Annotated in this window: 60 protein-coding genes, 3 tRNA genes and 2 pseudogenes (1 of these 65 running past the window's edge); 56 read left to right on the top strand and 9 right to left on the bottom strand. The window is 68.2% G+C overall.

Annotation, left to right across the window (positions count from 1 at the left end):
* Positions 1 to 1,032 carry the 5' portion of an ATP-binding protein gene (locus ACIRPX_RS34585; RefSeq protein WP_404202680.1) on the bottom strand. It extends 801 nt beyond the left edge of the window, so the window shows 1,032 of its 1,833 coding nt (coding positions 1-1,032); the start codon lies at positions 1,030 to 1,032; the stop codon falls past the left edge of the window.
* A gap of 454 nt (positions 1,033 to 1,486) precedes the next feature.
* Between ACIRPX_RS34585 and ACIRPX_RS34580 the strand changes: the two are divergent.
* Positions 1,487 to 1,818, top strand: a pseudogene (locus ACIRPX_RS34580) (alpha/beta hydrolase); the annotation flags it as partial.
* Positions 1,819 to 1,994: 176 nt separating this feature from the next.
* Here ACIRPX_RS34580 and ACIRPX_RS34575 read toward each other — a convergent pair.
* Positions 1,995 to 3,497 carry an MFS transporter gene (locus ACIRPX_RS34575; protein WP_404202678.1) on the bottom strand — a complete coding sequence of 501 codons (1,503 nt, stop codon included), beginning with the start codon at positions 3,495 to 3,497 and terminating at the stop codon, positions 1,995 to 1,997.
* Between the two features lie 303 nt (positions 3,498 to 3,800).
* Here ACIRPX_RS34575 and ACIRPX_RS34570 point away from each other — a divergent pair, with 303 nt between their 5' ends.
* Complete coding sequence (locus ACIRPX_RS34570) at positions 3,801 to 4,274, top strand: NUDIX hydrolase (protein WP_404202676.1); 474 nt, start codon at positions 3,801 to 3,803, stop codon at positions 4,272 to 4,274.
* A 211-nt stretch (positions 4,275 to 4,485) separates the two neighbouring features.
* Positions 4,486 to 4,698, top strand: a complete 213-nt coding sequence (locus ACIRPX_RS34565) for a hypothetical protein (RefSeq protein WP_404202674.1) — start codon at positions 4,486 to 4,488, stop codon at positions 4,696 to 4,698.
* A 198-nt stretch (positions 4,699 to 4,896) separates the two neighbouring features.
* Here the strand turns inward: ACIRPX_RS34565 and ACIRPX_RS34560 are convergent, their stop codons facing one another.
* Complete coding sequence (locus ACIRPX_RS34560) at positions 4,897 to 5,553, bottom strand: NAD(P)H-binding protein (RefSeq protein ID WP_404202673.1); 657 nt, start codon at positions 5,551 to 5,553, stop codon at positions 4,897 to 4,899.
* Positions 5,554 to 5,782: 229 nt separating this feature from the next.
* Positions 5,783 to 7,072, bottom strand: coding sequence for an amidohydrolase family protein (locus tag ACIRPX_RS34555; RefSeq protein WP_404202671.1), 1,290 nt, complete (start codon positions 7,070 to 7,072; stop codon positions 5,783 to 5,785).
* A 289-nt stretch (positions 7,073 to 7,361) separates the two neighbouring features.
* Here ACIRPX_RS34555 and ACIRPX_RS34550 point away from each other — a divergent pair.
* From ACIRPX_RS34550 to ACIRPX_RS34515, 8 genes are all read left to right on the top strand, one after another.
* Positions 7,362 to 7,434, top strand: a tRNA-Thr gene (locus tag ACIRPX_RS34550).
* Between the two features lie 46 nt (positions 7,435 to 7,480).
* Positions 7,481 to 7,553: transfer RNA gene (locus ACIRPX_RS34545), tRNA-Met, on the top strand.
* Positions 7,554 to 7,643: 90 nt separating this feature from the next.
* On the top strand, positions 7,644 to 7,808 hold the full coding sequence (rpmG, locus tag ACIRPX_RS34540; RefSeq protein ID WP_003948671.1) for a 50S ribosomal protein L33: 165 nt from the start codon (positions 7,644 to 7,646) through the stop codon (positions 7,806 to 7,808).
* Between the two features lie 311 nt (positions 7,809 to 8,119).
* Positions 8,120 to 8,572, top strand: a complete 453-nt coding sequence (locus tag ACIRPX_RS34535; RefSeq protein WP_404202669.1) for a MaoC family dehydratase N-terminal domain-containing protein — start codon at positions 8,120 to 8,122, stop codon at positions 8,570 to 8,572.
* 7 nt (positions 8,573 to 8,579) lie between these two features.
* Positions 8,580 to 9,008, top strand: a complete 429-nt coding sequence (locus ACIRPX_RS34530) for a MaoC family dehydratase (protein ID WP_404202667.1) — start codon at positions 8,580 to 8,582, stop codon at positions 9,006 to 9,008.
* Positions 9,009 to 9,158: 150 nt separating this feature from the next.
* Positions 9,159 to 9,728 (top strand): TetR/AcrR family transcriptional regulator, encoded by a 570-nt coding sequence (locus ACIRPX_RS34525; RefSeq protein WP_404202665.1) that lies wholly within the window; start codon positions 9,159 to 9,161, stop codon positions 9,726 to 9,728.
* 106 nt (positions 9,729 to 9,834) lie between these two features.
* On the top strand, positions 9,835 to 11,277 hold the full coding sequence (locus tag ACIRPX_RS34520) for a DHA2 family efflux MFS transporter permease subunit (protein ID WP_404202662.1): 1,443 nt from the start codon (positions 9,835 to 9,837) through the stop codon (positions 11,275 to 11,277).
* 383 nt (positions 11,278 to 11,660) lie between these two features.
* A complete protein-coding gene (locus ACIRPX_RS34515) occupies positions 11,661 to 12,716 on the top strand; it encodes a UDP-N-acetylmuramate dehydrogenase (protein WP_404202660.1) in 1,056 nt (351 codons plus the stop codon).
* A 21-nt stretch (positions 12,717 to 12,737) separates the two neighbouring features.
* Here ACIRPX_RS34515 and ACIRPX_RS34510 read toward each other — a convergent pair whose 3' ends face one another.
* The 3 genes from ACIRPX_RS34510 to ACIRPX_RS34500 form a co-directional block, all read right to left on the bottom strand.
* Positions 12,738 to 13,226, bottom strand: coding sequence for an NAD(P)-dependent oxidoreductase (locus ACIRPX_RS34510; RefSeq protein WP_404202659.1), 489 nt, complete (start codon positions 13,224 to 13,226; stop codon positions 12,738 to 12,740).
* A gap of 385 nt (positions 13,227 to 13,611) precedes the next feature.
* Complete coding sequence (locus ACIRPX_RS34505; protein WP_404202658.1) at positions 13,612 to 14,652, bottom strand: adenosine deaminase; 1,041 nt, start codon at positions 14,650 to 14,652, stop codon at positions 13,612 to 13,614.
* A gap of 125 nt (positions 14,653 to 14,777) precedes the next feature.
* The gene (locus tag ACIRPX_RS34500) at positions 14,778 to 16,004 is read right to left on the bottom strand and encodes a pyridoxal phosphate-dependent aminotransferase (RefSeq protein ID WP_404202656.1); all 1,227 of its coding nucleotides are present in this window, start codon (positions 16,002 to 16,004) and stop codon (positions 14,778 to 14,780) included.
* Between the two features lie 282 nt (positions 16,005 to 16,286).
* Here ACIRPX_RS34500 and ACIRPX_RS34495 point away from each other — a divergent pair.
* The 11 genes from ACIRPX_RS34495 to ACIRPX_RS34445 all read left to right on the top strand — a co-directional run bounded on the left by ACIRPX_RS34495 (position 16,287) and on the right by ACIRPX_RS34445 (position 30,504).
* A tRNA-Trp gene (locus tag ACIRPX_RS34495) sits at positions 16,287 to 16,359 on the top strand.
* A gap of 105 nt (positions 16,360 to 16,464) precedes the next feature.
* Positions 16,465 to 16,749: a preprotein translocase subunit SecE gene (gene secE / locus ACIRPX_RS34490; RefSeq protein ID WP_384252194.1), complete on the top strand. Its 285-nt coding sequence runs from the start codon at positions 16,465 to 16,467 to the stop codon at positions 16,747 to 16,749.
* 80 nt (positions 16,750 to 16,829) lie between these two features.
* Entirely contained in the window at positions 16,830 to 17,678 is an 849-nt protein-coding gene (gene nusG / locus ACIRPX_RS34485; RefSeq protein WP_404202652.1) for a transcription termination/antitermination protein NusG, read from the top strand.
* A 168-nt stretch (positions 17,679 to 17,846) separates the two neighbouring features.
* Positions 17,847 to 18,281, top strand: coding sequence for a 50S ribosomal protein L11 (gene rplK / locus ACIRPX_RS34480; protein WP_030317334.1), 435 nt, complete (start codon positions 17,847 to 17,849; stop codon positions 18,279 to 18,281).
* Between the two features lie 83 nt (positions 18,282 to 18,364).
* The gene (rplA, locus tag ACIRPX_RS34475; protein ID WP_384252199.1) at positions 18,365 to 19,090 is read left to right on the top strand and encodes a 50S ribosomal protein L1; all 726 of its coding nucleotides are present in this window, start codon (positions 18,365 to 18,367) and stop codon (positions 19,088 to 19,090) included.
* Between the two features lie 138 nt (positions 19,091 to 19,228).
* Positions 19,229 to 20,137: a hypothetical protein gene (locus ACIRPX_RS34470; protein WP_404202649.1), complete on the top strand. Its 909-nt coding sequence runs from the start codon at positions 19,229 to 19,231 to the stop codon at positions 20,135 to 20,137.
* 119 nt (positions 20,138 to 20,256) lie between these two features.
* Positions 20,257 to 21,120, top strand: a complete 864-nt coding sequence (locus ACIRPX_RS34465) for a DUF1396 domain-containing protein (RefSeq protein WP_404202646.1) — start codon at positions 20,257 to 20,259, stop codon at positions 21,118 to 21,120.
* 276 nt (positions 21,121 to 21,396) lie between these two features.
* Positions 21,397 to 21,927 (top strand): 50S ribosomal protein L10, encoded by a 531-nt coding sequence (gene rplJ, locus ACIRPX_RS34460; protein ID WP_404202644.1) that lies wholly within the window; start codon positions 21,397 to 21,399, stop codon positions 21,925 to 21,927.
* 146 nt (positions 21,928 to 22,073) lie between these two features.
* Complete coding sequence (gene rplL, locus ACIRPX_RS34455) at positions 22,074 to 22,463, top strand: 50S ribosomal protein L7/L12 (protein WP_404202770.1); 390 nt, start codon at positions 22,074 to 22,076, stop codon at positions 22,461 to 22,463.
* A 556-nt stretch (positions 22,464 to 23,019) separates the two neighbouring features.
* Entirely contained in the window at positions 23,020 to 26,505 is a 3,486-nt protein-coding gene (gene rpoB, locus ACIRPX_RS34450; RefSeq protein ID WP_404202642.1) for a DNA-directed RNA polymerase subunit beta, read from the top strand.
* Between the two features lie 99 nt (positions 26,506 to 26,604).
* Entirely contained in the window at positions 26,605 to 30,504 is a 3,900-nt protein-coding gene (locus ACIRPX_RS34445) for a DNA-directed RNA polymerase subunit beta' (RefSeq protein ID WP_404202640.1), read from the top strand.
* A 163-nt stretch (positions 30,505 to 30,667) separates the two neighbouring features.
* Here ACIRPX_RS34445 and ACIRPX_RS34440 read toward each other — a convergent pair whose 3' ends face one another.
* Positions 30,668 to 31,708: a hypothetical protein gene (locus ACIRPX_RS34440; protein ID WP_404202638.1), complete on the bottom strand. Its 1,041-nt coding sequence runs from the start codon at positions 31,706 to 31,708 to the stop codon at positions 30,668 to 30,670.
* A 227-nt stretch (positions 31,709 to 31,935) separates the two neighbouring features.
* Between ACIRPX_RS34440 and ACIRPX_RS34435 the strand changes: the two genes are divergently transcribed.
* The 5 genes from ACIRPX_RS34435 to tuf all read left to right on the top strand — a co-directional run bounded on the left by ACIRPX_RS34435 (position 31,936) and on the right by tuf (position 37,135).
* On the top strand, positions 31,936 to 32,451 hold the full coding sequence (locus ACIRPX_RS34435) for a DUF1707 and DUF4190 domain-containing protein (protein ID WP_404202636.1): 516 nt from the start codon (positions 31,936 to 31,938) through the stop codon (positions 32,449 to 32,451).
* 309 nt (positions 32,452 to 32,760) lie between these two features.
* Positions 32,761 to 33,132 (top strand): 30S ribosomal protein S12, encoded by a 372-nt coding sequence (rpsL, locus tag ACIRPX_RS34430; RefSeq protein ID WP_003948652.1) that lies wholly within the window; start codon positions 32,761 to 32,763, stop codon positions 33,130 to 33,132.
* A gap of 2 nt (positions 33,133 to 33,134) precedes the next feature.
* A complete protein-coding gene (gene rpsG / locus ACIRPX_RS34425; protein WP_003992340.1) occupies positions 33,135 to 33,605 on the top strand; it encodes a 30S ribosomal protein S7 in 471 nt (156 codons plus the stop codon).
* A gap of 39 nt (positions 33,606 to 33,644) precedes the next feature.
* Positions 33,645 to 35,771, top strand: coding sequence for an elongation factor G (fusA, locus tag ACIRPX_RS34420; protein WP_404202634.1), 2,127 nt, complete (start codon positions 33,645 to 33,647; stop codon positions 35,769 to 35,771).
* 170 nt (positions 35,772 to 35,941) lie between these two features.
* Positions 35,942 to 37,135, top strand: coding sequence for an elongation factor Tu (tuf, locus tag ACIRPX_RS34415; protein ID WP_404202632.1), 1,194 nt, complete (start codon positions 35,942 to 35,944; stop codon positions 37,133 to 37,135).
* A 94-nt stretch (positions 37,136 to 37,229) separates the two neighbouring features.
* Here tuf and ACIRPX_RS34410 read toward each other — a convergent pair whose 3' ends face one another.
* The gene (locus ACIRPX_RS34410; protein WP_404202630.1) at positions 37,230 to 38,402 is read right to left on the bottom strand and encodes a right-handed parallel beta-helix repeat-containing protein; all 1,173 of its coding nucleotides are present in this window, start codon (positions 38,400 to 38,402) and stop codon (positions 37,230 to 37,232) included.
* Between the two features lie 580 nt (positions 38,403 to 38,982).
* On the opposite strand from ACIRPX_RS34410, the gene rpsJ reads away from it, so the two are divergent.
* From rpsJ to ACIRPX_RS34265, 29 genes and pseudogenes are all read left to right on the top strand, one after another.
* The gene (rpsJ, locus tag ACIRPX_RS34405; protein WP_003948644.1) at positions 38,983 to 39,291 is read left to right on the top strand and encodes a 30S ribosomal protein S10; all 309 of its coding nucleotides are present in this window, start codon (positions 38,983 to 38,985) and stop codon (positions 39,289 to 39,291) included.
* Between the two features lie 16 nt (positions 39,292 to 39,307).
* Complete coding sequence (gene rplC / locus ACIRPX_RS34400) at positions 39,308 to 39,952, top strand: 50S ribosomal protein L3 (protein WP_062706771.1); 645 nt, start codon at positions 39,308 to 39,310, stop codon at positions 39,950 to 39,952.
* 8 nt (positions 39,953 to 39,960) lie between these two features.
* Positions 39,961 to 40,626 (top strand): 50S ribosomal protein L4, encoded by a 666-nt coding sequence (gene rplD, locus ACIRPX_RS34395; protein ID WP_404202628.1) that lies wholly within the window; start codon positions 39,961 to 39,963, stop codon positions 40,624 to 40,626.
* Entirely contained in the window at positions 40,626 to 41,045 is a 420-nt protein-coding gene (gene rplW, locus ACIRPX_RS34390) for a 50S ribosomal protein L23 (protein ID WP_150949546.1), read from the top strand. The genes rplD and rplW overlap by 1 nt, the downstream gene beginning before the upstream one ends.
* 38 nt (positions 41,046 to 41,083) lie before the next feature.
* Positions 41,084 to 41,920: a 50S ribosomal protein L2 gene (gene rplB / locus ACIRPX_RS34385; RefSeq protein ID WP_016434624.1), complete on the top strand. Its 837-nt coding sequence runs from the start codon at positions 41,084 to 41,086 to the stop codon at positions 41,918 to 41,920.
* A gap of 12 nt (positions 41,921 to 41,932) precedes the next feature.
* Positions 41,933 to 42,214, top strand: a complete 282-nt coding sequence (rpsS, locus tag ACIRPX_RS34380) for a 30S ribosomal protein S19 (RefSeq protein WP_019753092.1) — start codon at positions 41,933 to 41,935, stop codon at positions 42,212 to 42,214.
* 44 nt (positions 42,215 to 42,258) lie between these two features.
* Complete coding sequence (gene rplV / locus ACIRPX_RS34375; protein ID WP_003974262.1) at positions 42,259 to 42,606, top strand: 50S ribosomal protein L22; 348 nt, start codon at positions 42,259 to 42,261, stop codon at positions 42,604 to 42,606.
* On the top strand, positions 42,606 to 43,427 hold the full coding sequence (gene rpsC / locus ACIRPX_RS34370; RefSeq protein WP_003998826.1) for a 30S ribosomal protein S3: 822 nt from the start codon (positions 42,606 to 42,608) through the stop codon (positions 43,425 to 43,427). Before rplV ends, rpsC begins: the two co-directional genes overlap by 1 nt.
* 5 nt (positions 43,428 to 43,432) lie before the next feature.
* Positions 43,433 to 43,852, top strand: a complete 420-nt coding sequence (gene rplP / locus ACIRPX_RS34365) for a 50S ribosomal protein L16 (RefSeq protein WP_007494765.1) — start codon at positions 43,433 to 43,435, stop codon at positions 43,850 to 43,852.
* Positions 43,852 to 44,076: a 50S ribosomal protein L29 gene (rpmC, locus tag ACIRPX_RS34360; RefSeq protein ID WP_003974259.1), complete on the top strand. Its 225-nt coding sequence runs from the start codon at positions 43,852 to 43,854 to the stop codon at positions 44,074 to 44,076. Before rplP ends, rpmC begins: the two co-directional genes overlap by 1 nt.
* Complete coding sequence (rpsQ, locus tag ACIRPX_RS34355; protein WP_016434628.1) at positions 44,076 to 44,363, top strand: 30S ribosomal protein S17; 288 nt, start codon at positions 44,076 to 44,078, stop codon at positions 44,361 to 44,363. The genes rpmC and rpsQ overlap by 1 nt, the downstream gene beginning before the upstream one ends.
* Before the next feature lie 112 nt (positions 44,364 to 44,475).
* Positions 44,476 to 44,844 (top strand): 50S ribosomal protein L14, encoded by a 369-nt coding sequence (gene rplN, locus ACIRPX_RS34350; RefSeq protein WP_003998823.1) that lies wholly within the window; start codon positions 44,476 to 44,478, stop codon positions 44,842 to 44,844.
* A 2-nt stretch (positions 44,845 to 44,846) separates the two neighbouring features.
* Positions 44,847 to 45,170 (top strand): 50S ribosomal protein L24, encoded by a 324-nt coding sequence (rplX, locus tag ACIRPX_RS34345; protein ID WP_129307392.1) that lies wholly within the window; start codon positions 44,847 to 44,849, stop codon positions 45,168 to 45,170.
* A complete protein-coding gene (gene rplE / locus ACIRPX_RS34340; protein WP_007494758.1) occupies positions 45,170 to 45,727 on the top strand; it encodes a 50S ribosomal protein L5 in 558 nt (185 codons plus the stop codon). The genes rplX and rplE overlap by 1 nt, the downstream gene beginning before the upstream one ends.
* A 5-nt stretch (positions 45,728 to 45,732) precedes the next feature.
* Complete coding sequence (locus ACIRPX_RS34335) at positions 45,733 to 45,918, top strand: type Z 30S ribosomal protein S14 (RefSeq protein WP_003948630.1); 186 nt, start codon at positions 45,733 to 45,735, stop codon at positions 45,916 to 45,918.
* A gap of 213 nt (positions 45,919 to 46,131) precedes the next feature.
* Positions 46,132 to 46,530, top strand: a complete 399-nt coding sequence (rpsH, locus tag ACIRPX_RS34330; RefSeq protein ID WP_030046382.1) for a 30S ribosomal protein S8 — start codon at positions 46,132 to 46,134, stop codon at positions 46,528 to 46,530.
* A 24-nt stretch (positions 46,531 to 46,554) separates the two neighbouring features.
* Positions 46,555 to 47,094 (top strand): 50S ribosomal protein L6, encoded by a 540-nt coding sequence (rplF, locus tag ACIRPX_RS34325; protein ID WP_384252224.1) that lies wholly within the window; start codon positions 46,555 to 46,557, stop codon positions 47,092 to 47,094.
* 3 nt (positions 47,095 to 47,097) lie between these two features.
* Positions 47,098 to 47,481, top strand: a complete 384-nt coding sequence (gene rplR / locus ACIRPX_RS34320) for a 50S ribosomal protein L18 (protein WP_310764890.1) — start codon at positions 47,098 to 47,100, stop codon at positions 47,479 to 47,481.
* 36 nt (positions 47,482 to 47,517) lie between these two features.
* Positions 47,518 to 48,123 (top strand): 30S ribosomal protein S5, encoded by a 606-nt coding sequence (gene rpsE / locus ACIRPX_RS34315; RefSeq protein ID WP_016434633.1) that lies wholly within the window; start codon positions 47,518 to 47,520, stop codon positions 48,121 to 48,123.
* A gap of 2 nt (positions 48,124 to 48,125) precedes the next feature.
* Positions 48,126 to 48,308: a 50S ribosomal protein L30 gene (rpmD, locus tag ACIRPX_RS34310; RefSeq protein WP_009190145.1), complete on the top strand. Its 183-nt coding sequence runs from the start codon at positions 48,126 to 48,128 to the stop codon at positions 48,306 to 48,308.
* A 2-nt stretch (positions 48,309 to 48,310) separates the two neighbouring features.
* Positions 48,311 to 48,766, top strand: a complete 456-nt coding sequence (rplO, locus tag ACIRPX_RS34305) for a 50S ribosomal protein L15 (protein WP_404202623.1) — start codon at positions 48,311 to 48,313, stop codon at positions 48,764 to 48,766.
* A 190-nt stretch (positions 48,767 to 48,956) separates the two neighbouring features.
* The gene (gene secY / locus ACIRPX_RS34300; RefSeq protein WP_404202621.1) at positions 48,957 to 50,270 is read left to right on the top strand and encodes a preprotein translocase subunit SecY; all 1,314 of its coding nucleotides are present in this window, start codon (positions 48,957 to 48,959) and stop codon (positions 50,268 to 50,270) included.
* Positions 50,270 to 50,932 carry an adenylate kinase gene (locus ACIRPX_RS34295; protein WP_404202619.1) on the top strand — a complete coding sequence of 221 codons (663 nt, stop codon included), beginning with the start codon at positions 50,270 to 50,272 and terminating at the stop codon, positions 50,930 to 50,932. The genes secY and ACIRPX_RS34295 overlap by 1 nt, the downstream gene beginning before the upstream one ends.
* Positions 50,933 to 51,030: 98 nt before the next feature.
* Positions 51,031 to 51,867, top strand: a complete 837-nt coding sequence (gene map / locus ACIRPX_RS34290; protein ID WP_404202617.1) for a type I methionyl aminopeptidase — start codon at positions 51,031 to 51,033, stop codon at positions 51,865 to 51,867.
* Positions 51,868 to 52,073: 206 nt separating this feature from the next.
* On the top strand, positions 52,074 to 52,295 hold the full coding sequence (gene infA / locus ACIRPX_RS34285; RefSeq protein ID WP_003948620.1) for a translation initiation factor IF-1: 222 nt from the start codon (positions 52,074 to 52,076) through the stop codon (positions 52,293 to 52,295).
* A gap of 59 nt (positions 52,296 to 52,354) precedes the next feature.
* A complete protein-coding gene (gene rpmJ, locus ACIRPX_RS34280; protein ID WP_003974245.1) occupies positions 52,355 to 52,468 on the top strand; it encodes a 50S ribosomal protein L36 in 114 nt (37 codons plus the stop codon).
* A 194-nt stretch (positions 52,469 to 52,662) separates the two neighbouring features.
* A complete protein-coding gene (rpsM, locus tag ACIRPX_RS34275) occupies positions 52,663 to 53,043 on the top strand; it encodes a 30S ribosomal protein S13 (protein WP_404202615.1) in 381 nt (126 codons plus the stop codon).
* A 70-nt stretch (positions 53,044 to 53,113) separates the two neighbouring features.
* Positions 53,114 to 53,518 carry a 30S ribosomal protein S11 gene (rpsK, locus tag ACIRPX_RS34270; RefSeq protein ID WP_003956432.1) on the top strand — a complete coding sequence of 135 codons (405 nt, stop codon included), beginning with the start codon at positions 53,114 to 53,116 and terminating at the stop codon, positions 53,516 to 53,518.
* Positions 53,519 to 53,663: 145 nt separating this feature from the next.
* Positions 53,664 to 53,924 (top strand): annotated as a pseudogene (locus tag ACIRPX_RS34265) (DNA-directed RNA polymerase subunit alpha); the annotation flags it as partial.

Raw genomic sequence — 53,924 nt, 5'->3', positions numbered from 1 at the left:
CATATTGGGGTGCAGTGCGGTCTCTGGTTCTTCGATGGCGTAGATTGTGCTCTGGCGCTGCGACTCTTCTGAAGATGCTTCCACCTGGGCCCGGAAGAAGTTCATTAGGAGGAGACGACGAGATCCACTACCCCATTTATTTACAGGCACAGTATCCTCGTCAGTCAAACTTACCTTGAAGACTGATTCCCACTTGGGGTTCGTTGAACGAGGCGACAGTGCGGAGGCCATTTCCGGGTTAATGGATGCCATCCCTCGAACGGTTTCATCGAGGATCGGCTGAACGGCCTTATGGATCTCTGATGCGATGCGATCAAGCTCTTCGCGGTGATGTCGAACGGCTTGAGTGATCGCAGTCTTAATTGGGTCCTGAGCCTCGCTATCTTGATCTGTGCTCGACCTGTCTGCGCGAAAGAGCGCAAAGTGTGGCAGCTCTTTGCGCAGGGATTCCCAAATCTTCTTCCCGTCCTCTTGCTTCGCAAGCGTGACGTACTTTTCAACAATTTCGAGATCTGGGCAGCTGTCCCAGATTGCCCGCCGGAGTTCTACATTGCTGGACTTGTTGACGTTGGAAAGGTCGACGCCCAACTTTTCGGCACGCTTCTTGAGCTCTGCGTTCTTAAGCGAGGTCAGATCTTCATAGCCTTCCGCATTGGGATGCAGGCAGCGAGCCGAAACGGAATCAACTCGAGGCGTCTGAATGTCACACTTGTAAACCTTGCGAACTACAAGGTTTGCTTCACTTGAGAGCAGGAACTCCTTATCTAGAGTGGTGATGGCCTGAGCGTCAACCACGAGGTGCTCGGGAAGCCGATCGAACGTGCACTCAATTTCAACGGTTGTTTCCGTTGCGGATTTGCAGAGGTCTTCCTTGTCTGGCGCCTTTTCAGAAAAGAAGATATCCAAGGCTTCCAGCAGAGTAGATTTTCCCGAGTTGTTCATGCCCGCCAGGGCTGTGAAGTCGTTGACGGACACGGACGTCGTGCCATTGATGCCTCGGAAATTCTTGATCGAAACTGCTGTAAGCCTCATGGGGATCTCAAGCCTTCTGTTCGCTCTGCGCTCCAAAGTTGGTGGAGTGCTTGAAAATCCTCCATGAGGCTCTTGGGCACCTGCAACCTGTTTGATAAAAGTCGGATGACTGTTCGTTATTGCATAATATGTTCTATTTTTTCAGATTCGAGAACTTTGGGGCTCTGGTTCACTATGGGCATGCAGGTTCGGTAGGGGGCTGATGGTGACTAGGGCGAGGCAGCCGACACCCTTTCGACCTAGGCCGTCGGCAGGGCGTTTCCCCCATGTGTCCCCCGGTGAAGGTGGGCTTGTGAGAAGTCGCAGGTCAAACGTGGCGAACGGAGCCCGCTGTAAATCTGCCGGCTCAGCCTTCCCAGGTTCGAATCCTGGCGCCGCCACACGACCGAAAGAGTCTGTGAACAGCAGTAATGCTGGTCATGGACTCTTTCGTCGTTTGCGGGGTCGCGCCCTGCCCGTCCCGCTGGTGCTGATGGCCCACAACAACGGCCTGCCCGAGGCGGATCCCCGGCTGGTCGCCCGCGCCGACCTCCGCCGGGCGATGCAGGCGGGTGAGTCGGTCGGTGGGATCTTCGTGTCCTCATCGGCCCGCTGGTCGAGAACGGGTTTTGGACGGGCGGACCACCCTGGACGCAGTCCTTGAGCTGCCTGGGATCGGCGGCCCGGTCGGGCCCTCCGGAGGGTGGACCGCCCTCGCTCGGTAAGCGACCGGCGGTGGCCGAGCCCCGCGTCGCGGCCGCCGGCTTCTTCGCCGGGAGCCGGGAGCCGGGAGCCGGGAGCCGGGAGCCGGGAGCCGGGAGCCGGTGCCGGGAGCCGCGAGCCGGGAGCCGGGAGCCGGTGCCGGGAGCCGCGAGCCGGGGCCGGGAGCCGCGAGCCGCGTGCCCCGCGCTCAGCGCTCAGCGTGAGGAGGCCCGGCGATCACCATGCCGCTGCCGTGAGGCCGGTGGCGGGGTCCGGCGGAACTAGTCCTCGCTTCGGGCCAGTTCGATGTCGTGGTCGTCCGCGTCGGTGGCGGCCTCGGCCGCACCCCGGTCCGCGGCCGACCCCACCCCGTGCCTCGGAATGAACGAAGCCACCACGAAGGCCAGCAGTGCCGCGCCGCCGCCCACCGCCAGGACCGTCCTGAAGCCGTCCTCCGAGGGGAGCGCGACCCCGCCGAAGCCGATGGTCAGCTGGGAGAGGATGACGCCGGCGACGGCACTCGCGGTCGACGTGCCGATGGACCGCATCAGGGTGTTGAGGCTGTTGGCCGCGCCCGACTGCGACGGCGGCACCGCGCCCATGATGAGGGCGGGCATGGCGCCGTAGGTGAAGCCGATGCCGGAGCCGATGACGCAGGACACCAGGACCAACTGCCAGACCTCGGACATCAGCAGGATGTTGAGGCTGTAGCCGGCCGCCACGATGAGGGAGCCGAGCATCAGGCTGGCCTTCGGCCCCCTGGCCTTGGAGAGGGCCGCGGAGACGGGTGCGACGGCCATCATCACCAGGCCGGACGGGGCCATGACCAGGCCCGCGGTGAGCAGCGACTTGCCGAGACCATAGCCGGTCGCCTCGGGCAACTGCAGGAGCTGCGGAAGCACCAGGGACATCGCGAACATGCCGAAGCCGAGCGCGATCGAGGCGAGGTTGGTGACCAGGACCTGGCGGCGGGCGGTGGTGCGCAGGTCGACCAGCGGCTGGTCGGTGCGCAGCTCGTACCAGCCCCACAGCAGCAGGATGAGGACGCACGCGCCGAACAGGCCGAGCGTGGTGCCGCTGTCCCAGCCCCAGTCCCCGCCCTTGGAGATCGGCAGCAGCAGGCAGAGCAGGCCGGCCGCCATACCGAGGCCGCCGACGACGTCGAACCGTCCGCCCGAGCGCACCTTCGACTCGGGCACCACGGACAGGACGAGCAGGAGTGCCACGACGCCCATCCCCGCCGAACTCCAGAACAGCACGTGCCAGTCGAAGTTGTCGGCGATCAGCGCGGCCGCCGGCAGGCCGAGCGCGCCGCCGACGCCGAGCGAGGCGCTCATCAGGGCGGTGGCCGAGCCGAGCCGTTCGGCGGGCAGTTCGTCCCGCATGATGCTGATGCCGAGGGGGATCACGCCACTGGCCATGCCCTGCAGTGCCCGTCCGACGATCATCGGGGCCAGCGCGTCACTGAGCGCGGCCGTGACCGAACCGGCGATCAGCAGCACCAGGCTGGCCAGCAGCATGCGGCGCTTGCCGTACATGTCTCCGAGCCGCCCCGTCATCGGGACGGCCACGGCGGCCGCCAGCAGCGTCGCGGTGACGGCCCACGCGGTGTCGGACGCCGGGGCGTTCAGCAGCTTCGGCAGCTCCGGGACGATCGGGATCACCAGGGTCTGCATCAGCGAGACCACGATCCCGCCGAAGGCCAGGACGGCGACGACGGCGTTGGCCCGCGGCGCCGCGGTCACCACCCCGTCGTCGGCGGGGCGGGGGAGTGCAGGGGACATGGGCCGGGCCTCCGTGGGCTTCGGGCATCGGGCATCGGGCGTGCCGCACTGGGCGTTCGCCGTCGGGCGTCGGGCGTCGGGCAGGGGAGTGCTGGTAACGGTCACGGGCGCACCGGCAGGGGTCGTGGGCGCACGGACAGGGGTAGCGGTCACGGGCGCACCGGCATCGGGCGTGCGCGACAGCCCCAAGCTAAGTCAGTTGATTGACTTAAGCAAGGGCGGGCAGGTCACCGGAGCGCGGGGCGCTCCCGGGCCCCCGCTGGTTCCGTCATGGCATGGGTGAAATGGGGTACGTAGGCCGGTATGGGACGGATCGACTACCTGCACGACCCCACCGCCCCGCCGGCGAACTCGGTGGTGCCCTCCGTGGTGGCGTTCGTGCGGAACGGTGCGGGACACGTGCTCATGATCCGGCGCTCCGACAACGGCCGCTGGGCACTGCCGGGAGGCGGGCACGAGGTGGGGGAGTCCATCAGCGACACGGTGGTGCGCGAGGTCAGGGAGGAGACCGGGATCGAGGTCGAGGTCGTCGGCCTCTCCGGGCTCTACACCGATCCCGGCCACGTCATGCGCTACGACGACGGGGAGGTCCGCCAGCAGTTCAGCATCTGCTTCCGGGCGCGCCCCACCGGCGGGACACTCCGCACGAGCAGCGAGACACCCGCCGCCCGCTGGGTCGCCCCGGAGGATCTGCCCGGCCTGGACATCCACCCGACCATGCGGCTGCGCATCGACCACGCGATGGACTGGACGCGGACGTTCCCCTACATCGGCTGAACCACGAGCACAGCGAGCACCGCACGCACGGCAAGCAGCACATGTACGGCACGCGCCGCAGGCATCACGAGCGCCACAGGCACCGCAAGCATCACGAGTCCCGTACGCACCGCACGGCCCACGAGCGCCCGACGACGCCGAGCCCCGACACGACGCACGTCCCAGCCATGCGCCCGGCGCAACACATCCCCGCCCGGGGCACACTGACCCCATGTCCACCCGTCGCAGATGCTGCCCCGAGTGCCGTCGCGAGATCGCCGTCGTCGCCGGCCGGTTCGCGCGGCACGACCCGCCCGGCGCGCGCGAGAACGGCGTACTGCTCTCCTGCCCCGGCTCCCGCCGCCAGGCCCAACCGGATTCCGCCCAACCGGCGTTGGACGGTTACGTCGTCCCCCGAATCCCGGGCCAACTGCCCCTCTTCTGATTCCCGCGACGAGAATCCCCCGACACGAGCCCCGCGACACGAGCCCCGCGACACGAGCCCCGCGACACGAGCCCCGCGACACGAGCCCCGCGACACTAGTCGCCCCGACGCTAGTCTCGCCCGGACGCGAGCCCCCTGAAGCGCCCCCCACGAGCGCCCGACGACGCCGAGCCCCGAGAAGCGACTCCCCCGGCGCGGCTAGTTCCCCGCCACCGACTTCACCGCCACGGACACCGGCGCGGAACCGCTGACCAGTTCCAGCGTCAGGCCGGCCGTCGCGGCGTTGTCCACCAACTCCGCCAGTACGGCGGCCACATCGTCGCGCGGAATCGGGCCGCGGCCCGTATGCGCCTCCAGCCGTACCAGACCGGTGCCGGCGTCGTTCGTCAGCATCCCGGGGCGCAGGATCGTCACGTCCAGCGCGTCGAGCCGCCGTACGTACGCGTCGGCCTCGCCCTTCGCGCGCAGGTACACGTCGAAGATGTCGTCCCCCTGATGCGCGGGGTCCGCGCCCATCGACGAGACGATCACATGGCGCCGCACGCCGGCCCGAACCGCCGCGTCCGCGAACAGGATCGCCGCGCCCTTGTCCACCGTGTCCTTGCGCGACGCCCCGCTGCCCGGGCCCGCCCCCGCCGCGAAGACGGCCGCGTCGGCGCCGCGCAGATGCGCCGCCACCTCCTCGACCGAGGCCGACTCCAGATCCAGCAGGATCGGTTCGGCACCGGCTTCCCGCAGGTCGTCGCCCTGCTGGGCATGACGGACGATGCCCGCCACCGTGTCTCCGCGCGCGGCGAGCAGCCGCTCCAGCCGCAGCGCGATCTGACCATGACCACCAGCGATGACAATGCGCATGTCTCCGACCGTACGCCCGGACGACCGCATCCGCCGCACGACTTGAGCCACGGCTCAGGGTGCGCACGCGCAGCGCACATCGGGCGCGCACGCTCCCGCGCATGCACTCATCACGTGCGCCCGCGCACGCTCCCGCGCGACACCCCCACGACCGTCAAGCACCCCGTGCCCGTGACGGACGCGCATCCTGCGACATCCCCTTGGACACCCCCTGCGACTCCCTCACCCCTTACGACAACTTCCCCCGCCCCTGGCGAGGCAGCCCCAACTCCGTCGCGGCCGACTCCGAATTGCAGTACTCCCGCACCGCACTCGTGCGCGCCACCACCCGCCCCCGGTGCACCACGATCCGGCTGTAGGCCAGCGACAGCACCCCGGCCAGCCGGTCGCCGCGCAGCGCCAGCAGTTCGGCCGGGAAACCCGCCTCCACACGCACCTCGGGCAGCCCCATCAGGGCCCGCGCCGACGAGCTCACCGCGTCGTACGCGTCCTCGGGCCGCAGCCCGTACCGCGAGGCCAGCAGGTACGCCGCCTCCAACGGGTCCCCGCGCCCCACCGGGTTCGACAGGTCGCGCAGGGCGCCGCCGCCGGCCGCCACCCGCACACCGGCCGCCCGCAGCAGCCGTACCGGTGCGGTCTCGCGCAGGTCGGAGCCGTCGCAGCCGCCCTGCGGCAGGCACGCCACCGTCACCCCGGCCGCCGCGAGCTGGTCGGCGGTCCGCCGGACCAGGTCGGAGGGCAGGCCGGTGAGACCGCCGCACGGGCCGAGCGTCACCCCGGGGCGCAGTCCGGCGGCCATCGCGACGAGCCGGGCGAGCCGGGCCGGATCGGCGGCGTCGGTGTGCAGGTCGACGGGGCAGCCGTGTTCGGAGGCGACCTCGAGGACCGCTTCCACGTACCCGGTCGGATCCGGGTCCACGTCCGGGCAGCCACCCACGACGGAGGCGCCCATCTTCAGCGCGTCCCGCAGCATCGCCAGCCCGTCCGCCCCGGCCACGCCGGTCAGCACCCTCGGCATCGCCACCGTCGTCAGCTCCGTCAGCCCGCGCAGCGAACGCCGCGCCTGCAGCACGGCGGCGAGTGCCCCGAGTCCCTGGACGTCACCCACGCGCACGTGCGCGCGCACCGCGGTCGCCCCGTGCCCGAGCTGAAGCAGCGCCGCCTCCGTGGCCCGGCGCTGGACCTCCTTGGCGTCGTACGACAGCGGTCCGTCACCCTCGGCCGACAGCGCGGTGTCCAGGTGGGCGTGCGCCTCGGCCGGCGCCGGCAGGAGCAGGTAGCCGGTGAGGTCCACGCGCGTGCCGCTGCCCTGCGGCCCGCCCGCGGCCAGGCTGCCGGCCGTGCCGACCGCCTCGATGCGCCCGCCGCACAGCCGTACGTCCACGGTCCGGCCGTCGGTCAGCCGCGCCCCGCACAGCAGCAGCGCGGACGGCTCGCCCCCCTGGCCCGGGGAACCCGGACTGCCCGAGGCGCCCGAGGAGGAGGACCACGAGTGGGGCGGCGGCTGGCTCTCGGGCATCGCGCTCCAGGTGCTCGGGGACTGTGCGGCACAAACGCAAGATCACGCAGAGTGAGACGAGCCTAGGACGGCGGTCCGCCCGTGTCGGGGAGGAGCGCAATAGTCGTACCGGTGTGGTCCGCCGTGCGGCGGAGGCGGCAGGGGCCTGCGGGGGAGCGGAGAATCCGGCCGGGGCGGGGACCGTGACAGGCCGGGGTGGGGACCGTGACAGGTCCGGCAACTGGCCGGGACGGGGCCGCGAAACGGATTTGGGCGAACGGCGGCGGAGCGTGTAATGTCTTCATCGCTCGCCCCAATAGCTCAGTCGGCAGAGCGTCTCCATGGTAAGGAGAAGGTCAACGGTTCGATTCCGTTTTGGGGCTCTGGTGTGTGAGGTTCCCGTCGCGAGGCGGGAACGGATCGCATCACAGCGGTGTAGCTCAGTCGGTAGAGCAAGCGGCTCATAATCGCTGTGTCACCGGTTCAAGTCCGGTCACCGCTACTGACAGTAGCCGATTGCGGGGTCGGTCCTTCGATCGGCTACTCTTCTATGCGTTAATCCCTTTCCATCCGTTCGTCAAGGAGCACTCACGTGGCTGCCACCGACGTCCGCCCGAAGATCACGCTGGCCTGCGTGGAGTGCAAGGAGCGGAACTACATCACCAAGAAGAACCGGCGTAACAACCCGGACCGTCTTGAGATGAAGAAGCACTGCCCGCGTTGCAACGCGCACACCGCGCACCGCGAGACGCGATAAATCAGGCTCGTTCGCGAGGCCGCCCCCGCAGTCGGGGGGCGGCCTCGCGTCGTTTCGGCCCTGGTTACCGACCGGTTCCGATCCACCGCGGATCGACCATGCGTAACCATGGGTCGACCGACAGCCACCGCAGGCCGAGTGGTAGCAATGACGCGTCGACCGCAGGCAGTCGCTGATCGGCCGACGGCACGCGCCGCTCGCCCGGCGGCTCGTGCTCGATCGGCCGGCGCACCGTGCCGGCCGGCCGGCGGCCGACCGGACCCCCGGCACCGGCCGGACATCGACAGGCAGACACCAGGAGGTGCCGAGCCATGGCGCTCGACCAGTCCTTCGTGGGGCGGAGCTACCCGCCCACCGAGCCCTACGAGGTGGGCCGGGAGAAGATCCGCGAGTTCGCGGAGGCGGTGGGGGACCCCAACCCGGCGTACACGGACCCGGAGGCCGCCAAGGCCCTCGGTCACCCCGACGTGATCGCCCCGCCGACCTTCGTCTTCGCCATCACCTTCAAGGCCGCCGGACAGGTCGTCGAGGACCCGCGGCTGGGCCTGGACTACAGCCGCGTCGTGCACGGCGACCAGAAGTTCAGCTACGTCCGGCCGGTGCGCGCCGGAGACCGGCTGACCGTCACCTCGACCATCGAGGCCGTCAAGTCCATGGCCGGCAACGAGATCCTGGACATCCGCGGCGAGGTCCACGACGAGGCGGGCGAGCACGTCGTCACCGCCTGGACGAAGCTGGTCGCCCGTGCGGCAGAGGAGGCGTGAGGAACCGATGACGGCGAAGATCGCTTACGACGGCGTCGAGGTCGGCACCGAACTGCCCGCCCAGACCTTCACCGTGACCCGCGCCACGCTCGTCCGGTACGCGGGCGCCTCCGGGGACTTCAACCCGATCCACTGGAACGAGAAGTTCGCCAAGGAGGTCGGGCTGCCGGACGTCATCGCGCACGGCATGTTCACCATGGCCGAGGCGGTCCGGGTGGTCACCGACTGGACCGGCGACCCTGGCGCGGTCGTCGAGTACGGCGTCCGCTTCACCCGGCCCGTCGTCGTCCCGAACGACGACCAGGGCGCCACGATCGAGGTCAGCGGCAAGGTCGCCGCCAAGCTCGACGACAACACGGTCCGCGTGGACCTCACGGCGACCAGCGGCGGCCAGAAGGTGCTCGGGATGTCGCGGGCGGTCGTACGGCTGGCCTGAGCGGCACGTCTGGAGCAGGGGTAAGGGGCGTCCTCCACTGTGGGGCGCCCCTTACCGGCGTGAGGTCCCCTACCTGCGACAACGGGTGAAGGGTGAGGGGGGTTCCGGCAGGTCTTGACGTGGTTAGTGATTAAGTACTAACTTACCTGCATGGCCAGGATGAGCGCAGAGGAGAGGCGCGAGAGCGTCATCCGCGCGGCGACCACCGAGTTCGCCCGCGGCGGTTACTACGGCACCTCGACCGAGGCGATCGCCAAGCGGGTCGGGGTCTCGCAGCCGTATCTCTTCCGCCTCTTCCCGGGCAAGAAGGCGATCTTCCTCGCGGTGGCCCAGCGGTGCATGCAGGACACCATCCGCACCTTCGAGGAGGCCGCCGAGGGGCTGGAGGGCGAAGACGCCCTGCTGGCCATGGCGAACGCGTACACCAAGGTCATCGCGGAGCGGCCCGAGCGGCTGCTGATGCAGATGCAGATGTACGTCGCCGTGGCCGCCGCCGAGCAGGCCGGCGACCACGAACTCGGCGAGGAGGTGCGGGCGGGCTGGATGCGGCTGTGGGACACGGTCCATCTGCCGCTCGGTGCCGACGTCGAGGGGACGACGACGTTCATGGCGTACGGCATGCTCATCAACTGTCTGGTGGCGATGGGCTTTCCGCCCGAGCACCGGGTCTGGGAGGGGCTGTTCCCGGAGGCGCGGCTCAACGGCCGGCTGGGGAAGTAGCCCATCGGAAGGGCGTCACGGGCGCCTTTTCCTGTCCGCGGAAATTAGTCATCACTAACTAACCGAACTGACCGCAGCAGCGGCCGACTCACCCGCTGGGGGAGCGATGTCACAGCAGACCGCACATCGCGGGGGAACCGTCTGGGCCCTCGTCATCACCAGCGTCGCCGGTTTCATGGCGGCCCTCGACAACCTCGTCGTCACCACCGCCCTGCCCTCCATCCGCAAGGACCTCGGCGGGGCGCTGGGCGACCTGGAGTGGACGGTGAGCGCGTACACCCTCACCTTCGCCGTCCTGCTGATGTTCGGCGCGGCGCTCGGCGACCGCTTCGGCCGCCGCCGGATGTTCCTCGCCGGCCTCACCGTCTTCACCGGCGCCTCCGCCGCGGCGGCCATGGCCACCGGGATCGACTCCCTGATCGCCGCCCGCGCCGTCCAGGGCGTCGGCGCGGCCGTCATGATGCCCCTGACGCTCACCCTGCTGACCGCCGCCGTGCCGGTCGCCAAGCGCGGGATGGCGTACGGGATATGGGGCGCCGTCAACGGCCTCGCCGTGGCCTCCGGACCGCTGATCGGCGGCAGCCTCACCGAGCACGTCTCCTGGCACTGGATCTTCTGGCTGAACGTCCCGCTGGGCCTCGCCCTGCTGCCGCTCGCCCGGCTGCGCCTCGCCGAGTCCCACGGCACCGGCGCCCCGCTCGACGTCCCCGGCACCCTGCTGGCCAGCGGCGGCCTCTTCGGCATCGTCTACGGCCTGGTCCGCGGGCCCGCCGACGGCTGGACCAGCCCGCTGGTGATGACCGGCCTGTTCGCCGGATCGGCGCTGCTCCTCGGCTTCGTCCTCTACAGCCTGCGCGCCAAGAACCCGATGCTCCCGATGCGGCTGTTCCGCTCCCGCGCCTTCTCCGGGATCAACGCCGCGAGCCTGCTGATGTTCCTCGGGATGTTCGGCTCGATCTTCCTGCTCAGCCAGTTCATGCAGGGCGTCCTCGGCTACTCGCCCACCGAGGCGGGCCTCAGGATGCTGCCCTGGACCGGGATGCCGATGCTCGTCGCGCCGATCGCCGGCATCCTCTCCGACCGCATCGGGGGCCGCCCCGTCGTCGCCACCGGGCTCTTCCTGCAGGCCGCGGGGCTCGGCTGGATCGCCGCCGTGGCGACGACCGGCGTCTCCTACGCCGCCCAGCTGCCCGGCCTGATCCTGAGCGGTATCGGCATGGCCCTGTACTTCGCCCCGGCGGCCAACCTGGTCATGTCCAGCGTCCCGGCCAAGGAACAGGGCATCGCCTCCGGCGCCAACAACGCCCTGCGCGAGGTCGGCGGCGCACTCGGCATCGCGATCATGTCGTCGATCTTCGCGGCGCAGGGCGGCTACGAGTCCGGTCAGGCCTTCGTCGACGGGCTGAAGCCCGCGCTGGTGACCGGCTCCGCCGTCGTCGCGCTCGCCGGGGTGGCGGCGCTGCTGATCCCGACCCGGCGGCACGCCGCGCACCTCGCGACGGCCACCGGGCGGACGGCGGAGCCGGCGCTGGAGACGGCGTCCCACTGACCCCCCGACCCGCCCCCTCCCGGGGAGCGGCCCTGCCCACCCTGCCCTGGACCGTGCCGCCCCCCCCCGCCCCCGCGACACCGCCCGGGACGGTCCAGCCGGCGAACTCCTTGAGCGCCTGCGACGACTCCCGGGCGGACAGGGACCAGAAGGCCCGCCGCGGGGGCCGCGCTTCGGCAAGGCTCCGCAGGCGCCGGGCGCGGCTCACCTGCCGCCCCACAGGCCCGGTGTGCGGAGACGAACTCCCGCTGGAGCCGCCGGAGGCGTTCCGGCGGCTGAGCCGGGCGCGCGCGTACGGCCCCGCCCACCCCGGCGGGGCCGTACGCGCGCGTGGCCGCTCGGCCGGCCGCGCGCCGCCGGGGCCGTCTCGTAGGCTTGGGCCCGTGCAGGAACTCCACGACGCCCCCCTCGCCCCGCTGACCACCTTCCGGCTGGGCGGCCCCGCGACCCGGCTGCTCACCGCGGCCACCGACGCCGAGGTGATCGCCGCCGTCCGCGAGGCCGACGACACCGGCACACCGCTGCTGGTGATCGGCGGCGGCTCGAACCTGGTCATCGGCGACAAGGGCTTCGCGGGCACCGCACTCGTCGTCGCCACCGAGGGCTTCGAGCAGACCGGCACGCGCGTGGAGCTGGCCGCCGGCGAGGTGTGGACCGACGCAGTCGCACGCACCGTGGAGGCGGGCCTCGCCGGCATCGAGTGCCTGGCCGGCATCCCGGGCTCGGCCGGCGCGACCCCCATCCAGAACGTGGGGGCGTACGGCCAGGAGGTCTCGGCCACCATCACCGAGGTCGTCGCCTACGACCGCCGCACCCGCGAGACGGTGACCATCCCGAACGCCGAGTGCGCCTTCTCCTACCGCCACAGCCGCTTCAAGTCCGACCTCGAGCGGTTCGTCGTGCTGCGCGTCCGCTTCGCGCTGGAGGACGCCGACGGCCTCTCCGGTCCGATCAGGTACGCCGAGACGGCCCGCGCCCTCGGCGTCGAGCCCGGCGACCGCGTGCCGCTGGCCGCGGCCCGCGAGACCGTCCTCAAGCTGCGCTCCGGCAAGGGCATGGTCCTGGACCCCGAGGACCACGACACCTGGTCGGCCGGTTCCTTCTTCACCAACCCGATCCTCACGGACGCGCAGTTCGCCGCCTTCCACGCGCGCGTGCGCGAGCACCTCGGCGACGGCGTGGAGCCGCCCGCGTACCCGGCGGGGGAGGGCCGCACCAAGACCTCCGCCGCCTGGCTGATCGACAAGGCGGGCTTCACCAAGGGCTACGGCACCGGCCCCGCCCGCATCTCCACCAAGCACACCCTCGCCCTCACCAACCGGGGCGGGGCCACCACCGACGACCTGCTCGCGCTCGCCCGCGAGGTCGTCGCCGGCGTCCGCGACGTCTTCGGCGTCACCCTGGTCAACGAGCCGGTCACGGTCGGGGTCAGCCTGTAGCGGGCGACCGGGCGGGCCTTCTCAGTAGGCGACGCCCACGCCCTGTTTCACCGTCCCCGGGTCCTCGGCCATCGCCGGCATCGCGTGGGCCACGTCCGCGCGGGCGATGAAGCGGCCCCCGGCCGGGAAGCCGCCGACCACCGTCCGGTAGACGCCCGTGACCGGCTTGTCCCGCAGCCGCGGCGGGCGGACGACCGTCCAGGCCGTGGCGCCGCGCGCCAACTCGGCCTCCATCTCGCCCAGATCGGCGTAGACGTCCTTGAGCAGCGCGGAGACGATCCCGCGCGCGGTGCGGTCCAGCAGACTCTCCTTCTCCGGCGCCGGCCCGACCGGCGCGGCGCCGACCACGAGCAGCCGCCGCACCCCCTCGGCCTCCATGGCACCCAGGACCGTACGCGTGAGCCGGGCCGCGACTCCCGCGTCCTTGCGGCTGCGCGCCCCGAGCCCGGACAGGACCACGTCCCGGCCGGCGAGGGCCGGGGCGAGCCGGTCGACCTGGTCCTGGTCCACCCCGCGTCCGGCCTGCGCCACAGCAGGTGGCCCGAGCTGCGCCGGAAGCTGCGGCAGGGCACGCCCCTGACCGTCCGCACCGACGAGGCACGCACCGCCCGGGACGCCGCGTCATGGCGCGGCCGGCGGGAACGGGCGGATTTCCGGAAGGAGCTGCGGCACACCGCGCACGCCCGCACGCTCCTCCTGTCCGGCAGCCGGGGCGTCTTCGCCGAGGCGGCCACGAGACTGGCCCACGCGGCGGGCCGGGGTCCGCGCCGAAGACGCGTCCACACCGGGCGGTCGGCGCTGATGTCCGCCCTCCCGGGCCTGGTCCGGCCGCCCGGCGGCGGTCACCCCGTCGAGGTACTGATCTGCTTCGCGCCGTACCCGCCCTGCGCCCACTTCAGGCGGCCGGGGCGCTGAGCCAGTCGTCCACGCCCGAGAGCAGCTTCGTCTTCACGCCCTCCGGCGCCGCCGAGGCCCGTACCGACTGGCGGGCCACCTCCGCCAGCTCCTCGTCCGTGAAGCCGTGGTGGCGTCGCGCGATGTCGTACTGGGCGGCCAGCCGGGAGCCGAACAGCAGGGGGTCGTCGGCGCCCAGCGCCATCGGGACACCGGCGTCGAGGAAAGTCCGCAGCGGCACGTCCTCCGGCTTCTCGTACACGCCCAGGGCCACGTTCGAGGCGGGGCAGACCTCGCACGTCACGCCGTTGCGCGCCAGGCGCTCCAGCAGCCGCGGGTCCTCCGCCGCCCGCACGCCGTGCCCGATGCGGTGGGCGCGCAGGTCGTCCAGGCAGTCACGGACCGAGGCGGGGCCGGTCAGCTCGCCGCCGTGCGGGGCCGACAGCAGCCCGCCCTCCCGGGCGATCGCGAAGGCCCGGTCGAAGTCCCGCGCCATGCCGCGGCGTTCGTCGTTCGACAGACCGAAGCCGACCACACCGCGCTCCGCGTAGCGCACGGCCAGCCGGGCCAGCGTCCGGGCGTCCAGCGGATGCTTCATGCGGTTCGCGGCGACCAGCACCCGCATGCCCAGGCCCGTGTCCCGCATGGTCGTCTCGACCGCGTCCAGGATGATCTCCAGCGCCGGGATCAGACCGCCCAGCCGGGGCGCGTACGACGTCGGGTCCACCTGGATCTCCAGCCACCCCGAGCCGTCCCTCAGATCCTCCTCGGCGGCCTCCCGCACCAGGCGCCGGATGTCCTCCGGCTGCCGCAGGCACGAGCGCGCGGCGTCGTACAGCCGCTGGAAACGGAACCAGCCCCGCTCGTCCGTCGCCCGCAGCCGCGGCGGCTCCCCGCCGGTCAGTGCCTCGGTCAGGGTCTCGGGCAGCCGCACGCCGTACTTGTCGGCCAGCTCCAGGACGGTGGTGGGCCGCATCGACCCGGTGAAATGCAGATGCAGATGGGCCTTCGGCAGCTCAGAGACATCACGTACACGCTCCATTCCAGGATCCTGCCGTACGTCCCGGCCGTCCCGGTAGCGGATTCCCCGTACGTGGTCTTGCTCGCACAAAGAAACAGGGGCCGGCGCACCGAAACCGGTGCGCCGGCCCCCGCGGGACGCGGACCTCAGGCCTTCGCCTCCGCCAGCAGCTTCTGGATCCGGCTGACGCCCTCGACGAGATCCTCGTCACCCAGGGCGTACGACAGCCGCAGATAGCCGGGCGTGCCGAACGCCTCACCCGGGACGACCGCGACCTCGGCCTCCTCCAGGATCAGCGCGGCGAGCTCGACCGTGTCCTGCGGGCGCTTGCCGCGGATCTCCCTGCCGAGCAGGCCCTTGACCGACGGGTACGCGTAGAAGGCGCCCTCGGGCTCCGGGCAGACCACGCCGTCGATCTCGTTGAGCATCCGCACGATGGTCCGGCGGCGGCGGTCGAAGGCCTCGCGCATCGTCGCCACCGCCTCCAGGTCGCCCGAGACGGCGGCCAGGGCGGCGACCTGCGCGACGTTCGACACGTTCGAGGTGGCGTGCGACTGCAGGTTGGTCGCGGCCTTGACCACGTCCTTCGGGCCGATGACCCAGCCCACGCGCCAGCCCGTCATCGCGTACGTCTTCGCGACGCCGTTGACCACGATCGTCCGGTCGGCGAGCTCGGGCACGACCACCGGCAGGGAGTGGAACTCCGCGTCCCCGTACACCAGGTGCTCGTAGATCTCGTCCGTCAGGACCCACAGGCCCTTGTCGGCGGCCCAGCGGCCGATCTCCTCGATCTGCTCACGGGTGTAGACGGCGCCCGTCGGGTTGGAGGGGGAGACGAAGAGCAGGACCTTCGTGTTCTCCGTCCTGGCCGCCTCCAGCTGCTCGACGGAGACCCGGTAGCCGGTCGTCTCGTCCGCGACGACCTCCACCGGGACACCGCCCGCCAGGCGGATCGACTCCGGGTACGTCGTCCAGTACGGCGCCGGCACGATGACCTCGTCGCCCGGGTCGAGGATCGCGGCGAAGGCCTCGTAGATGGCCTGCTTGCCGCCGTTGGTCACCAGGATCTGGGACACCTCGACCTCGTAGCCGGAGTCGCGCAGCGTCTTCGCGGCGATCGCGGCCTTCAGCTCGGGCAGACCGCCGGCCGGCGTGTACCGGTGGTACTTCGGCGTCCGGCAGGCCTCGACCGCGGCCTCGACGATGTAGTCGGGAGTCGGGAAGTCGGGCTCACCGGCGCCGAAGCCGATCACCGGACGCCCGGCTGCCTTGAGGGCCTTCGCCTTGGCGTCCACGGCGAGGGTGGCGGACTCGGAGATCGCGCCGACTCGGGCGGAGACCCGGCGCTCGGTGGGAGGGGTTGCAGCGCTCATGGGGTCCATCGTTTCAGACCGGAAACCGGGGCGGCACGCGGGTTTCACAGACTGAACATCCAGGGGTCGGTCGTTGAACACCCGTCCGGAATCCACCGATGGCCTGGGTGATCTTCCGCCCCGATCCCGGCCGTCCCGCTCCCCAAGGCCCCCACGGGCGCTTTCTGTTCGACGGGGCGCTTCGGACCACGTACACTCTCACCTCGTTGGCCATCAGCTGCCGCGCCGCGGGCGGTGCACACCGAGCACCCGTCCGGATGCGGTACGTTGGGGGACACGCAAAGGGTCGTAGCTCAATTGGTAGAGCACCGGTCTCCAAAACCGGCGGTTGGGGGTTCAAGTCCCTCCGGCCCTGCTACACACACCTTCGCCAGGTGTGCGCATGTACGTACAGCAATGCAACGCCGTGCGGCTCAGACCGGGCGCGGCACGGCCACGACCCGGGAACAGGTGAGGACGAATGGCGGACGCCGTGGGCTCCATCGACACGCCTGACGCCCAGGACGAGGCGCAGGAGCCGAAGAAGGCCCGTAAGGGCGGCAAGCGGGCCAAGAAGGGTCCGCTCAAGCGGCTTGCCCTCTTCTACCGCCAGGTCGTCGCGGAACTCCGCAAGGTCGTCTGGCCCACGCGTAACCAGCTGACGACGTACACCACCGTGGTGATCGTCTTCGTCGTCATCATGATCGGCCTGGTCACCGTGATTGACTATGGACTCAACCACGCGGCCAAGTACGTCTTCGGCTGAGCCGAGAGCGAAGGGCGCCGAGGTACCCGGCGCCCCTTTCGCATGTTCCACCCCTATGTATCCAGGAAGAAGCAGCCACCGTGTCTGACACGAACCTGAACGACGACGCCATCGAGCCGGACCAGTCCGTGGACGACGAGCTGGACATCGTCGAGGGCGCGGACGAGCAGGACGAGTTCGAGGCTGCCGAGGCCGAGGCGGGCGAGCCCGCCGAGGAGGCCGCCCTCCAGGTCGTGGACGAGCAGGAGGCCGCCGAGGAAGAGGGCGCCGAAGAGGCCGCGGAGCAGGCCGTCGAGGAGGAGGCCGAGCCGGTCGACCCCGTCGTGGCCCTCCGCGAGGAGCTTCGCACCCTGCCCGGCGAGTGGTACGTCATCCACACCTACGCCGGCTACGAGAACCGCGTGAAGACCAACCTGGAGCAGCGCGCCGTCTCGCTGAACGTCGAGGACTACATCTTCCAGGCCGAGGTGCCGCAGGAAGAGGTCGTCCAGATCAAGAACGGCGACCGCAAGACGATCAAGCAGAACAAGCTCCCTGGCTACGTCCTGGTCCGCATGGACCTGACGAACGAGTCCTGGGGCGTCGTCCGCAACACCCCCGGCGTCACCGGCTTCGTGGGCAACGCCTACGACCCCTACCCGCTGACCCTGGACGAGATCGTCAAGATGCTCGCCCCGGAGGCCGAGGAGAAGGCCGCCCGCGAGGCCGCCGAGGCCGAGGGCAAGCCCGCCCCGCAGCGCAAGGTCGAGGTCCAGGTGCTGGACTTCGAGGTCGGCGACTCGGTCACCGTCACCGACGGCCCCTTCGCCACGCTCCAGGCGACCATCAACGAGATCAACCCCGACTCGAAGAAGGTCAAGGGTCTGGTGGAGATCTTCGGCCGCGAGACGCCGGTCGAGCTCTCCTTCGACCAGATCCAGAAGAACTAGCTTCTGTCGGACAAGAGCTTCCGACCAGGTCAGGCGGGCTGTTCGCAGCGTGCCTGACCTGCTCGGTTTTTGGCCGCGCAACCATACCCGTTATCGTTGTGCGGTATGCCTGCGTTCGGGTGGTCCCCGGAGGCAGGCAGGACCCGAACCGAAAGGACCCGGAGAGCAATGCCTCCCAAGAAGAAGAAGGTCACGGGGCTCATCAAGCTCCAGATCCAGGCCGGTGCCGCCAACCCGGCCCCGCCGGTCGGCCCCGCGCTGGGTCAGCACGGCGTCAACATCATGGAGTTCTGCAAGGCGTACAACGCCGCGACCGAGTCGCAGCGTGGCTGGGTGATCCCGGTGGAGATCACGGTCTACGAGGACCGCTCCTTCACCTTCATCACCAAGACGCCGCCGGCCGCCAAGATGATCCTCAAGGCCGCGGGCATCGAGAAGGGCTCCGGCGAGCCGCACAAGACCAAGGTCGCCAAGATCACCGAGGCGCAGGTCCGCGAGATCGCCACCACCAAGCTCCCCGACCTCAACGCCAACGACCTGGACGCCGCCGCGAAGATCATCGCCGGTACCGCGCGTTCCATGGGCGTCACGGTCGAGGGCTGAGCCCCAACTCCCCCGTAAACCAGCAGAAGTGGCGGGGCCTGCTCGGCCCGGACCACGACTCCTAAGAATCACCAGGAGAAGCAGTGAGCAAGCGCAGCAAGTCTCTCCGCGCTGCGGACGAGAAGATCGACCGGGACAAGCTCTACGCCCCGCTCGAGGCCGTCCGTCTCGCCAAGGAGACCTCCACGACCAAGTTCGACGGCACCGTCGAGGTCGCCTTCCGCCTGGGTGTCGACCCGCGCAAGGCCGACCAGATGGTCCGTGGCACCGTGAACCTTCCGCACGGCACCGGTAAGACCGCCCGGGTCCTGGTCTTCGCGACCGGTGACCGTGCCGAGGCCGCGCGTGCCGCGGGCGCCGACATCGTCGGCGCCGACGAGCTGATCGACGAGGTCTCCAAGGGCCGCCTGGACTTCGACGCCGTCGTCGCCACCCCGGACCTCATGGGCAAGGTCGGCCGCCTCGGCCGCGTGCTCGGTCCCCGTGGTCTCATGCCGAACCCCAAGACCGGCACCGTGACCCCGGACGTGACGAAGGCCGTCAACGACATCAAGGGCGGCAAGATCGAGTTCCGCGTCGACAAGCACTCGAACCTGCACTTCATCATCGGCAAGACGTCGTTCGAGGACGACAAGCTGGTCGAGAACTACGGCGCCGCGCTGGAGGAGATCCTCCGTCTGAAGCCGTCCGCCGCCAAGGGCCGCTACATCAAGAAGGCCGCGGTCAGCACCACCATGGGTCCCGGCATCCCGGTCGACCCGAACCGCACCCGCAACCTCCTCGTCGAGGAGGACCCGGCCGCCGTCTGAGCCGACGGCAGTCGCGCGTACGCGAGTTTTCCGCGGGCCCCGCAACCTTTCGAGGTGCGGGGCCCGTCCCTTTTCCTGATACGTGTCGGTGCGCTGCGTTAGCGTGCAGACACAGCGACCGCATAGGGGTGGGGACGGATGAAGAGCACGACAGCGCGTCAAGTGGGCCTTGCCGTCGTGGTGTTGACCGCGCTGTCGGGGGTGGCGGCCTGCAGCTCCTCGGACTCCTCCACGGGCGGCAAGGACGGCAAGGCGTCCGGCAAGGGCGCGACGCACGTCAGTCCCGTCGCGGCGCTGCGCAGTGCCGAGAAGTCCACCGACGGCGCCGACTCCGCCAGGGTCGAGTCGACGACCACCATGGGCTCGCTGATGTCCATGACCGCCGACGGCGCCCTCGGCTGGGCCCACGGACTCACCGGCAACCTGACCATCACGTACACCGGCGGCTCCATGGCCGACACCATGCGCCGGCTCGGCACGACGTCGATGCGGGCCCGCTATCTGCCCGACGCCTACTACGCGCAGATGGGCGACCGGTTCGCGCAGCAGGCGGGCGGCAAGCACTGGATCCGGTACGGCTACGACGACCTCGCCGCCCTCGGCGGCGGCTCCGGCGCCTACCTCAAGGACCAGATGCAGAACACGACCCCCAACCAGTCGGTGAAGCTGCTGCTCGCCTCCGGGGACGTCAGGAAGGTCGGCAGCGAGACGGTGCGCGGCGTGGACACCACGCACTACTCGGGCACGGTGGACGTCGCCGACCTCGCCGGCGAGAACTCCAGTCTCTCCGCGAGCCAGCTCGCCGGGCTGAAGAAGCAGCTCACCCAGGCCGGTGTCACCACCGAGACCGTGGACATCTGGGTCGACGGCAAGGACCTGCTGGTCAAGAAGGTCGAGAAGGGCCGGATGTCGGCCGGTGAGTACAGCCAGACCGCGTACTACAGCGACTACGGGGTCACGGCGTCCGCCGAGCGTCCGCCGGCGGGCGACACCGAGGACTTCCGGGAGCTGCTGAAGAAGCAGGGCGTGAACGGCAGTGGCTCCTGAGCCGGCTGATGCGCGTGGTCCGCACGATACGCACGGGAATTGAGATGACCTTTGCCACCTCTTGGGGTTAGGCTCTCGTCCTTACTGTGTATCAGCCATGCATTCCTTGGGGGGAATCGATGGAGTCTGCCGTTCGTGGTCCCGTGCGCCGCAGAGCGATGGGGGCCGGCCTCGCGGCCGTGCTGCTCGCCGGAGGAGCGGTCGCCTGCCAGAAGGACGACAAGGCCGGGCAGTCGCCCGCGATGACGCCCGCCGCGGCCGTCGCCAAGGCCGCCAAGAACACCGAGGACATCACGTCCCTGCGCTACCGGATGACCGGCAAGGTCCCCGGTGAGGGGCAGATCTCCGGCGAGGCGGCGATGAGCATGAAGCCGCTGGCCATGAGCATGAAGATGACGGTGCAGGACCAGGCCGCCGACGGCCCGGTCGAGATCCGTCTCGTCGACAAGGCCATGTACATCGGCGGCAGCGCCGACATGGCCAAGGAGATGGACGGCAAGACCTGGATCAAGTTCGACATGTCCGCGCTCGGCGCCGACAAGGAGCTGAACGCGGACCAGCTGGGCGCCGGCCAGGCCGACAAGAACCCGGCCAGCGAGTCCACCTTCCTCACCGGCTCCAAGGACGTGAAGAAGGTCGGCACCGAGACCGTCGGGGGCGTCAGGACCACCCACTACAAGGGCACGGTCACCGTCGCCGACCTCAAGGCGTCCCTCAAGGACGAGAACAAGACCGTCCGCGAGCAGCGCGAGAAGAGCCTGCAGCAGTACGAGAAGATGGGCATCGACTCGATGACCATGGACATGTGGATCGACGGCGACGACCACACCAAGCAGTTCCGGATGCGGGGCGACGCCGACAAGGGCCCGATGGACATGACCATCCTCTTCCTCGACTACAACAAGCCGGTGACCGTCACGGCCCCGCCCGCCAAGGACACCGCCGACCTGGCCGAGATGATGAAGCAGGCCCAGAGCGGCTGAGCGCCGTAGGACCGGATTTGCCTGACGGTGAGCCGGTCACGTACTCTCCTACAGAAGCCAAAGACCGCTGGTCGTTGCCGTGCGCTCGCAAGAGGGTGCGGTGGCCGAAGGATCCGCTGAACCGCGGACGACCCGCGCAGGTGACTGTGGAAGTGCTCCCGGACCCCGCTCCATGGGGAATTCGGTCGAGCTACGCCCCGTGCGCCTGCGCCGGGGCGTTTCGTTTTCCCCAGCCCCTTCCGAGCGGTCCCATCACCCGGAAGGAGGCCGACGCTTATGGCAAGGCCCGACAAGGCTGCCACGGTGGCCGAGCTGACGGAGCAGTTCCGCAGCTCGAGCGCCGCCGTGCTGACCGAGTACCGGGGTCTCACCGTGGCGCAGCTGAAGACGCTGCGTCGTTCGCTCGGTGAGAACGCCCAGTACGCCGTGGTGAAGAACACGCTGACCAAGATTGCGGCCAACGAGGCCGGGATCACGACGCTCGACGACCTGTTCAACGGTCCGACGGCGGTCGCCTTCGTCACCGGTGACCCGGTGGAGTCGGCGAAGGGTCTTCGTGACTTCGCCAAGGACAACCCGAATCTCGTCATCAAGGGCGGTGTCCTTGACGGCAAGGTGCTGTCCGCCGACGAGATCAAGAAGCTTGCGGACCTCGAGTCCCGCGAGGTTCTGCTCGCCAAGCTGGCGGGCGCCCTGAAGGGCAAGCAGACGCAGGCTGCTCAGGTCTTCCAGGCGCTCCCGTCGAAGCTCGTCCGCACCGTGGACGCGCTTCGCGCCAAGCAGGACGAGCAGGGCGGTGCCGAGTAACTCGGCTCGCGAAATGACCACGGCCTGAGGCCCAGCGCCTGAGGAAGCGGTCGTAGCGGGCCGAACGTCTACGCAGTAACGCCGCAAGGCGCACGCCCGCCAGACATGTACATCCGGCACCAGCCGACATTAGTGGAAGGAAAGCCATCGTGGCTCTCACCCAGGACGAACTGCTCGCCGAGTTCGAGGGCATGACCCTCATCCAGCTCTCCGAGTTCGTGAAGGCGTTCGAGGAGAAGTTCGACGTCACCGCTGCCGCCGCCGCGGTCGCCGTTGCCGCCCCCGCGGGTGGCGCCGGTGCCGGCGCCGAGCAGGCCGAGGAGAAGGACGAGTTCGACGTCATCCTCACCGGCGCCGGCGACAAGAAGATCCAGGTCATCAAGGTCGTGCGTGAGCTGACCTCGCTGGGTCTGAAGGAGGCCAAGGACCTCGTGGACGGCGCCCCGAAGCCCGTTCTCGAGAAGGTCGCCAAGGACGCCGCCGAGAAGGCCGCCGAGTCCCTCAAGGGCGCCGGCGCCTCCGTCGAGGTCAAGTAAGACCTTTTGGGCTCACCGAGCCTGTAACGCCTGAGCGCGAAAGAGCGATCATCCATCCGGGTGGTCGCTCTTCGGCGTTCCCGGGCGTCGGGCGGCGGCTGCCTTGCACCGGCGGGTGTGCGGAGTATGGTGATCTTCGTCGTGCCTCCAAGCACCCCAGGTGGCATGTGGTTTGGGCCGTGGGGGCCTTGACGAACCGCACGCAGCGCGCAATTCTCAGGACGCGTCGTCACAAGGATCCGAATCCGAGGCATGGATCGGCGACGAAGAGGGCAGTATCAACGTGCATCGAGGGCAGGCATGCCGAGGGCGTTGAGGACAACGAGGGTCACAGAAAATCGGGGCTGGACATCAGTGTGCCAAGTGGCTACACTGACCCTTTGCGCTGCCTGTTAGCTGTCCCCTGCCCGTCACCAGGGGTCTGCCCTCGCCTCAGCACCGACGATCAGACCGTCCCTGACCTGGCCAAAAAGCCGCTTCAGGGAAATCTGTCTCTGTGCGTCGGAGAGGGACCGGTACGCGCGTAGTGAGTCCGAGCCCTCGGAAGGACCCCCTCTTGGCCGCCTCGCGCAATGCCTCGACCGCGAATACGAACAACGGCGCCAGCACCGCCCCGCTGCGCATCTCCTTTGCAAAGATCAAGGAGCCTCTCGAGGTTCCCAACCTGCTCGCGCTGCAGACCGAGAGCTTCGACTGGCTGCTCGGCAACACCGCCTGGCAGAGTCGGGTCGAGGAGGCTCTGGAGTCCGGTCAGGACGTCCCCACCAAGTCCGGTCTGGAGGAGATCTTCGAGGAGATCTCCCCGATCGAGGACTTCTCCGGGTCGATGTCGCTGACGTTCCGCGACCACCGTTTCGAACCGCCGAAGAACAGCATCGACGAGTGCAAGGAGCGCGACTTCACGTACGCGGCCCCGCTCTTCGTCACGGCCGAGTTCACCAACAACGAGACCGGCGAGATCAAGTCCCAGACGGTCTTCATGGGCGACTTCCCGCTCATGACCAACAAGGGCACCTTCGTCATCAACGGCACCGAGCGTGTCGTGGTGTCGCAGCTGGTCCGTTCGCCGGGTGTCTACTTCGACTCCTCCATCGACAAGACGTCCGACAAGGACATCTTCTCGGCCAAGATCATCCCGTCCCGGGGTGCCTGGCTGGAGATGGAGATCGACAAGCGCGACATGGTCGGTGTCCGCATCGACCGCAAGCGCAAGCAGTCCGTCACCGTGCTCCTGAAGGCTCTCGGCTGGACCACCGAGCAGATCCTCGAGGAGTTCGGCGAGTACGAGTCGATGCGCGCCACCCTGGAGAAGGACCACACCCAGGGCCAGGACGACGCGCTGCTCGACATCTACCGCAAGCTGCGCCCGGGCGAGCCCCCCACGCGTGAGGCCGCGCAGACGCTGCTGGAGAACCTGTACTTCAACCCCAAGCGCTACGACCTCGCCAAGGTCGGCCGCTACAAGGTCAACAAGAAGCTGGGTGCGGACGCTCCGCTGGACGCGGGCATCCTGACCGTCGAGGACATCATCTCGACGATCAAGTACCTGGTGAAGCTGCACGCCGGCGAGACCGAGACCACCGGGGACAGCGGCACGGCCATCGTCGTCGAGACCGACGACATCGACCACTTCGGCAACCGTCGTCTGCGCAGCGTCGGCGAGCTCATCCAGAACCAGGTCCGCACGGGTCTGGCTCGTATGGAGCGCGTCGTCCGCGAGCGCATGACCACGCAGGACGTCGAGGCGATCACGCCGCAGACCCTGATCAACATCCGGCCGGTCGTCGCCTCCATCAAGGAGTTCTTCGGCACCAGCCAGCTGTCGCAGTTCATGGACCAGAACAACCCGCTGTCGGGTCTCACCCACAAGCGCCGCCTGTCGGCGCTCGGCCCGGGTGGTCTCTCCCGTGAGCGGGCCGGCTTCGAGGTCCGTGACGTGCACCCCTCGCACTACGGCCGCATGTGCCCGATCGAGACGCCCGAAGGCCCGAACATCGGTCTGATCGGCTCGCTCGCCTCCTACGGCCGCGTCAACGCGTTCGGTTTCGTCGAGACGCCGTACCGCAAGGTCGTCGACGGCCAGGTCACCGACGAGGTGGACTACCTGACCGCCGACGAGGAGGACCGGTTCGTCATCGCGCAGGCCAACGCCACGCTCTCGGACGACCTGCGCTTCGCCGAGAACCGCGTCCTGGTCCGCCGCCGTGGCGGCGAGGTCGACTACGTCGCCGGTGACGACGTGGACTACATGGACGTCTCGCCGCGCCAGATGGTGTCGGTCGCCACCGCCATGATCCCGTTCCTCGAGCACGACGACGCCAACCGTGCCCTCATGGGCGCGAACATGATGCGCCAGGCCGTGCCGCTCATCAAGAGCGAGGCCCCGCTCGTCGGCACCGGCATGGAGTACCGCTCCGCCGTCGACGCCGGCGACGTGGTCAAGGCCGAGAAGGCGGGTGTCGTCCAGGAGGTCTCCGCGGACTACATCACCACCGCCAACGACGACGGCACCTACATCACCTACCGCCTGGCCAAGTTCGCCCGCTCCAACCAGGGCACCTCGGTCAACCAGAAGGTCATCGTCAACGAGGGCGACCGGATCATCGAGGGCCAGGTCCTGGCCGACGGTCCGGCCACCGAGAACGGCGAGATGGCGCTGGGCAAGAACCTGCTCGTGGCGTTCATGCCGTGGGAGGGCCACAACTACGAGGACGCGATCATCCTGTCGCAGCGCCTCGTGCAGGACGACGTCCTCTCCTCGATCCACATCGAGGAGCACGAGGTCGACGCCCGTGACACCAAGCTCGGCCCCGAGGAGATCACCCGGGACATCCCGAACGTCTCCGAGGAGGTCCTCGCCGACCTCGACGAGCGCGGCATCATCCGCATCGGCGCCGAGGTCATCGCCGGCGACATCCTCGTCGGCAAGGTGACCCCGAAGGGCGAGACCGAGCTGACGCCGGAGGAGCGCCTGCTGCGCGCGATCTTCGGTGAGAAGGCCCGTGAGGTGCGCGACACCTCGCTGAAGGTGCCGCACGGCGAGACCGGCAAGGTCATCGGCGTCCGCGTCTTCGACCGCGAGGAGGGCGACGAGCTTCCCCCCGGTGTGAACCAGCTGGTGCGCGTGTACGTGGCGCAGAAGCGCAAGATCACCGACGGTGACAAGCTCGCCGGCCGGCACGGCAACAAGGGTGTCATCTCCAAGATCCTGCCGATCGAGGACATGCCGTTCCTGGAGGACGGCACCCCGGTCGACATCATCCTCAACCCGCTGGGTGTCCCGTCCCGAATGAACCCGGGACAGGTCCTGGAGATCCACCTCGGCTGGCTCGCCAGCCGCGGCTGGGACGTCTCCGGCCTCGCGGAGGAGTGGGCGCAGCGCCTCCAGGTGATCGGCGCCGACCAGGTCGACCCGGGCACGAACGTCGCGACCCCCGTCTTCGACGGTGCGCGCGAGGACGAGCTCGCGGGTCTGCTGCAGCACACCATCCCGAACCGCGACGGCGAGCGCATGGTGCTCCCGACCGGCAAGGCGCGGCTGTTCGACGGCCGCAGCGGTGAGCCGTTCCCGGACCCGATCTCGGTCGGCTTCATGTACATCCTGAAGCTGCACCACCTGGTCGACGACAAGCTGCACGCCCGCTCGACCGGTCCGTACTCGATGATCACCCAGCAGCCGCTGGGTGGTAAGGCGCAGTTCGGTGGCCAGCGCTTCGGCGAGATGGAGGTGTGGGCCCTCGAGGCCTACGGCGCCGCGTACGCGCTCCAGGAGCTGCTGACGATCAAGTCCGACGACGTCACCGGCCGCGTGAAGGTCTACGAGGCCATCGTCAAGGGCGAGAACATCCCCGAGCCCGGCATCCCCGAGTCCTTCAAGGTGCTCATCAAGGAGATGCAGTCTCTCTGCCTGAACGTGGAGGTGCTGTCCAGCGACGGTATGTCCATCGAGATGCGCGACACCGACGAGGATGTCTTCCGCGCCGCGGAGGAGCTCGGCATCGACCTGTCCCGGCGCGAGCCGAGCAGCGTCGAAGAGGTCTGACGGGAGTCCGGCCGGAGGACCTGGTGAGGACCCTCCGGCCGGCCCCTGGACCCCCGTATCAGACCAAAGACTTACAACCCTGAGAGGGATTGACGCATAGTGCTCGACGTCAACTTCTTCGACGAGCTCCGGATCGGCCTGGCCACCGCTGACGACATCCGTCAGTGGAGCCACGGCGAGGTCAAGAAGCCCGAGACCATCAACTACCGCACCCTCAAGCCGGAAAAGGACGGGCTCTTCTGCGAGAAGATCTTCGGCCCCACCCGGGACTGGGAGTGCTACTGCGGCAAGTACAAGCGTGTCCGGTTCAAGGGCATCATCTGTGAGCGCTGCGGCGTCGAGGTGACCCGCGCCAAGGTGCGCCGTGAGCGGATGGGCCACATCGAACTGGCCGCGCCCGTCACGCACATCTGGTACTTCAAGGGTGTCCCCTCGCGCCTCGGCTACCTGCTGGACCTGGCGCCCAAGGACCTCGAGAAGGTCATCTACTTCGCGGCGTACATGATCACGTACGTCGACGAGGAGCGCCGCACCCGCGACCTGCCCTCCCTGGAGGCGCACGTCTCCGTCGAGCGGCAGCAGGTGGAGAACCGCCGGGACTCCGACCTGGAGGCCCGCGCCAAGAAGCTCGAGTCCGACCTGGCCGAGCTGGAGGCCGAGGGCGCCAAGGCGGACGTGCGCCGCAAGGTGCGCGAGGGTGCCGAGCGCGAGATGAAGCAGCTGCGCGACCGCGCGCAGCGCGAGATCGACCGCCTCGACGAGGTGTGGACCCGCTTCAAGAACCTCAAGGTCCAGGACCTGGAGGGCGACGAGCTGCTCTACCGCGAGCTGCGCGACCGCTTCGGCACGTACTTCGACGGCTCGATGGGTGCCGCGGCGCTGCAGAAGCGCCTGGAGTCCTTCGACCTCGACGAGGAGGCCGAGAAGCTCCGCGAGATCATCCGCACCGGCAAGGGCCAGAAGAAGACCCGTGCGCTCAAGCGCCTCAAGGTCGTCTCCGCGTTCCTGCAGACCAGCAACAGCCCCAAGGGCATGGTGCTCGACTGCGTGCCGGTCATCCCGCCGGACCTGCGTCCGATGGTGCAGCTGGACGGTGGCCGCTTCGCGACCTCCGACCTCAACGACCTGTACCGCCGTGTGATCAACCGCAACAACCGCCTGAAGCGCCTTCTCGACCTCGGTGCGCCCGAGATCATCGTGAACAACGAGAAGCGCATGCTCCAGGAGGCCGTCGACGCGCTCTTCGACAACGGCCGTCGCGGCCGCCCGGTCACGGGCCCCGGCAACCGTCCGCTGAAGTCGCTGTCCGACATGCTCAAGGGCAAGCAGGGCCGCTTCCGCCAGAACCTGCTCGGCAAGCGAGTCGACTACTCGGCGCGTTCCGTGATCGTCGTCGGCCCGCAGCTGAAGCTGCACCAGTGCGGTCTGCCCAAGGCCATGGCGCTGGAGCTCTTCAAGCCGTTCGTGATGAAGCGGCTCGTGGACCTCAACCACGCGCAGAACATCAAGAGCGCCAAGCGCATGGTGGAGCGCGGCCGCACCGTCGTGTACGACGTCCTCGAAGAGGTCATCGCCGAGCACCCGGTGCTGCTCAACCGTGCTCCCACCCTGCACCGCCTCGGCATCCAGGCCTTCGAGCCGCAGCTGGTCGAGGGCAAGGCCATCCAGATCCACCCGCTCGTGTGCACCGCGTTCAACGCGGACTTCGACGGTGACCAGATGGCCGTGCACCTGCCGCTGTCCGCGGAGGCGCAGGCCGAGGCCCGCATCCTGATGCTGTCCTCGAACAACATCCTCAAGCCGGCCGACGGCCGTCCGGTGACGATGCCGACCCAGGACATGGTCCTCGGTCTGTTCTTCCTCACCACCGACGGCGAGATGCGGAACGTGAAGGGCCAGGACCGGTCCTTCGCCTCTGTGGCCGAGGCGATCATGGCGTTCGACGCCGGCGAGCTCTCGCTGCAGTCGAAGGTGGACATCCGCTTCCCGGTGGGCACCATCCCGCCGCGCGGCTGGACGCCTCCGGCGCAGGAGGAGGGCGAGCCCGAGTGGCAGCAGGGTGACAGCTTCCGGCTGCGGACCACGCTGGGCCGCGCGCTCTTCAACGAGCTGCTGCCCGAGGACTACCCGTTCGTCGACTACGAGGTCGGCAAGAAGCAGCTCTCCGAGATCGTCAACGACCTCGCCGAGCGCTACCCGAAGGTCATCGTGGCGGCGACGCTCGACAACCTGAAGGCGGCCGGCTTCTTCTGGGCGACCCGCTCCGGTGTCACCGTGGCCATCTCCGACGTCGTCGTTCCCGAGGCGAAGAAGGAGATCGTCAAGGGCTACGAGGCGCAGGACGAGAAGGTCCAGAAGCAGTACGAGCGCGGTCTGATCACCAAGGACGAGCGCACGCAGGAGCTCATCGCGATCTGGACCAAGGCGACCAACGAGGTCGCCGAGGCGATGAACGACAACTTCCCGAAGACCAACCCGATCTTCATGATGGTGAACTCGGGTGCGCGAGGCAACATGATGCAGATGCGTCAGATCGCCGGTATGCGTGGTCTGGTGTCGAACGCGAAGAACGAGACGATCCCGCGTCCGATCAAGGCGTCGTTCCGCGAGGGCCTGTCCGTGCTGGAGTACTTCATCTCCACGCACGGTGCCCGTAAGGGTCTGGCGGACACCGCCCTGCGTACCGCCGACTCCGGTTACCTCACCCGTCGTCTGGTCGACGTCTCCCAGGACGTCATCATTCGCGAGGAGGACTGCGGCACCGACCGCGGTCTGCGCCTCAAGATCGCCGACCGGGGCGCCGACGGCGTCCTGCGCAAGGCGGAGGACGTCGAGACCAGCGTGTACGCGCGCTGCCTCGCCGAGGACATCGTGGTCGACGGCAAGGTGCTCGCGCCGGCCGGTGTGGACCTCGGTGACGTCCTCATCGACCGGCTGGTCGCCAACGGCATCGAGGAGGTCAAGACCCGCTCGATCCTGACCTGCGAGTCCCAGGTCGGCACCTGCGCCATGTGCTACGGCCGCTCGCTGGCCACCGGCAAGCTGGTCGACATCGGTGAGGCGGTCGGCATCATCGCCGCCCAGTCCATCGGTGAGCCCGGTACCCAGCTGACGATGCGTACCTTCCACACCGGTGGTGTGGCCGGTGACGACATCACCCAGGGTCTGCCGCGTGTCGTCGAGCTCTTCGAGGCCCGTACCCCGAAGGGTGTCGCCCCGATCTCCGAGGCCAACGGCCGCGTGCGGATCGAGGAGACCGAGAAGACCAAGAAGATCGTCGTCACCCCGGACGACGGCAGCGACGAGACGGCGTTCCCGATCTCGAAGCGCGCCCGTCTCCTGGTCAGCGAGGGCGAGCACGTCGAGGTGGGCCAGAAGCTCACCGTGGGTGCCACCAACCCGCACGACGTGCTGCGCATCCTGGGTCAGCGTGCCGTCCAGGTCCACCTGGTCGGCGAGGTCCAGAAGGTCTACAACTCGCAGGGTGTGTCGATCCACGACAAGCACATCGAGATCATCATCCGGCAGATGCTCCGCCGGGTGACGATCATCGAGTCCGGCGACGCCGAGCTGCTGCCCGGCGAGCTGGTCGAGCGCTCGAAGTTCGAGACCGAGAACCGTCGTGTGGTCCAGGAGGGCGGTCACCCGGCCTCCGGTCGTCCGCAGCTCATGGGTATCACCAAGGCCTCGCTGGCCACGGAGTCCTGGCTGTCGGCGGCGTCCTTCCAGGAGACGACGCGAGTCCTCACCGACGCGGCGATCAACGCCAAGTCCGACTCGCTCATCGGCCTCAAGGAGAACGTCATCATCGGTAAGCTCATCCCGGCCGGTACGGGCCTGTCCCGCTACCGCAACATCCGGGTCGAGCCGACCGAGGAGGCCAAGGCCGCGATGTACTCGGCCGTCGGCTACGACGACATCGACTACTCGCCGTTCGGCACCGGCTCCGGCCAGGCCGTCCCGCTGGAGGACTACGACTACGGTCCGTACAACCAGTAAGCGAGCAGCATGAGTCGAAGGGCGGTCCCCTCCGGGGGGCCGCCCTTCGGCGTGCCGGCGCCCGCCTGCCGCAGGGGCCGCGGCAAGAGGCGGCGAGCAGCCGTCGTGGCCGGTGTGCGGAGGGCGGAGCGTGGTGCACACCCCGCGGGGGCGTCGGGACCCGTCAGGCGGCCGGGTGGAGGGTCCAGCGGCCCGTGGCCTGGACGCGCAGGACACGCCGGGCGTCCGGTACCGCGACCGTCAGGCGGGCGCGGCCGCGGCCGTCGGCGAGCAGCCGGCCCGGGCGGTACGTCCGGGTGACCTCGCGGAGTGCGAACGCGCCCGTGCCGTGGTGCTCGAACTCGACCGCACGGCACCCGTCGTCCTTGAGCACCGTCTCGATGCCCCGCCCCGTCAGCGGCGCGCCCGCCTCCAGCCGCCGGGCCTCACCGGGCGGACGCAGCGCGATCCGCCAGGGACCCGTCGCGCCCACGTCCAGGAACATCTCCGTGCCGTGCTGCTCCGGCAGCAGTACCCGCGCCCGGCCGGGGGCCGTCCGGGACGGTTCGAAGGCGCCCTTGAGCAGGACCCGCGGCCGTCCGCCCGCGCCGCCGCGGTCGCGCACCGAGAAGCTGCCGGAAGCGTTGTCGGTCTCGAAGACCAGCAGCGCGGGGCCGCCCTCGGCGGGCCGGGGGACGCGGACCCTGGTGCCGCCGGTGCCGCGGGTCCAGACGATGTCGGTGCCCGCCCTGCGCGCGGTGTCGAGGCGCTCCAGGGCCGTCCGGCCGCGTTCCAGGAGTTCCGGCACCCGGGCGGGGGCGCTCGCCCCGGCCTCGTCGTAGGTCTCCACGGCGGTGCGGTAGGCGGCCAGGTCGTCCGGGTCGGCGCACGGGCCGGGGCGGTAGGTGTGCAGGCGCAGGAGTTCGCCGTACGAGGTGATGGCCCGGTCGGCGGCCTCGGCGGCGGTCGGCCGGAGCGGCCCGGGCAGGGCCGGCTTCGGTGAGGGGTGCGGCCCGAGGCTCCCCGTGCGCCTGCCGCCGGGCGCGAACCGGTGGGCGGCCAGGGCCGGCGGGAACACCAGGGCGACGTACATGAGGAGCGCGGCCCCGCCGTCGCCGACGGGGAGCAGGCTCAGCACGAGGCCGAGCAGGAGGAGGACGAGCGTGCCGCTGAGCAGCCCGTACCCCACGCACCTGCCCCACGGCGCCCTGCTGCCGGAAGTCATACGGCCACCCCCCCCGTCGCGACCGGGACGTCCGCCAGGACCGCCCCCCGGACATCGTGCCGTCGTGCGCGTGCCCGCCGTGAGGGCCGTCGTGGGACATGTCGGGCGGACTCCCGCTGCCGGGCTCCGGCAACGGCCGCAAGCCGGCGGACCCTGCGGGAACCGATGCTGAATACGGTGCGTTGGAGCATGATGAAGGCATTCAGCCGCCTCTGGGGGAGGTGTCCGTGTCGTACCCGACGCCGTGGCAGCCGTGGCACGCCCAGAGCCCCCCGTCCATGCTGGCCTCCCATGCCGACCGTGAGCGCGCCGTGGACGTGCTCAGAGCCGGGTACGGGGAGGGACGGCTGGAGCATCACGAGTTCGAGAAGCGGGTCTCGCGTGCCTATGCGGCCCGCACGGTGGGGGAGTTGGCCCTGCTGGTCGCTGATCTGCCCACCGGGCCCGTGCCGCAGCCCGCGGCCGGCATGGCCGTCCCGCAGACCTTCCAGCCCGTCGTACGGCGGCAGACGAACGCCAAGGCCATCGGGGCCGCCGTCTGCGGCCTGCTGTGCCTGCCGACGATGGGGCTGACGGGCATACCGGCCGTCATCCTGGGGCACACGGCACGCAACGAGATGGAGCGCACCGGGGAGGCCGGCGAGGGTCTCGCGCTGACCGGTCTGGTGCTGGGATGGCTGTCGACGGCCGGCTGGGCGCTGGTGCTGACGCTGCTGCTCGCGGTGGCGCTGGCCTCCGGATGACGGTCGCGGACGGGGCGAATCGAAGATCCATGGCGTGCATGGTCTTGACATCCGACGCACGGTGATGCGGGCGCGGCCCATTTGTTTTGACCGTAGCGTTTGAGGTAGGTACGCTCAGACCTTGTGCCTGGGGTGTGCCCTGGCTCTCGTGCGTGCCTTCAAACCGCATAACGAGCTGTGAGCGGCCACCGTAATCTGTGCTCTTTTCGCCTCGCGGCGGGAGTCCGCCGGATTCGACACACCCGACCGCGTGGGTCGGCGACGTTCCAGGTTAGCTTCACCAATCGGCACACAGAAACCGGAGAAGTAGTGCCTACGATCCAGCAGCTGGTCCGCAAGGGCCGGCAGGACAAGGTCGAGAAGAACAAGACGCCCGCACTCGAGGGTTCCCCTCAGCGTCGTGGCGTCTGCACGCGTGTGTTCACGACCACCCCGAAGAAGCCGAACTCGGCCCTGCGTAAGGTCGCGCGTGTGCGTCTGACCAGCGGGATCGAGGTCACCGCTTACATTCCGGGTGAGGGACACAACCTGCAGGAGCACTCCATCGTGCTCGTGCGCGGCGGCCGTGTGAAGGACCTGCCGGGTGTTCGCTACAAGATCATCCGTGGCTCCCTCGACACCCAGGGTGTCAAGAACCGCAAGCAGGCCCGTTCCCGCTACGGCGCCAAGAAGGAGAAGTAGAAATGCCTCGTAAGGGCCCCGCCCCGAAGCGCCCGGTCATCATCGACCCGGTCTACGGTTCTCCTCTGGTGACGTCGCTCATCAACAAGGTGCTGCTGAACGGCAAGCGCTCCACCGCCGAGCGCATCGTCTACGGCGCCATGGAAGGTCTGCGTGAGAAGACGGGCAACGACCCGATCATCACGCTGAAGCGCGCGCTGGAGAACATCAAGCCGACCCTCGAGGTCAAGTCCCGCCGTGTCGGTGGTGCGACGTACCAGGTTCCGATCGAGGTCAAGCCCGGTCGTGCCAACACGCTCGCGCTGCGCTGGCTCGTCGGCTACTCCCGCGCCCGTCGCGAGAAGACCATGACCGAGCGTCTGCTCAACGAGCTTCTCGACGCCTCCAACGGCCTTGGTGCCGCTGTGAAGAAGCGCGAGGACACGCACAAGATGGCCGAGTCCAACAAGGCCTTCGCGCACTACCGCTGGTAGTCGCTACCCACATCGAGACCGAGAGAAGACTGAAGCCTTATGGCTACCACTTCACTTGACCTGGCCAAGGTCCGCAACATCGGGATCATGGCCCACATCGACGCGGGCAAGACGACCACCACCGAGCGGATCCTGTTCTACACCGGCGTTTCGTACAAGATCGGTGAGGTCCACGACGGCGCCGCCACCATGGACTGGATGGAGCAGGAGCAGGAGCGTGGCATCACGATCACCTCTGCTGCCACCACCTGTCACTGGCCGATGGACGACGTCGACCACACCATCAACATCATCGACACCCCGGGGCACGTCGACTTCACCGTAGAGGTGGAGCGCTCCCTGCGTGTGCTCGACGGTGCCGTGACGGTGTTCGACGGCGTCGCCGGTGTCGAGCCGCAGTCCGAGACGGTGTGGCGTCAGGCGGACCGCTACGGCGTCCCGCGTATCTGCTTCGTCAACAAGCTCGACCGCACCGGTGCCGAGTTCCACCGCTGTGTCGACATGATCTCCGACCGCCTGGGCGCCCAGCCGATCGTGATGCAGCTGCCGATCGGTGCCGAGGCCGACTTCAAGGGCGTCGTCGACCTCGTGACGATGAAGGCCCTCGTGTGGTCCGCCGAGGCCACCAAGGGCGAGATGTACGACACCGTCGACATCCCGGACACCCACGTCGAGGCTGCCGAGGAGTACCGCGGCAAGCTGCTCGAGGCCGTGGCCGAGAACGACGAAGAGATCATGGAGCTGTACCTGGAGGGCACCGAGCCCACCGTGGAGCAGCTGTACGCCGCGATCCGCCGCATCACCATCGCGTCCGGCAAGTCCCAGGACACCACGGTCACCCCGGTGTTCTGCGGCACCGCGTTCAAGAACAAGGGCGTCCAGCCCCTGCTCGACGCGGTCGTGCGCTACCTCCCCTCCCCCCTGGACGTCGAGGCCATCGAGGGCCACGACGTGAAGGACCCGGAGACGGTCGTCAAGCGCAAGCCGTCCGAGGACGAGCCGCTGTCCGCGCTCGCGTTCAAGATCATGAGCGACCCGCACCTCGGCAAGCTCACCTTCGTCCGGGTCTACTCGGGCCGCCTGGTGTCCGGCACCTCGGTGCTGAACTCCGTCAAGGGCAAGAAGGAGCGCATCGGCAAGATCTACCGGATGCACGCGAACAAGCGTGAGGAGATCGAGTCGGTGGGCGCCGGCGACATCGTCGCGGTCATGGGTCTGAAGCAGACCACGACCGGCGAGACGCTGTGCGACGACAAGGCCCCGGTGATCCTGGAGTCCATGGACTTCCCGGCGCCGGTCATCCAGGTCGCCATCGAGCCCAAGTCCAAGGGCGACCAGGAGAAGCTGGGCGTCGCGATCCAGCGCCTGGCCGAGGAGGACCCGTCCTTCCAGGTCCACTCGGACGAGGAGACCGGCCAGACCATCATCGGCGGTATGGGCGAGCTGCACCTCGAGGTGCTGGTCGACCGCATGCGCCGTGAGTTCCGGGTCGAGGCCAACGTCGGCAAGCCGCAGGTCGCGTACCGCGAGACGATCCGCAAGGCCGTCGAGCGCGTGGACTACACCCACAAGAAGCAGACCGGTGGTACCGGTCAGTTCGCCAAGGTGCAGATCGCGATCGAGCCCATCGAGGGCGGCGACGCCTCGTACGAGTTCGTGAACAAGGTGACCGGTGGCCGTATCCCGAAGGAGTACATCCCTTCGGTGGACGCCGGTGCGCAGGAGGCCATGCAGTTCGGCATCCTCGCGGGCTACGAGATGACCGGCGTGCGCGTCACGCTGATCGACGGTGGCTACCACGAGGTCGACTCCTCCGAGCTCGCCTTCAAGATCGCCGGTTCGCAGGCCTTCAAGGAGGCCGCGCGCAAGGCCAGCCCCGTGCTGCTCGAGCCGATGATGGCCGTCGAGGTCACCACGCCCGAGGACTACATGGGTGAGGTCATCGGCGACATCAACTCCCGCCGTGGCCAGATCCAGGCCATGGAGGAGCGGGCCGGTGCCCGCGTCGTGAAGGGCCTCGTGCCCCTCTCGGAGATGTTCGGTTACGTCGGCGACCTGCGCAGCAAGACGTCCGGCCGGGCCAGCTACTCCATGCAGTTCGACTCCTACGCCGAGGTTCCGCGGAACGTCGCCGAGGAGATCATCGCGAAGGCCAAGGGCGAGTAACGCACCGCGTTATCGCACCGCGTTTCCACGCCTTAGGCTTGACTCCGGAGCCTGCCGGGGCATTCCTCCCCAATCGTGGGGGAATGCCCCGGGGCCCGGGCACCAACAGCAAAGATCACCTGGCGCCGATGAAGTAAGGCGTACCAGAACCACTCCACAGGAGGACCCCAGTGGCGAAGGCGAAGTTCGAGCGGACTAAGCCGCACGTCAACATCGGCACCATCGGTCACATCGACCACGGTAAGACGACCCTCACGGCCGCCATTACCAAGGTGCTGCACGACGCGTACCCGGACCTGAACGAGGCCTCGGCGTTCGACCAGATCGACAAGGCTCCCGAAGAGCGCCAGCGCGGTATCACCATCTCCATCGCGCACGTCGAGTACCAGACGGAGACGCGTCACTACGCCCACGTCGACTGCCCCGGTCACGCGGACTACATCAAGAACATGATCACCGGTGCTGCCCAGATGGACGGCGCCATCCTCGTGGTCGCCGCCACCGACGGCCCGATGCCGCAGACCAAGGAGCACGTGCTCCTGGCCCGCCAGGTCGGCGTTCCGTACATCGTCGTCGCCCTGAACAAGGCCGACATGGTGGACGACGAGGAGATCCTGGAGCTCGTCGAGCTCGAGGTCCGTGAGCTGCTCTCCGAGTACGAGTTCCCGGGCGACGACGTTCCGGTCGTCAAGGTCTCCGCGCTCAAGGCGCTCGAGGGCGACAAGGAGTGGGGCCAGTCGGTCCTGGACCTGATGAAGGCCGTCGACGAGGCGATCCCGCAGCCCGAGCGTGACGTCGACAAGCCGTTCCTGATGCCGATCGAGGACGTCTTCACGATCACCGGTCGTGGCACCGTCGTCACCGGCCGTATCGAGCGTGGTGTCCTCAAGGTCAACGAGACCGTCGACATCATCGGCATCAAGACCGAGAAGACCACCACCACGGTCACCGGCATCGAGATGTTCCGCAAGCTGCTCGACGAGGGCCAGGCCGGTGAGAACGTCGGTCTGCTGCTCCGCGGCATCAAGCGCGAGGACGTCGAGCGCGGCCAGGTCATCATCAAGCCCGGTTCGGTCACCCCGCACACCGAGTTCGAGGCCCAGGCCTACATCCTGTCCAAGGACGAGGGTGGCCGCCACACGCCGTTCTTCAACAACTACCGCCCGCAGTTCTACTTCCGTACGACGGACGTGACCGGCGTCGTGACCCTCCCCGAGGGCACCGAGATGGTCATGCCGGGTGACAACACCGAGATGAAGGTGGAGCTCATCCAGCCCGTCGCCATGGAGGAGGGCCTGAAGTTCGCCATCCGTGAGGGTGGCCGGACCGTGGGCGCCGGCCAGGTCACCAAGATCAACAAGTGATCTTGGCCCGCGAGGGCTGACCCGGCAGGACTCTGAAGGGCCTGTACGACTCCGGTCGTACAGGCCCTTTCGGTTGCCCGCCGGGGACCTTTCCCTACGGCGTCACCACCGTGCCGCCGAAGGTCACGGCCAGCCGGCCGTCCGAGGCGAAGGACCAGCCGAGGGCGCCGCTGTAGGAGGAGCAGCGGGAGCCGTTGGTGCCGGTCCAGAACTGGTTGGAGCCGTCGGCGTCGCCGACCGTCTTGTCGTTCGAGCCGTCGACGGCGAACCGGCACGAGGTGTTGGTGCGGAACACCGAGGTGCCCTTGTCGAAGGAGAAGTTGCGCTCGGCGTTGTCGATGCCGGCGTTGTTCGAGATCGCCATCGTGCCGGGGTTGTTGTTGTAGGTGAACCCGTGGTGGCCGTTGCCGTAGGCGATGTCGTGCCGCACGGTGTGGTCGACGGCGATGCCGTCCCCGCCGAGCTTGTAGCCGTTGCGGTCGCCGTCGCCGCTCTGGCTGCCGTCGGACAGGGTGCCGTTGCTGGAGGAGAGCGAGTACTCGATGGTCACCGGGCCGATGGCACCGGTGGCGGTCTTGGTGTAGAGGTCCCAGCCGTCGTCGATGTTGTGGTGGGAGACGTCGTAGCGGAAGACGTTCCCGGTGCCGGTGGTGAGCTTCGCGGCGAAACCGTCGGCGTCCTCGCCGTCGGAGTCGGCGTTGTCGTGCGACTCCGAGCTCACCACCAGGTTGTTCGACGGCCACTGGGAGCTCGGGGTGCTGGAGGAGATCCGGCCGAGCTGCAGTCCGGTGTCGCGGTTGTACGCCGTCACCGTGCGTTCGACGACGTTGTCGCTGCCGCCGACGTAGATCCCGTTGTCGCCGGCGTGTTCGACGGTGAGGCCGTACAGGTGCCAGCGGTTCGCGTTGAGCTGGATCCCGCGGTTGGACGAACTCTCGCTCTGCGCCGAGAAGTTGAGCACCGGGGTCTCGCCCGGGTAGGCGCGCAGGGTGGTGCGGGCGGCGGCGGTGCCGTCGCTGCCGGCCGGGATCGTGATCGTCGAGGAGTAGGCGTAGGTGCCGCCGCGCAGGTAGATGGTGCCGCCCGGTGCGATGCGGCCGATCGCCGTGGCGAGCGTCGTCGGGGCGGACTGCGTTCCGGCCGCGCCCGCGGTGCCGGCGGGCGACACGTACTGCGTGGAGCTCGCGGCCTGCGCCGGAGCGCCGGACAGTGCGACGAGCGCGCCTGCCAGCAGGGTGACGCACGCGATGACGGGTCTCACTTGCATGGTGATGCCTCCGGGTTCGTCCGTGACCAGGGCTGCCGTGCACGGGAGAAAGCGCTTTCTCAGCTCCCGGACGGGACCGTAAGCGCTTGCTGTGGACGCGTCAATAGACAAGTGATTGATTCTTATTCACAAGGGTGAACGCGCTCCGGGCTGCCGGGAGGGTGCGGGTTTGACCTGCGTCACCCTCGGGGTATTCTCTCCGGCTCGATTGGCCAGGCCCCTGCCCCATATGGCAGACTGTCGGAGTTGCTCGGTCGAGTGTTGATGCTGCGCGCCTCCCGCCGGGAGGACCGGAAGCGAGTCCCACAGTACTCGTCGCCCCAACTGCCGTAAGGCAGCGCTGGGGCGGACGTACGGGAATCTTCCGGGAAGTGTCGGTGCGGCACCGGCCAGGCACCCGGTGGGCCCTTCGCCCCCGGCCTGCGGTTCCGAAAGGGTCGCGCTCTCCCAGCAGGGATGTTCGAACAAGGGGCATCTGTGTCAGCGAGGGTGCGACACGCCCGACCGCGTGGGTCGGAGGCCGAGATCCACGGAACACCGGGTTCCAGAGCGTTACGAGAGACAGGACTACTGAGTAGCCATGGCGGGACAGAAGATCCGCATCCGGCTCAAGGCCTACGACCACGAGGTCATCGACTCCTCGGCGAAGAAGATCGTCGAGACGGTGACCCGCACTGGTGCGTCGGTCGCGGGCCCGGTGCCGCTGCCCACTGAGAAGAACGTGTACTGCGTCATCAAGTCGCCGCACAAGTACAAGGACTCGCGCGAGCACTTCGAGATGCGCACGCACAAGCGCCTGATCGACATTCTCGACCCGACCCCCAAGACCGTTGACTCTCTGATGCGACTCGACCTCCCGGCCGGTGTCGACATCGAGATCAAGCTCTGAGGCCGGTGATCTGAGAATGGCTAAGCAGATCAAGGGCATCCTGGGCGAGAAGCTCGGCATGACGCAGGTGTGGGACGAGAACAACCGTGTTGTTCCGGTCACCGTCGTCAAGGCCGGCCCCAACGTCGTCACCCAGGTGCGTACGAACGACGTCGACGGCTACGAGTCGGTCCAGATCGCCTTCGGCGAGATCGACCCGCGCAAGGTGAACAAGCCCCTCAAGGGCCACTTCGCGAAGGCCGACGTCACCCCCCGTCGCCACCTCGTCGAGATCCGTACGGCCGACGCCTCCGAGTACACCCTCGGTCAGGAAGTCACCGCCGAGGTCTTCGAGGCGGGCGTCAAGGTCGACGTCACCGGCAAGAGCAAGGGCAAGGGCTTCGCCGGCGTCATGAAGCGTCACAACTTCAAGGGCCTCGGCGCCGGTCACGGCACCCAGCGCAAGCACCGCTCTCCCGGTTCCATCGGTGGCTGTGCCACCCCGGGCCGTGTGTTCAAGGGCCTCCGCATGGCGGGTCGCATGGGCAACGAGCGGGTCACCACCCAGAACCTGACCGTCCACGCCGTTGACGCGGAGAAGGGTCTGCTGCTCATCAAGGGCGCGGTTCCCGGTCCGAACGGCGGCCTCGTCCTGGTCCGCACCGCGGCCAAGGGGGCCTGAGGTAACCGATGAGCACTGTTGACATCCTTTCGCCGGCGGGCGAGAAGGCCGGTTCCGTCGAGCTCCCCGCGGAGATCTTCGACGTCGAGAAGGTCAGCATCCCGCTGATCCACCAGGTCGTCGTCGCGCAGCTGGCCGCCGCCCGTCAGGGCACGCACAAGGTCAAGACCCGTGGCGAGGTCCGTGGTGGTGGCAAGAAGCCGTACCGCCAGAAGGGCACCGGCCGCGCCCGTCAGGGTTCGACCCGCGCCCCGCAGTTCGCCGGTGGTGGCGTCGTGCACGGTCCCGTGCCGCGCGACTACTCGCAGCGGACCCCCAAGAAGATGAAGGCCGCCGCCCTGCGTCACGCCCTCACCGACCGGGCCCGCCACAACCGCATCCACGTCGTCTCCGGCGTGATCGCGGGCGAGACCCCCTCCACCAAGGCCGCCAAGACGCTGTTCGGCAAGATCTCGGAGCGCAAGAACCTGCTCCTGGTCGTCGACCGCGCCGACGAGGCCGCGTGGCTGTCCGCCCGCAACCTGCCCCAGGTCCACATCCTGGAGCCGGGCCAGCTGAACACGTACGACGTTCTCGTCTCGGACGACGTGGTCTTCACCCAGGCCGCTTTCGAGTCCTTCGTGTCTGGCGCGCCGGCTGAATCGGCTGCTGACACCGAAGGGAGCGAGGCCTGATGGCTACGCGTCACCCGAGCATTGCCTCCAAGGCTGCGAAGGCCGCCAAGGCCGCGCGCGTCGCCAAGGCGCGCCGCCACGCCGCCGAGGGCAAGAACACCGTCGAGACCCCGGCGAGCAAGGCGTACACGGACCCCCGTGACGTGCTGCTGAAGCCGGTCGTCTCCGAGAAGAGCTACGCGCTTCTCGACGAGAACAAGTACACGTTCATCGTCGACCCGAGTGCCAACAAGACCCAGATCAAGCAGGCCGTCCAGGCGGTCTTCTCGGTCAAGGTCACCGGGGTCAACACGATCAACCGCCAGGGCAAGCGCAAGCGGACCCGCACGGGCTTCGGCCAGCGTGCCGCCACCAAGCGCGCGATCGTGACCCTCGCCGAGGGCGACCGTATCGACATCTTCGGCGGTCCGACCGCGTAAGCGGGTCGGATCGTCCGATATCGGACGAGGACTGAGAAATGGGAATCCGCAAGTACAAGCCGACTACGCCGGGCCGCCGTGGCTCCAGCGTCGCCGACTTCGTCGAGGTCACGCGGTCCACGCCGGAGAAGTCGCTGGTCCGCCCCCTGCACAGCAAGGGCGGCCGTAACAATTCCGGTCGTGTGACCGTCCGCCACCAGGGCGGTGGCCACAAGCGCGCCTACCGCGTGATCGACTTCCGTCGTCACGACAAGGACGGCGTGCCGGCGAAGGTCGCGCACATCGAGTACGACCCCAACCGCACCGCGCGCATCGCGCTGCTCCACTACGCGGACGGCGAGAAGCGCTACATCCTGGCGCCGCGGGGCCTGAACCAGGGCGACCGGATCGAGAACGGTCCCGGCGCCGACATCAAGCCCGGCAACAACCTGGCGCTGCGCAACATCCCGGTCGGTACGACGATCCACTCCGTGGAGCTTCGTCCGGGCGGCGGCGCCAAGTTCGCCCGCTCCGCCGGTGCCTCCGTGCAGCTGCTCGCGAAGGAGGGCTCCATGGCCCACCTCCGCATGCCGTCCGGTGAGATCCGCCTGGTCGACCAGCGCTGCCGCGCCACGGTCGGCGAGGTCGGCAACGCCGAGCAGAGCAACATCAACTGGGGCAAGGCCGGCCGTAAGCGCTGGCTGGGCGTCCGCCCGACCGTTCGCGGTGTGGCGATGAACCCGGTTGACCACCCCCACGGTGGTGGTGAGGGCAAGACCTCCGGTGGTCGCCACCCGGTCAGCCCCTGGGGTCAGAAGGAAGGTCGTACTCGTTCGCCCAAGAAGGCGTCGAACAAGTACATCGTCCGCCGCCGCAAGACGAACAAGAAGCGCTAGGAGCGGGTTTAGATGCCGCGCAGTCTCAAGAAGGGGCCCTTCGTCGACGACCACCTGATCAAGAAGGTGGAAGCCCAGAACGAAGCAGGCACCAAGAACGTCATCAAGACCTGGTCCCGTCGCTCCATGATCGTGCCGGCCATGCTCGGCCACACGCTCGCGGTGCACAACGGCAAGACCCACATCCCGGTGTTCGTCACCGAGTCGATGGTCGGCCACAAGCTCGGCGAGTTCTCGCCGACGCGCACCTTCCGGGGTCACGTCAAGGACGACCGGAAGTCGAAGCGCCGCTAGCAGCGGATCGCATTCAGACACGTAAGTAACTGAGAGGGACAACCATGGAAGCCAGGGCCCAGGCGCGGTACATCCGCGTTACGCCCATGAAGGCCCGCCGCGTGGTGGACCTTATCCGTGGCATGGACGCCACGGAGGCTCAGGCTGTTCTGCGATTCGCTCCGCAGGCAGCCTCCGTGCCCGTCGGCAAGGTGCTCGACAGCGCCATCGCCAACGCCGCGCACAACTACGACCACACCGACGCCGACAGCCTCTTCATCTCCGAGGCGTACGTCGACGAGGGCCCGACCCTGAAGCGGTTCCGGCCGCGCGCCCAGGGCCGTGCCTACCGGATCCGCAAGCGGACCAGCCACATCACCGTGGTCGTCAGCAGCAAGGAAGGAACCCGGTAATGGGCCAGAAGGTAAACCCGCACGGGTTCCGGCTCGGTGTCACCACCGACTTCAAGTCGCGTTGGTACGCCGACAAGCTGTACAAGGACTACGTCAAGGAAGACGTCGCCATCCGCCGGATGATGACGTCCGGCATGGAGCGCGCCGGCATCTCGAAGGTGGAGATCGAGCGCACCCGTGACCGCGTGCGGGTGGACATCCACACCGCTCGTCCGGGCATCGTCATCGGCCGCCGTGGCGCCGAGGCCGACCGCATCCGCGGCGACCTCGAGAAGCTCACGGGCAAGCAGGTCCAGCTGAACATCCTCGAGGTCAAGAACCCCGAGACCGACGCTCAGCTGGTCGCGCAGGCCGTTGCCGAGCAGCTCTCCTCCCGCGTCTCCTTCCGCCGTGCCATGCGCAAGAGCATGCAGTCGGCGATGAAGGCCGGCGCCAAGGGCATCAAGATCCAGTGCGGTGGCCGCCTCGGCGGCGCCGAGATGTCCCGCTCGGAGTTCTACCGCGAGGGCCGCGTGCCCCTGCACACGCTCCGCGCGAACGTGGACTACGGCTTCTTCGAGGCCAAGACGACCTTCGGCCGTATCGGCGTGAAGGTCTGGATCTACAAGGGCGACGTCAAGAACATCGCCGAGGTCCGCGCCGAGAACGCTGCGGCCCGTGCGGGTAACCGCCCGGCCCGTGGCGGTGCCGACCGCCCGGCCCGTGGTGGCCGCGGTGGCGAGCGGCGCGGTCGCAAGCCGCAGCAGGCTGCCGGCGCCGAGGCCCCCAAGGCCGAGGCTCCCGCGTCCGCTCCGGCTGAGAGCACCGGAACGGAGGCCTGACCGACATGCTGATCCCCCGTAGGGTCAAGCACCGCAAGCAGCACCACCCGGGACGCAGCGGCGCCGCCAAGGGTGGCACGACGGTTGCGTTCGGCGAGTACGGCATCCAGGCGCTCACCCCGGCGTATGTGACGAACCGCCAGATCGAGGCCGCTCGTATCGCCATGACGCGTCACATCAAGCGTGGTGGCAAGGTCTGGATCAACATCTACCCGGACCGTCCCCTCACCAAGAAGCCTGCCGAGACCCGCATGGGTTCCGGTAAGGGTTCGCCGGAGTGGTGGATCGCCAACGTCAAGCCCGGACGCGTGATGTTCGAGCTGTCGTACCCCAACGAGAAGATCGCCCGTGAGGCGCTGACCCGTGCGGCCCACAAGCTGCCGATGAAGTGCCGGATCGTCAAGCGCGAGGCAGGTGAAGCGTGATGTCGGCCGGTACCAAGGCGTCCGAGCTGCGCGAGCTGGGCAACGAGGAGCTTCTGGCGAAGCTCCGCGAGGCCAAGGAAGAGCTGTTCAACCTCCGCTTCCAGGCGGCGACGGGTCAGCTCGAGAACCACGGTCGGCTCAAGGCCGTCCGCAAGGACATCGCGCGGATCTACACCCTGATGCGTGAGCGCGAGCTGGGCATCGAGACGGTGGAGAGCGCCTGATGAGCGAGAGCAACGTGACTGAAGAGACGAAGGCCGCGCGCGGCTTCCGCAAGACCCGTGAGGGTCTGGTCGTCAGCGACAAGATGGACAAGACCGTCGTCGTCGCCGTCGAGGACCGCGTCAAGCACGCGCTGTACGGCAAGGTCATCCGCCGTACCAACAAGCTCAAGGCCCACGACGAGCAGAACGCCGCGGGTGTCGGCGACCGTGTCCTCCTCGCGGAGACCCGGCCGCTGTCCGCCACGAAGCGGTGGCGCGTCGTGGAGATCCTCGAGAAGGCCAAGTAGTAATTCCTGCGGGGCAGTTGCTCCGCAGGACAGTTCCGCCAGGCTCGGCAGGGGCGGCACCCCGTAACGGGGCGGCCCCTGCCGGGAACCGGCAGACAAACAGGAGATAGACGTGATCCAGCAGGAGTCGCGACTTCGTGTCGCCGACAACACTGGTGCGAAGGAGATCCTTTGCATCCGTGTGCTCGGTGGCTCCGGTCGCCGCTACGCGGGCATCGGTGACGTCATCGTCGCCACCGTCAAGGACGCGATCCCCGGTGGCAACGTGAAGAAGGGTGACGTCGTCAAGGCGGTCATCGTTCGCACCGTCAAGGAGCGCCGCCGTCCGGACGGCTCGTACATCCGCTTCGACGAGAACGCCGCCGTCATTCTGAAGAACGACGGTGACCCTCGTGGCACCCGCATCTTCGGCCCGGTCGGCCGGGAGCTGCGCGAGAAGAAGTTCATGAAGATCATCTCGCTCGCGCCGGAGGTGCTGTAAGCATGAAGATCAAGAAGGGCGACCTGGTCCAGGTCATCACCGGCAAGGACAAGGGCAAGCAGGGCAAGGTCATCGCGGCCTACCCCCGCGAGGACCGCGTCCTGGTCGAGGGTGTCAACCGGGTCAAGAAGCACACCAAGGCCGGCCCGACCGCCAGCGGTTCGCAGGCCGGCGGCATCGTGACCACCGAGGCCCCCGTCCACGTCTCCAACGTCCAGCTGGTCGTGGAGAAGGACGGCAACAAGGTCGTCACGCGCGTCGGTTACCGCTTCGACGACGAGGGCAACAAGATCCGCGTTGCCAAGCGGACGGGTGAGGACATCTGATGGCTACCACCACCACTCCGCGTCTCAAGACGAAGTACCGCGAGGAGATCGCGGGCAAGCTGCGTGACGAGTTCAAGTACGAGAACGTCATGCAGATCCCCGGCCTCGTCAAGATCGTGGTCAACATGGGTGTCGGCGACGCCGCCCGTGACTCGAAGCTGATCGAGGGCGCGATCCGCGACCTGACCACCATCACCGGTCAGAAGCCGGCCGTCACCAAGGCCCGCAAGTCCATCGCGCAGTTCAAGCTGCGTGAGGGCCAGCCGATCGGTGCCCACGTCACGCTCCGTGGCGACCGCATGTGGGAGTTCCTGGACCGCACCCTGTCGCTCGCGCTCCCGCGCATCCGCGACTTCCGCGGTCTGTCCCCCAAGCAGTTCGACGGCCGTGGCAACTACACCTTCGGTCTCACGGAGCAGGTCATGTTCCACGAGATCGACCAGGACAAGATCGACCGCGTCCGGGGTATGGACATCACCGTGGTCACCACGGCGACCAACGACGCTGAGGGCCGCGCGCTCCTTCGTCACCTCGGCTTCCCCTTCAAGGAGGCGTGAGCGAGATGGCGAAGAAGGCTCTGATCGCGAAGGCTGCTCGCAAGCCCAAGTTCGGCGTGCGTGGCTACACGCGCTGCCAGCGCTGCGGCCGTCCCCACTCCGTGTACCGCAAGTTCGGCCTGTGCCGCGTGTGCCTGCGTGAGATGGCTCACCGTGGCGAGCTGCCGGGCGTGACCAAGAGCTCCTGGTAATCCCCCTTTCAGGGATTCCAAGGGCTCTCGGTAAGCAATGGGCGTGTCAGGCGCCCGCCCTTCCATGGCTTAGGCTTGGGGGGTTGGGCGCCTGACGGTCGCCCGTACGACTTACTACGCCGTAGGTCCACCGCGCCGCACCCGTCCCGTCTCGGATCGGGGAGAGGGATGGCGCACCAGGAAACCCCGGCGAGAGAGGCCGAAGGCCAATTCATGACCATGACTGATCCGATCGCAGACATGCTGACCCGTCTGCGGAACGCGAACTCGGCATACCACGACTCCGTGACGATGCCGGCATCGAAGATCAAGTCGCACATCGCGGAGATCCTCCAGCAGGAGGGCTTCATCACGGGCTGGCGCGTCGAGGACGCCGAGGTCGGCAAGAACCTCGTCCTGGAGCTGAAGTTCGGCCCCAACCGTGAGCGCTCCATCGCGGGCATCAAGCGGATCTCCAAGCCCGGTCTCCGGGTGTACGCGAAGTCCACCAACCTGCCGAAGGTGCTCGGCGGCCTCGGCGTGGCGATCATCTCCACGTCGCACGGGCTCCTCACCGACAAGCAGGCCGGCAAGAAGGGCGTGGGTGGGGAAGTCCTCGCCTACGTCTGGTAGCGGAAGGGAACGGAGGAAAAAGCTATGTCGCGTATTGGCAAGCTCCCCATCACGGTTCCCGCCGGCGTGGACGTCACCATCGACGGCCGTACGGTCTCGGTCAAGGGCCCCAAGGGCACGCTGACCCACACCGTCGTGGCGCCGATCGACATCGCCAAGGGTGAGGACGGCGTTCTCAACGTCACCCGCCCCAACGACGAGCGTCAGAACAAGGCCCTGCACGGCCTGTCCCGCACGCTGGTGGCGAACATGATCACCGGCGTGACCCAGGGTTACGTGAAGAAGCTCGAGATCAGCGGTGTCGGTTACCGCGTGACGGCCAAGGGCTCGAACCTCGAGTTCGCTCTCGGCTACAGCCACCCGATCACCGTCGAGGCCCCCGAGGGCATCACCTTCAAGGTGGAGGCCCCCACCCGGTTCTCGGTCGAGGGCATCGACAAGCAGAAGGTCGGCGAGGTTGCGGCCAACATCCGCAAGCTGCGCAAGCCCGACCCGTACAAGGCCAAGGGCGTCAAGTACGAGGGCGAAGTCATCCGCCGCAAGGTCGGAAAGGCGGGTAAGTAAGCCATGGCATACGGGCAGAAGATCCTCAAGGGCGACGCCTACAAGCGCGCCGCGATCAAGCGCCGTCACATCCGGATCCGCAAGCGGATCTCCGGTACGGCGGAGCGTCCCCGTCTGGTCGTGACCCGCTCCAACCGCCACATCGTGGCGCAGGTGATCGACGACCTGAAGGGTCACACCCTGGCGTCGGCGTCCACCCTGGACACGTCGATCCGCGGTGGCGAGGCCGACAAGTCCGCGCAGGCCAAGCAGGTCGGCGCCCTGGTCGCCGAGCGCGCCAAGGCCGCCGGTGTCGAGGCCGTGGTGTTCGACCGTGGTGGCAACCAGTACGCCGGGCGCATCGCCGCCCTGGCGGACGCCGCCCGCGAGGCCGGGCTCAAGTTCTGAGCCGCTTGTAGCTAGCGGAAAGAGAGAGGTAATCCAATGGCTGGACCCCAGCGCCGCGGAAGCGGTGCCGGTGGCGGCGAGCGGCGGGACCGGAAGGGCCGTGACGGCGGCGCTGCTGCCGCCGAGAAGACCGCGTACGTTGAGCGCGTCGTCGCGATCAACCGCGTCGCCAAGGTTGTGAAGGGTGGTCGTCGCTTCAGCTTCACCGCGCTGGTCGTGGTGGGCGACGGTGACGGCACCGTGGGTGTCGGTTACGGCAAGGCCAAGGAGGTGCCGGCCGCCATCGCCAAGGGCGTTGAGGAGGCCAAGAAGCACTTCTTCAAGGTCCCGCGTATCCAGGGCACCATCCCGCACCCGATCCAGGGTGAGAAGGCTGCCGGCGTCGTACTGCTCAAGCCCGCGTCCCCCGGTACCGGTGTGATCGCCGGTGGCCCGGTGCGCGCCGTGCTCGAGTGCGCCGGTATCCACGACATCCTGTCGAAGTCGCTCGGCTCCGACAACGCGATCAACATCGTGCACGCGACCGTGGAGGCCCTCAAGGGCCTGCAGCGTCCCGAGGAGGTCGCGGCCCGCCGTGGCCTGCCGCTCGAGGACGTCGCCCCCGCGGCCCTGCTGCGTGCGCGTGCGGGAGCGGGTGCGTAATCATGGCGCAGCTCAAGATCACGCAGACGAAGTCGTACATCGGCAGCAAGCAGAACCACCGTGACACCCTGCGTTCCCTGGGCCTCAAGCGCCTGGGTGACGTGGTCGTCAAGGAGGACCGCCCCGAGTTCCGCGGCATGGTGCACACCGTCCGCCACCTCGTGACGGTCGAGGAGGTCGACTGATCATGGCGGAGAACAACCCGCTCAAGATCCACAACCTCCGTCCCGCCCCGGGCGCCAAGACCGCCAAGACCCGTGTCGGTCGTGGTGAGGCGTCGAAGGGTAAGACGGCCGGTCGTGGTACCAAGGGCACGAAGGCCCGCTACCAGGTTCCGGAGCGCTTCGAGGGTGGGCAGATGCCCCTCCACATGCGCCTCCCGAAGCTGAAGGGCTTCAAGAACCCGTTCAAGACCGAGTACCAGGTCGTGAACCTCGACAAGCTGGCCGCGCTCTACCCCGAGGGTGGCGAGGTCACGGTCGAGGGTCTGGTGACCAGGGGCGCCGTTCGCAAGAACGCGCTCGTCAAGGTCCTCGGCCAGGGCGAGATCTCCGTGGCGCTGCAGGTGACGGTCGACGCCGTCTCCGGCTCCGCCAAGGAGAAGATCACCGCCGCCGGCGGTACCGTCACCGAGCTCGTCTGAGCCACTCAGGCGATCGCTCGATGACCTGAACGAATCCGACCGGGGATATCCCATCAAGGGGTATCCCCGGTTGGTCGTTCCACGGGAAGCTGTGCCGCCGGTAAGGTAGCCAGCACTGTTCTTCTTTGTATCCGTCGAACCTCAAGACCGTCACCCTTGACGCAGTTGCGCGGGGGTCGCAGGAGGCACCGTGCTCACCGCGTTCGCCCGGGCGTTCAGGACGCCCGACCTGCGCAAGAAGCTGCTCTTCACGCTCGGCATCATCGTGGTGTACCGGGTCGGTACCCACATCCCGATCCCCGGCGTCAACTACCAGGCCGTCCAGAGTTGTGTCGACCAGGCGTCCGGCAACCAGGGCCTGTTCGGTCTGGTCAACATGTTCAGCGGCGGCGCGCTGCTGCAGATCACGGTCTTCGCGCTCGGCATCATGCCGTACATCACGGCGAGCATCATTCTCCAGCTGCTGACCGTGGTGATCCCGCGTCTGGAGGCCCTCAAGAAGGAGGGCTCGGCCGGTACGGCGAAGATCACGCAGTACACCCGTTACCTCACGGTGGCGCTCGCCATCCTGCAGGGCACCGGCCTGGTGGCCACCGCCCGCAGCGGCGCCCTCTTCTCCGGCTGCACGGTCGCCTCCAGCATCGTCCCGGACCAGGCGATCTTCACCACCATCACCATGGTCGTCTGCATGACCGCCGGTACGGCCGTCGTCATGTGGCTCGGCGAGCTGATCACCGACCGCGGTATCGGCAACGGCATGTCGATCCTGATGTTCATCTCGATCGCCGCCACCTTCCCGTCCGCGCTGTGGGCCATCAAGAAGCAGGGCACCCTGGCCGGCGGCTGGATCGAGTTCGGCACCGTCATCCTCGTCGGCCTGGTCATGGTCGGTCTGGTGGTCTTCGTCGAGCAGGCGCAGCGGCGCATTCCGGTGCAGTACGCGAAGCGCATGATCGGCCGCCGTTCCTACGGCGGCACGTCGACCTACATCCCGCTGAAGGTCAACCAGGCGGGTGTGATTCCCGTCATCTTCGCGTCGTCACTGCTCTACATCCCGGCACTGATCGCTCAGTTCTCCGGAAGCAAGGCGGGCTGGAAGACCTGGGTCGAGCAGAACCTGACCAAGGGCGACCACCCGATCTACCTGGTCAGCTACTTCCTGCTGATCGTTTTCTTCGCGTTCTTCTACGTGGCGATCTCCTTCAACCCCGAAGAAGTCGCCGACAACATGAAGAAGTATGGTGGCTTCATCCCGGGCATCCGGGCTGGCCGACCGACCGCTGAGTACCTCAGCTACGTACTCAACCGGATCACCTGGCCGGGTTCGCTGTATTTGGGGCTGATCGCTCTCGTACCAACGATGGCGTTGGTCGGGTTCGGGGCATCCGGTAACTTCCCCTTCGGCGGGACGAGCATCCTGATCATCGTGGGTGTGGGTCTTGAGACGGTGAAGCAGATCGAGAGCCAGCTCCAGCAGCGCAATTACGAAGGGTTCCTCCGCTGATGCGAATCGTCCTCGTCGGGCCGCCCGGTGCTGGAAAGGGCACCCAGGCCACCCGCCTTGCCGGGAAGCTGTCGATCCCGCACATCTCCACGGGCGATCTGTTCCGAGCGAACATCAGCCGGCAGACGGAGCTCGGGAAGCTCGCGAAGTCCTACATGGACGCCGGCAACCTCGTCCCCGACGAGGTCACCATCGCGATGGCCAAGGACCGCATGGAGCAGCCGGACGCGGAGAACGGCTTCCTGCTCGACGGTTTCCCGCGCAACGTCTCGCAGGCCGAGGCGCTCGACGAGCTGCTCAAGACCGAGACCATCAAGCTGGACGCGGTGCTCGACCTCGAGGTCCCGGAGGAAGAGGTCGTCAAGCGGATCGCCGGCCGGCGCATCTGCCGCAACGACTCCGCGCACGTGTTCCACGTGACGTACAGCCCCGCGAAGAAGGACGGCGTCTGCGACGTCTGCGGCGGGGAGCTCTACCAGCGCGACGACGACTCGGAGGAGACCGTCCGCAAGCGGCTCGAGGTCTACCACACGCAGACCGAGCCGATCATCGACTACTACAAGACGCAGGGCCTGGTCGTCACGATCTCGTCCCTGGGTCCGGTGGACGAGGTCACGCAGCGGGCGCTGGAAGCACTCAAGCGCGAGGACGACGGCAAGTAGTCGTCCGCCTGTTACGGCCGTGGCACCCGAAGGGGCGTCACGGCCGTAGTGTTGTGTTGGTAAACCGGTAGCCGAAGTGACGGAGAGCGCAGGACCCCATGGTGCAGATCAAGAGCCCCGAGCAGATCGCCAAGATGCGGGAGGCGGGGCTGGTCGTCGCCGCCATCCACGCGGCGACCCGTGAGGCGGCGGTGCCCGGCGCCTCCACCAAGGACCTGGACCAGGTCGCGCGCAAGGTCCTCGCCGAGCACAACGCCAAGCCCAACTTCCTCGGCTACGGCGGCTTCCCCGCGACGATCTGCACCTCCGTCAACGAGGTCGTCGTCCACGGCATCCCGTCCGACGACGTCGTCCTGAAGGACGGGGACGTCATCTCCATCGACTGCGGCGCGATCATCGACGGCTGGCACGGGGACGCGGCGTACACCGCCTTCGTGGGCTCCGGCCACGCTCCGGAGCTGATCGAGCTCTCCCGGGTCACCGAGGAGTCGATGTGGGCCGGCATCGCGGCGATGAAGCAGGGCAGCCGGCTCGTCGACGTCTCCCGGGCCATCGAGACCTACATCCGCCGCCAGCCGAAGCCGGGCGGCGGCAAGTACGGGATCATCGAGGACTACGGCGGCCACGGCATCGGCACCGAGATGCACATGGACCCGCACCTGCTGAACTACGTCGACCGCCGCCGCGGCAAGGGCCCCAAGCTGGTCCCCGGCTTCTGCCTGGCGATCGAGCCGATGGTCTCCCTCGGCACCCCGAAGACCGAGGTCCTCTCCGACGACTGGACGGTCATCACCACCGACGGCACCTGGTCCTCCCACTGGGAGCACTCGGTCGCCCTGACCGAGGAGGGCCCCCTGGTCCTCACGGCGCCCGACGGCGGCAGGGCCAAGCTGGCGGAACACGGCATCACGGCGGCCCCGGACCCGCTGGCCTGAGGTCCGTGGCCCGGGCCGTGCCCCTGACGGGCGCTCCGCAGGCGTGCGCTTAATGATCTCGCTGCGGGGGCAGACTTGCTCGATTCGTCTTTCCGGGTGCGCTGACGTAGACTGACTCGTCGGCTCTCGTGCACCCGCATGTCCGCATGCGCCCGTAAGGGAAAGCATCGAGAGTCGATCAAGGTAGTCGATTCGAAGGGCGAAGCGTGGCCAAGAAGCAAGGTGCCATCGAGATCGAGGGCACTGTCGTCGAGTCTCTTCCGAACGCCATGTTCAAGGTCGAGCTCCAGAACGGCCACCAGGTCCTGGCACACATCAGCGGCAAGATGCGTATGCACTACATCCGTATCCTCCCTGACGACCGGGTCGTGGTGGAGCTGTCTCCGTACGACCTGACGCGTGGCCGGATCGTCTACCGCTACAAGTAGATCTTGCCCGCATCCCGCTCACGCGGGGTGGTGGCACTGACCCGGAGAACCTCAATCCCATGAAGGTCAAGCCGAGCGTCAAGAAGATCTGCGACAAGTGCAGGGTGATCCGCCGTCACGGTCGGGTCATGGTCATCTGCGACAACCCGCGCCACAAGCAGCGCCAGGGCTGACGCACGACCTCTCCCTCTGCATCGACATCGCAGAGATTCGCGCGACGCGAGCTGAATATGTTCATACGCAGGACCCGGGCACCGAAGGTGCCTGACACCCCCGGTTCGGAGGCCGGGGACTCGGTTCGTACCTCGTACGGCGGCCGGGAACCGGTTCTGCGGAAGACCTCCGAAGATCACCAGGAGCCATTGAAGTGGCACGCGTTTCCGGTGTTGACATCCCGCGCGAAAAGCGCGTGGAGATCGCCCTCACCTACGTGTTCGGCATCGGCCGGACCCTCTCCCAGCAGACGCTGGCCGAGACCGGTATCGACCCGAACACCCGTGTTCGTGACCTGAGCGAAGAGCAGCTCGTCGCGATCCGCGAGTACGTGGACAACAACATCAAGACCGAGGGTGACCTCCGTCGCGAGATCCAGGCCGACATCCGCCGCAAGGTCGAGATCGGTGCCTACCAGGGTCTCCGTCACCGTCGCGGTCTGCCCGTCCGCGGTCAGCGCACCAGCACGAACGCCCGCACCCGCAAGGGCCCGCGTCGCGCCATCGCCGGCAAGAAGAAGCCGGGCAAGAAGTAGTCCTCGGCGGACAACGCTTCATCAGCGGTCTTCGCTGTAGGACCGACCACCTCCCCGTAGGAGTTTGTAGATGCCCCCCAAGGGTCGTCAGGGCGCTGCCAAGAAGGTGCGCCGCAAGGAAAAGAAGAACGTCGCTCACGGTCACGCGCACATCAAGAGCACGTTCAACAACACCATCGTCTCGATCACGGACCCGTCCGGCAACGTGATCTCCTGGGCCTCGGCCGGCCACGTCGGCTTCAAGGGCTCCCGGAAGTCCACGCCGTTCGCCGCGCAGATGGCCGCCGAGTCGGCCGCCCGCCGCGCGCAGGAGCACGGCATGCGCAAGGTCGACGTGTTCGTCAAGGGCCCGGGTTCCGGTCGTGAGACCGCCATCCGCTCCCTGCAGGCCACGGGCCTCGAGGTCGGCTCCATCCAGGACGTCACCCCGACCCCGCACAACGGCTGCCGCCCGCCGAAGCGCCGCCGCGTCTGAGGCAAGGTCGCTCCGAAGGTCCGGGCGGTACGGCTCCGTAAGGGGCGTGCCGCCCGTACCCTTGCAGTACCCGCACCTCTCACAGGTGCGGTCTCCGTCGGACGTCAAATAGCGGGCGTCCACGAAAGAAGGATCTGATCCACACATGCTGATCGCTCAGCGTCCCTCGTTGACCGAAGAGGTCGTCGACGAGTTCCGTTCCCGGTTCGTGATCGAGCCGCTGGAGCCGGGCTTCGGCTACACCCTCGGCAACTCCCTCCGCCGCACCCTCCTCTCGTCGATCCCCGGCGCCGCTGTCACCAGCATCCGGATCGACGGTGTCCTGCACGAGTTCACCACCGTGCCGGGCGTCAAGGAGGACGTCACCGACCTGATCCTCAACATCAAGCAGCTGGTCGTCTCCTCC

Source organism: Streptomyces sp. NPDC101225 (assembly GCF_044767585.1).
Taxonomy (GTDB): Bacteria; Actinomycetota; Actinomycetes; order Streptomycetales; family Streptomycetaceae; genus Streptomyces.
This window is presented reverse-complemented; position numbering and strand designations above follow the sequence as displayed.

What these genes read in the sequence shown, in the direction of transcription:
- rpsH (WP_030046382.1), top strand. Translation starts at nt 46,132, where the DNA reads ATGACCATGACTGATCCGATCGCAGACATGCTGACCCGTCTGCGGAAC.
- map (WP_404202617.1), top strand. Translation starts at nt 51,031, where the DNA reads ATGGTGCAGATCAAGAGCCCCGAGCAGATCGCCAAGATGCGGGAGGCG.
- ACIRPX_RS34565 (WP_404202674.1), top strand. Translation starts at nt 4,486, where the DNA reads ATGTCCACCCGTCGCAGATGCTGCCCCGAGTGCCGTCGCGAGATCGCC.
- ACIRPX_RS34440 (WP_404202638.1), bottom strand. Translation starts at nt 31,708, where the DNA reads ATGACTTCCGGCAGCAGGGCGCCGTGGGGCAGGTGCGTGGGGTACGGG.
- secE (WP_384252194.1), top strand. Translation starts at nt 16,465, where the DNA reads ATGGCGGACGCCGTGGGCTCCATCGACACGCCTGACGCCCAGGACGAG.
- rpsJ (WP_003948644.1), top strand. Translation starts at nt 38,983, where the DNA reads ATGGCGGGACAGAAGATCCGCATCCGGCTCAAGGCCTACGACCACGAG.
- rplV (WP_003974262.1), top strand. Translation starts at nt 42,259, where the DNA reads ATGGAAGCCAGGGCCCAGGCGCGGTACATCCGCGTTACGCCCATGAAG.
- ACIRPX_RS34335 (WP_003948630.1), top strand. Translation starts at nt 45,733, where the DNA reads ATGGCGAAGAAGGCTCTGATCGCGAAGGCTGCTCGCAAGCCCAAGTTC.
- rplF (WP_384252224.1), top strand. Translation starts at nt 46,555, where the DNA reads ATGTCGCGTATTGGCAAGCTCCCCATCACGGTTCCCGCCGGCGTGGAC.
- ACIRPX_RS34295 (WP_404202619.1), top strand. Translation starts at nt 50,270, where the DNA reads ATGCGAATCGTCCTCGTCGGGCCGCCCGGTGCTGGAAAGGGCACCCAG.
- fusA (WP_404202634.1), top strand. Translation starts at nt 33,645, where the DNA reads ATGGCTACCACTTCACTTGACCTGGCCAAGGTCCGCAACATCGGGATC.
- rplP (WP_007494765.1), top strand. Translation starts at nt 43,433, where the DNA reads ATGCTGATCCCCCGTAGGGTCAAGCACCGCAAGCAGCACCACCCGGGA.
- rplC (WP_062706771.1), top strand. Translation starts at nt 39,308, where the DNA reads ATGGCTAAGCAGATCAAGGGCATCCTGGGCGAGAAGCTCGGCATGACG.
- rplW (WP_150949546.1), top strand. Translation starts at nt 40,626, where the DNA reads ATGGCTACGCGTCACCCGAGCATTGCCTCCAAGGCTGCGAAGGCCGCC.
- ACIRPX_RS34535 (WP_404202669.1), top strand. Translation starts at nt 8,120, where the DNA reads ATGGCGCTCGACCAGTCCTTCGTGGGGCGGAGCTACCCGCCCACCGAG.
- rpsC (WP_003998826.1), top strand. Translation starts at nt 42,606, where the DNA reads ATGGGCCAGAAGGTAAACCCGCACGGGTTCCGGCTCGGTGTCACCACC.
- ACIRPX_RS34520 (WP_404202662.1), top strand. Translation starts at nt 9,835, where the DNA reads ATGTCACAGCAGACCGCACATCGCGGGGGAACCGTCTGGGCCCTCGTC.
- rpsE (WP_016434633.1), top strand. Translation starts at nt 47,518, where the DNA reads ATGGCTGGACCCCAGCGCCGCGGAAGCGGTGCCGGTGGCGGCGAGCGG.
- rplB (WP_016434624.1), top strand. Translation starts at nt 41,084, where the DNA reads ATGGGAATCCGCAAGTACAAGCCGACTACGCCGGGCCGCCGTGGCTCC.
- rplK (WP_030317334.1), top strand. Translation starts at nt 17,847, where the DNA reads ATGCCTCCCAAGAAGAAGAAGGTCACGGGGCTCATCAAGCTCCAGATC.
- ACIRPX_RS34500 (WP_404202656.1), bottom strand. Translation starts at nt 16,004, where the DNA reads ATGAGCGCTGCAACCCCTCCCACCGAGCGCCGGGTCTCCGCCCGAGTC.
- ACIRPX_RS34530 (WP_404202667.1), top strand. Translation starts at nt 8,580, where the DNA reads ATGACGGCGAAGATCGCTTACGACGGCGTCGAGGTCGGCACCGAACTG.
- ACIRPX_RS34525 (WP_404202665.1), top strand. Translation starts at nt 9,159, where the DNA reads ATGGCCAGGATGAGCGCAGAGGAGAGGCGCGAGAGCGTCATCCGCGCG.
- rpmD (WP_009190145.1), top strand. Translation starts at nt 48,126, where the DNA reads ATGGCGCAGCTCAAGATCACGCAGACGAAGTCGTACATCGGCAGCAAG.
- rpsK (WP_003956432.1), top strand. Translation starts at nt 53,114, where the DNA reads ATGCCCCCCAAGGGTCGTCAGGGCGCTGCCAAGAAGGTGCGCCGCAAG.
- rplJ (WP_404202644.1), top strand. Translation starts at nt 21,397, where the DNA reads ATGGCAAGGCCCGACAAGGCTGCCACGGTGGCCGAGCTGACGGAGCAG.
- rpsS (WP_019753092.1), top strand. Translation starts at nt 41,933, where the DNA reads ATGCCGCGCAGTCTCAAGAAGGGGCCCTTCGTCGACGACCACCTGATC.
- rplE (WP_007494758.1), top strand. Translation starts at nt 45,170, where the DNA reads ATGGCTACCACCACCACTCCGCGTCTCAAGACGAAGTACCGCGAGGAG.
- rplD (WP_404202628.1), top strand. Translation starts at nt 39,961, where the DNA reads ATGAGCACTGTTGACATCCTTTCGCCGGCGGGCGAGAAGGCCGGTTCC.
- rplO (WP_404202623.1), top strand. Translation starts at nt 48,311, where the DNA reads ATGGCGGAGAACAACCCGCTCAAGATCCACAACCTCCGTCCCGCCCCG.
- rpsQ (WP_016434628.1), top strand. Translation starts at nt 44,076, where the DNA reads ATGAGCGAGAGCAACGTGACTGAAGAGACGAAGGCCGCGCGCGGCTTC.
- ACIRPX_RS34560 (WP_404202673.1), bottom strand. Translation starts at nt 5,553, where the DNA reads ATGCGCATTGTCATCGCTGGTGGTCATGGTCAGATCGCGCTGCGGCTG.
- ACIRPX_RS34505 (WP_404202658.1), bottom strand. Translation starts at nt 14,652, where the DNA reads ATGGAGCGTGTACGTGATGTCTCTGAGCTGCCGAAGGCCCATCTGCAT.
- ACIRPX_RS34465 (WP_404202646.1), top strand. Translation starts at nt 20,257, where the DNA reads ATGGAGTCTGCCGTTCGTGGTCCCGTGCGCCGCAGAGCGATGGGGGCC.
- rpmJ (WP_003974245.1), top strand. Translation starts at nt 52,355, where the DNA reads ATGAAGGTCAAGCCGAGCGTCAAGAAGATCTGCGACAAGTGCAGGGTG.
- ACIRPX_RS34575 (WP_404202678.1), bottom strand. Translation starts at nt 3,497, where the DNA reads ATGTCCCCTGCACTCCCCCGCCCCGCCGACGACGGGGTGGTGACCGCG.
- rplR (WP_310764890.1), top strand. Translation starts at nt 47,098, where the DNA reads ATGGCATACGGGCAGAAGATCCTCAAGGGCGACGCCTACAAGCGCGCC.
- rpmC (WP_003974259.1), top strand. Translation starts at nt 43,852, where the DNA reads ATGTCGGCCGGTACCAAGGCGTCCGAGCTGCGCGAGCTGGGCAACGAG.
- rpsG (WP_003992340.1), top strand. Translation starts at nt 33,135, where the DNA reads ATGCCTCGTAAGGGCCCCGCCCCGAAGCGCCCGGTCATCATCGACCCG.
- ACIRPX_RS34470 (WP_404202649.1), top strand. Translation starts at nt 19,229, where the DNA reads ATGAAGAGCACGACAGCGCGTCAAGTGGGCCTTGCCGTCGTGGTGTTG.
- ACIRPX_RS34570 (WP_404202676.1), top strand. Translation starts at nt 3,801, where the DNA reads ATGGGACGGATCGACTACCTGCACGACCCCACCGCCCCGCCGGCGAAC.
- rplX (WP_129307392.1), top strand. Translation starts at nt 44,847, where the DNA reads ATGAAGATCAAGAAGGGCGACCTGGTCCAGGTCATCACCGGCAAGGAC.
- ACIRPX_RS34555 (WP_404202671.1), bottom strand. Translation starts at nt 7,072, where the DNA reads ATGCCCGAGAGCCAGCCGCCGCCCCACTCGTGGTCCTCCTCCTCGGGC.
- ACIRPX_RS34410 (WP_404202630.1), bottom strand. Translation starts at nt 38,402, where the DNA reads ATGCAAGTGAGACCCGTCATCGCGTGCGTCACCCTGCTGGCAGGCGCG.